A 57,671-nucleotide genomic window follows, 5' to 3' on the forward strand; every position below is an offset into this window, starting at 1 on the left:
CAAACGCCGGCCGGGCTGGATCTTTCAGCCCGTCCGGCGTTTGAGGACCGGGGGTCTGGGGGCGGAGCCCCCTGCGCGGCGCAGCCGCCAATGGATACAGCCGGGAAGGGGCGGGGTTGGGGAAAGAGAAAGAGGAGTTACCCGCATGACCAGCCGAGGCAAGGCAAAGAGCGACGAGAAGCCGCCCGACCCCGCAACAGAGGCGTACCTCAAGGGACTTGAGATGGTCCGGCGCAACCCCGCCCTCGATTCCCTCGACGCCACCTTCTGTCGCACCGCCTGCAAATCCGCCCCGCCCCACGGCTACGCAAAGGTCGACTCCGACGGCTGCGTCCATGCCCACCCCACCCGCCACGCCGCCCCGGCAGAATGGGCGTGGGCCCTGGCCCACTGCCTCCTCCACCTCGGCTTCGGACACGTCCCCGCGGCAGAGGGGAAGCGGACCCAGCCCGACCGGTACGACCTCGCCGCCCGCTGCACAGTCGTGAACCGCTTCCAGCAGACCTTCCCCGTAGGCCGCCCGCCCGACAACCTGCCCGCAACCTTCCCCGGCGGCGACGAGGAGCAGCTGGCCGCCCGCTGGCGCCGCGACGGCATCCCCGCCGGATACGAGAATTGCGGCGCCGGCGCGGGCGACACCGCACCCGACCAACTCCTCGTGCCCTGGTCCTCCTGGTACGGCCCCGTCAAGGACTGGCAGACCGACTTCGCGCGCGCCCTCACCCGTACCGTCTCCGCCGCCATGGACGTGGCAGGCGGACGACGTGACGAGCTCAAGGGCGCGCGCGTCCCCACCCGCCCCTGGGAACGCGCGCTCAGCTGGTTCGTGTCCTCCTACCCCCTCCTCGGCGGCATCGCGGCCGGCATGACGATCGTCGCCGACGCCGAACTCGCCCGCGCCCACCAGATCTCCGTGGCCGCCGTGCACGCGGCGGCGGGGGAGATCTACATCAACCCGCTGAAGCAGTACGCCGACGAGGAGTGGAGGTTCATCCTGGCCCACGAGATGCTGCACGCCGCGCTCCGGCACGGCGACCGCCGCGGCGCCCGCGACCCGTACCTCTTCAACGTGGCCGCCGACTACGTCGTCAACGGCTGGCTGCGCGAGATGGGCGTCGGGGAGATGCCGGAAGGTCTGCTGTTCGACCCGGATCTCGCGGGCCTGGCCGCCGAGGAGGTGTACGACAGGATCGTCACCGACCAGCGGCGCATGCGGCGCCTCGCGACGACCCTGCGTGGCAAGGGCCGCGGCGACATCCTGGGCGAGCCGCTCGGCGCGCCCGTGGGCGACTACGTCGACCTCGACGAGTTCTACCGGCGCGGTCTCCTCCAGGGCTTCGACCTCCATCGCGAGCAGAACCGCGGGCTGTTGCCGGGCGGTCTCATCGAAGAGATCCGCGCGCTCACGCATCCGCCCGTGCCGTGGGACGCCCGACTCGCCCGCTGGTTCGACGAGTTCGTGCCGCGCCCCGAACCCCTGCGCAGCTACGCCCGCCCGTCGCGCCGCCAGGCATCGACCCCCGGCATCCCGCGCGCGGGCCGCTACCACCCGCCCGAGGAGATCGCCCGCTGCACCTTCGGTGTCGTGCTCGACACCTCCGGCTCCATGGACCGCCGCCTGCTGGGCAAGGCCCTGGGCGCCATCGCCTCGTACGCCACCGCGCGCGACGTACCGGCCGCGCGTGTCGTCTTCTGCGACGCCGCCCCGCACGACGCGGGCTATCTGCCGGTCACGGAGATCGCGGGGCGGGTCCGTGTGCGGGGGCGTGGCGGCACCGTGCTGCAGCCTGGCGTCGATCTGCTCCAGCGTGCGGACGACTTCCCCGCGGCGGCACCCGTCCTGGTGATCACCGACGGGGAGTGCGACGTGCTGCGGGTCCGCAGGGAGCACGCGTACCTGCTCCCGTCCGACGGTCGCCTTCCGTTCACCGCCCGTGGGCCGGTCTTCCGCGTGCGCTGAGTCAGGGTGTGATCGGATGGGTGCACGGAAGTTCCGGAACGCATCACGGAACCGCACTGAAGGGATCTGCATCGTGGCTACCACGCGCTCCGCGCACACGGTCTGGGAAGGCAACCTGCTGGAGGGCTCCGGCACCGTCACCTTCGACTCGTCCGGGATCGGCGAGCAGGCCGTGTCCTGGCCGTCCCGCGCCGAGCAGGCCAACGGCAAGACCAGCCCGGAGGAGCTGATCGCCGCCGCGCACTCCAGCTGCTTCTCCATGGCCTTCTCGAACGGCCTCGCCCAGGCCGGCACCCCGCCGACCCGCCTGGTCACGTCGGCCGACGTGACGTTCCAGCCGGGCACCGGCATCACCGGCATCCACCTCACCGTCGAGGGCACGGTGGAGGGCATCGACGAGGCCGCGTTCACCGCCGCCGCCGAGGACGCCAAGAAGAACTGCCCCGTGAGCCAGGCGCTGACGGGTACGACGATCACGCTGACGGCGAAGCTCGCCTGACGCGGTCCGGACCGTGCCGCCGTCCCTCCCGGGGCGGCGGCACAGTCATATGCGGCATTGACAATAAGCCGCTCAAGTTTTGTGATGGAGGGCGGAGTACGCCGGGAAACGGGCTCGCGGTGGAAGGAGACTGGACATGGCACGTGCAGTCGGGATCGACCTCGGTACGACGAACTCGGTGGTGGCCGTCCTGGAGGGCGGTGATCCCACGGTCGTCGCGAACGCGGAGGGAGCGCGCACCACGCCCTCGGTCATCGCCTTCGCCAAGAACGGCGACGTCCTCGTCGGAGAGGTCGCCAAGCGGCAGGCGGTCACCAATGTGGAGCGCACCGCACGCTCCGTCAAGCGCCATATGGGCGACGGGAGTTGGCGCTTCCCTGACGGTGGTTCGGTGGACGGTACGCGCTACACCGCCCAGGAACTTTCCGCCCGCGTCCTGCAGAAACTCAAGCGAGACGCCGAGTCCTATCTGGGCGAGGACGTCACGGACGCGGTCGTCACCGTCCCCGCGTACTTCGACGACACCCAGCGCCAGGCCACCAAGGAGGCCGGCGAGATCGCGGGCCTGAAGGTGCTCCGCATCATCAACGAACCGACGGCCGCGGCCCTCGCGTACGGCCTCGACAAGGGCGACGACCAGACGGTCCTCGTCTTCGACCTCGGCGGCGGCACCTTCGACGTCTCGCTCCTGGAAATGGGCGACGGCGTCATCGAGGTGAAGGCCACCAACGGCGACACGCAGCTCGGTGGCGACGACTGGGACCAGCGGATCGTCGAGTACCTGGTGCGGCAATTCAAGAACGCGCACGGAGTGGACCTCGCCAAGGACAAGATGGCGCTGCAACGCCTCCGGGAGGGCGCGGAGAAGGCGAAGATCGAGCTGTCGTCGTCGAGCGAGACGGACATCAATCTGCCGTACGTGACGGCGTCCGCGGAAGGTCCGCTGCATCTGGCGGAGAAGCTGACCCGCGCCCAGTTCCAGGAGCTGACGGCCGACCTGCTCGAACGCTGCCGAGTCCCCTTCCACCAGGCGGTGAAGGACGCGGGCGTGAAGCTCTCCGCCGTCGACCACGTGATTCTGGTGGGCGGTTCGACGCGGATGCCCGCGGTGACGGAACTGGTCAAGGAGCTCACCGGGAGCGAGCCGCACAAGGGGGTCAACCCGGACGAGGTGGTGGCGCTCGGCGCGGCGCTCCAGGCCGGTGTGATCAGGGGTGACGTGAAGGACGTCCTGCTCCTCGACGTGACGCCGCTGTCCCTCGGGATCGAGACCAAGGGCGGCATCATGACCAAGCTCATCGAACGCAACACGACGATTCCCACCCGGCGTTCGGAGACGTTCTCGACCGCCGAGGACAACCAGCCCTCGGTCGGCATCCAGGTCTTCCAGGGGGAGCGGGAGATCGCCGCGTACAACAAGAAGCTGGGCGTCTTCGACCTCACCGGGCTGCCCCCGGCGCCGCGCGGTGTCCCCAAGATCGAGGTCACCTTCGACATCGACGCCAACGGAATCATGCACGTGTCCGCGAAGGACGAGGCGACGGGGCGCGAGCAGCGCATGACGGTGACGGGCGGTTCCGCGCTGCCCAAGGACGACATCAACCGCATGGTGCGGGAGGCGGAGGAGCACGCGGAGGAGGACCGCAAGCGGCGCGAGGCCGCGGAGACCCGCAACCAGGCGGAGCAACTCGTCTACCAGACCGAGCGGTTCATGCGGGAGAACGAGGAACGGATACCCGCCGAGACAAGGACCGAGGTGGAGGCGGCGGCCACGGAGCTGAAAACCCTCCTGAAGGACAAGGCCGACGACACGGCGGCGTTGCGCGTGGGCGCGGAGAAGCTGGCCACGGTCAGTCAGCGCATGGGGCAGGCCATGTATACGAGTGCGGGCGAGACCCCGCAGGGGGCCCCGGAGTCCTCTCCCGAGGAGGGCGTGGTCGACGCGGAGATAGTGGACGACGAGAAGCCGGGGGAGGGGAAGGGGAAAGGCACCGAAGGCTAGCCCCCGCCCGGCGGCGGGGGTGAGGGTTCAAGACCCCGTCTTCTCCCAGCCCCGCCGCTCCGGACGCGGCCCGACCCGGCTCGGGTCCTTGCTGCGGTAGACCACGTACGGCCGGAACAGATACTGCACCGGCGCGCTGAACATGTGCACGAGCCGGGTGAACGGGATCAGGGCGAACAGCGCCATGCCGACCACCGCGTGGATCTGGTACATGACCGGGACCCCGGCCATCATGTCCGTGTCGGGCTGGAGGGTGAACAGGCTGCGGGCCCAGGGGGCAATGGATTCACGGTAGTTGTAGCCGTCGCCCGAGGAATGCGTCAGCTTGGCCACCATGCCGAGCACGATCGCCGCGAACAGCACCAGGTACATCAGCTTGTCGTTGGCGGTCGTCGCCCGGAACACCGGCGCGTTCGTGCGCCGCCGGTAGAGCAGCAGCAGGATGCCCAGCACCAGCAGGATGCCCGCCGCCGTGCCGCCGTACAGCGAGAACAGGTGGTACGTGTGCTCGCTGACGCCCACCTTCTCCGTCCAGGATTCGGGGACGAAGAGGCCCACCAGATGCCCGACGAGGACGAACAGGATTCCGTAGTGGAACATCGGCGACGCGATGTTCAGGAGCTTGGACTCGTAGACCTGTGACGAACGCGTCGTCCAGCCGAACTTGTCGTAGCGGTAGCGCCAGGCGAGGCCCGCCGCCAGGAGGACGACGACCACGTACGGGATGACGCCCCACAGCAGCGTTCTCATCAGTGCTCCCCGATCATTGCGAAGGGTTCAAGACCGACGTCCTCGCGCGGCGGACCGGACCGGGCAAGGGCCTGCGCCTCTGCCCGGTCCTTCGGCGAGGGGCCCGGCAGCGTCGCGCACACCGCCTTCAGGACGGCCGCGTAGGGAGTGCCGAAATCGGTGAGGGCGAGCCGCAGCAGCTCCAGGCCCGGCCGGTGCTCCTGGAGGAGGACAGGACCCGCGTGCGCGGAGAACTCCAGGACCGCGGGCAGGAAGTCCGGCAGCTCCTCGCCGGTGAACTCCATGCCGTGCTCCCGGTAGACCTCCTTGAAGCGGACCAGGGCCATTCCGCGCCGCCGCGTGTCGCCGTCGCGCCACCAGCTGAGGTAGAGGCTGTGACGGTTCTTGAAGTCGAAGACCTGGACGTAGTGCGCGGCGAGAGCGGACGGTTCCGTTGCCGCCGCGTGTGCCAGGAAGCTCTCCATTTGCGGCGCCGCCGCGCGCAGTTGGGGGAGCAGTTCGCGGAATTCCCCGTCCGGATAGGACAGGCAGTGCGCGGCTGCCTGATAGAGCACGGCGTTGTCGCTCACAGGGTGTCCCTCTCGGCGGCGGTCTCGGTCGCGGACGGCTGCTCGTCGGAGGTCTGCCGTTCCCGCATGGCGTGGAAGCTCTCGATGGTCACGAGCGGCAGCTGCTTGCGCCCCGAGTCCTGGCCGAAGGGCCCGTCGCCGCCCATCCCCGGACCGTCCGCGTGATCGAGGCTGCACGAGTCGGGCACCGCCGACTCCTCCAGGCGCTGCGCGTCACCGACCGCGGCGGTCGGGATGACGTAGCGGTCCTCGTACTTGGCGATGGCGAGGAGGCGGTACATCTCCTCGATCTCCTGGCCCGACATGCCCACGGAGTCGGCGACCGAACTGTCGGGCCGGTCACCGAGGTTGATCGCCCGCATGTGCGCCCGCATCGCCGCCAGCTTCTCTAGCGAGGACCGCACGGGGCCCACGTCACCGGCCGTGAAGATCTCCGCCAGGTATTCGAGGGGGATGCGCAGGGTGTCGATCGCGCCGAACAAGTTGTCCAGGTCCTCGCCGTCGTGCCCGGTCTCGCTCAGTGCGTCCACGACCGGCGAAAGCGGCGGGATGTACCAGACCATCGGCATCGTGCGGTACTCCGGGTGCAGCGGGAGCGCCACCTTGTACGTGCTGATCAGCGCGTGCACGGGGGAGCGGCGTGCCGCCTCGACCCAGTCGTGGCCGATCCCGGCCCGCTCGGCCTCGCGCCGCACCTCGGGGTCCTCGGGGTCGAGGAAGACCCCCAGCTGGGATTCGTACAGCGCCGTGTCGTCCTGCACGGACGCCGCCTCCGTCACCTTGTCGGCGTCGTAGAGGATCACTCCGAGGTAGCGCAGGCGGCCCACGCACGTCTCCGAGCAGACGGTGGGCAGGCCCACCTCCAGGCGCGGGTAGCACATCGTGCACTTCTCGGCCTTGCCGGTGCGGTGGTTGAAGTACACCTTCTTGTACGGGCAGCCGGTCACGCACTTGCGCCAGCCGCGGCAGTGGTCCTGGTCCACCAGGACGATGCCGTCCTCCTCGCGCTTGTACATCGCGCCGGAGGGACAGGACGCCACGCACGACGGATTCAGGCAGTGCTCGCAGATCCGCGGCAGATAGAACATGAAGGTCTGCTCGAAGGCGAACTTGACCTTCTCGGCGGCCTTCTCACGGGTCTTGGCCACCATCGGGTCGAGATCGCCGTACTCCGTCGCGCCGCCCAGGTTGTCGTCCCAGTTCGAGGACCACTCGATCTTCATGGGCTTGCCGCTGATCAGCGAACGCGGTTCGGCGACCGGGTAGTCGTCGCCGAGGGGGGCGTCGGTGAGGTTCTTGTACTCGTACGTCCAGGGCTCGTAGTAGTCCTTGATCTCCGGCAGCTTGGGGTTGGAGAAGATCTCCAGGAGAGCCTTGATGCGGCCGCCGTTCTTGAGCTTCAGGGCGCCCTTCTTGTTCAGCTCCCAGCCGCCGCGCCACTTCTCCTGGTCCTCGTAGCGGCGCGGGTAGCCCTGGCCGGGGCGGGTCTCGACGTTGTTGAACCAGACGTACTCCATGCCGTCGCGGTTCGTCCACGCCTGCTTGCAGGTGACGGAGCAGGTGTGGCAGCCGATGCACTTGTCGAGGTTCATCACCATCGCGATCTGTGCCATGACGCGCATCTAGTACTCCACCTTCTGCGAGCGGCGGCGGATGACCGTCACCTCGTCGCGCTGGTTGCCCGTCGGGCCCAGGTAGTTGAAGGCCCACGACAACTGGGCGTAGCCGCCGATGAGATGGGACGGCTTGAGGATGAGGCGGGTCAGGGAGTTGTGGATGCCGCCGCGCTTGCCGGTGGTCTCCGTCTTGGGGACGTTGACCGTGCGTTCCTGCGCGTGGTGCATGTAGACCGTACCGGCCGGCATCCGGTGCGAGACGACCGCCCGCGCGACCACCACGCCGTTGCGGTTGACCGCCTCGATCCAGTCGTTGTCCTTCACGCCGATCGCCTCCGCGTCCTGCGGCGACATCCAGATGCACTGGCCGCCCCGGGAGAGCGACAGCATGAAGAGGTTGTCCTGGTACTCGGAGTGGATGGACCACTTGTTGTGCGGGGTGAGGTAGCGGACCGTCACCTCCGCCTCGCCGTCCGGGCCGAGCCGTGGCTCCCCGAAGAGGCGGTTCATGTCCAGCGGGGGCCGGTAGACGGGCATCGCCTCGCCCAGTTCGTGGATCCAGTCGTGGTCGAGGAAGAAGTGCTGGCGTCCGGTGAGGGTGTGCCAGGGCTTGAGGTGTTCGGTGTTGAGCGTGAACGCCGTGTAGCGCCGTCCGCCGGCCTCGCTGCCCGACCACTCGGGCGAGGTGATCACGGGGACGGGGGCGGCCTGGGTGTCGGCGTAGGTGATGCGCTTGCCCTCGTGCTCGGCGGCCAGATGCGCCATCTCCTGGCCGGTGCGCGCCTCCAGGGTGTGGAAGCCCTGGGTGGCGAGGCGGCCGTTGGTCGTGCCGGACAGGGCGAGGATGGTGTTCGCGGCCTTGATCGCGGTGTCCAGGGCGGGGCGCCCGTCGGCGGGCCCGCCGCGCACGACGCCGTTGCGTTCGCGCAGCTCGTCGACCTCCTGGTCGGGCCGCAGGGCGATGCCCTTCGCGGGCAGGCCAAGCGTCTCCGCGAGCGGGCCGAGCGCCGCGAACTTCGCGCCGATCGCGGTGTAGTCCCGTTCGACCACCGTCAGGCCCGGCATCGTCTTGCCCGGGATCGCCTCGCACTCGCCCTTGCGCCAGTCCAGGACGACACCGCCGGGCTGCGCCGTCTCGCCGGGGGTGTCGTGCTGGAGCGCGGTGGCCACGACGTCCTTGCGCACGCCGAGATGGTCCACGGACAGCTCGCTGAGCCGTTCCGCGATCGCCTTGAACGTGTCGAAGTCGGTGCGGGCCTGCCAGGGCGGGTCGACGGCCGGGGTGAAGGAGTGCACGTAGGGGTGCATGTCCGTGGAGGAGAGGTCGTGCTTCTCGTACCAGGTGGCGGCGGGCAGGACCACGTCCGAGAGCAGCGTCGACGACGTCTGGCGGAAGTCAAGGGAGACGAGCAGGTCGAGCTTGCCCTCGGGGGCCTCGTCGCGCCACTTCACGGTTGAGGGCCGCTCGTCGGGCTCCGCCTCCTCCGCCCGCAGCGAGGAGTGCGTGCCGAGCAGGTGCTTGGTGAAGTACTCCGCGCCCTTCGCCGAAGAGCCGAGCAGGTTGGCGCGCCACAGGGTCAGGACGCGCGGCCAGTTCTCCGGGGCGTCCGGGTCCTCGCAGGCGAAGTTGAGGGTGCCCGCCTTCAGTTCGTCGACGACATTGGCCACCGGATCCTCGGTGGTCTCGCCGAGATCGAGCGAGTTGCGGTCGAAGGTCGGATAGGACGGCATCCAACCGGTGCGCGCCGAGAGCGCGAGACAGTCGGCGCCGGTCATCCCCGCGAACCGCCCCTCGCCGAGCGGCGATGCGAGCACGTCCGCGGCGAACTTGTCGTAGCGCCACTGGTCGGTGTTCAGGAACCAGTACGCGGCGCCGATCATCTGCCGCGGCGGCCTGCTCCAGTCGTTGGCGCTGGCCAGCGTCGCCCAGCCGGTCGCCGGGCGGCACTTCTCCTGCCCCACGTAGTGCGCCCAGCCGCCGCCGTTGCGGCCCTGGCAGCCGGTCAGCTGGAGCAGCGCGAGGAAGGCGCGGTAGATGGTCTCGGAGTGGAACCAGTGGTTGGTCCCCGCCCCCATCAGGATCATGCAGCGCCCGCGCGACTTCTCGGCCGTCTGCGCGAACTCCCGCGCGATCTTCACCGCCTTCGCGGCCGGGACCGAGGTGTGCGCCTCCTGCCAGGCCGGGGTGCCGGGTGCGTCGGCGTCCTCGTACGAAGAAGGCCACGCGCCCGGAAGGCCCTCGCGGCCGACGCCGTACTGCGCGAGCAGCAGGTCGAAGACCGTCGTGACGAGGGGGCCGTCCTGCCCGCCGAGCCGTGTGGCGGGCACCCCGCGCCGGACGATCTCGCCGCGGCCCTGGCCATGTGTGCCGCCCTCGGTGTCGAAGCGGGGGAGCAGTACCTCGACGCCCGTGGCGACATCCGAGTCGTGCAGGGAGAGCTGCGGCTTGATGTTGCCCAGCTCCAGATTCCACTTGCCCTTGCCGGACTCGGTCCAGCGGAAGCCGAGCGAGCCGTTCGGGACGGCGGGCTGCCCGGTTCTCTCGTCCAGGACGGCCGTCTTCCAGTCGTCGCCCTCGCCGTCCTCGCCGAGGTCGGAGGCGCGCAGGAACTTGGACGGGACGAACGCGCCGTCGCGCTCGGTCAGCGTCACCAGGAAGGGCAGGTCGGTGAACTTGCTGACGTAGTCGGTGAAGAAGTCCGTCCGCCGGTCGACGAAGAACTCCTTGAGGATGACGTGGCCCATCGCGATGGCAAGGGCCCCGTCCGTGCCGGGGTGCGGGTGCAGCCACTCGTCGGCGAACTTGGTGTTGTCCGCGTAGTCGGGCGAGACGGCGACGACCTTCTGGCCCCGGTAGCGCGCCTCGGCCATCCAGTGCGCGTCGGGCGTACGCGTCACCGGGACGTTCGAGCCCCACATCATCAGATACGCGGCGTCCCACCAGTCGCCCGACTCCGGTACGTCGGTCTGGTCGCCGAAGACCTGCGGCGAGGCCACCGGCAGGTCCGCGTACCAGTCGTAGAACGACAGCATGGGAGCGCCGATCAGCGACATGAAGCGGGCGCCCGCCGCGTGCGACACCATCGACATCGCGGGGATGGGGGAGAAGCCCGCGACCCGGTCGGGGCCGTGGGTCTTGATCGTGTGGACGTGCGCCGCCGCGATGATCTCGACGGCCTCGTCCCAGGTCGCCCGCACCAGGCCGCCCTTGCCGCGCGCCTGCTGGTACGTCCTGCGCCGCTCCGGGTCGCCCTGGATGTCCGCCCAGGCAAGGACCGGGTCCCGCAGCCGGGACTTCGCCTCGCGGTACATCTCCAGGAGCACGCCGCGCAGGTACGGGTAGCGCACCCGCGTCGGTGAGTACGTGTACCAGGAGAAGGCGGCGCCGCGCGGGCAGCCGCGCGGCTCGTACTCGGGTCGGTCGGGGCCTACGGAGGGATAGTCGGTCTGCTGGGTCTCCCAGGTGATGATGCCGTCCTTGACGTACACCTTCCAGCGGCAGGATCCCGTGCAGTTCACGCCGTGCGTCGAGTTCACGACCTTGTCGTGGCTCCACCGGTCCCGGTAGAAGGCGTCCGCGTCCCGGCCGCCGACGAGTCCGATGCTGTGCAGGTCGGGGGCGGCGGTGCCGCGGCGGAAGAACTTGCCAGCACGCAGCAGCGCGGCGCCGGGCTCGGTCGTCTCTGTCACCCTTGAGCTCCCTAAGTCTGCCTTTCAACGAACCTAGGTGCGCGGTGGCGGGGGCACACGGCGGCTTCCGCCGTACGGGTTGCGGGGGCTGGTCTGCCGGGGGCCGGTCTACAGCGGGCTGGGGGTGCCTTACCCCTGAGGTAATCGACCCTCGCCCGCGGGCCCGGCAGGGTTGGCCCTACCGGATCCGGTCCGGCGCACTCCGGCCCGGGTCCGGCTCCCTTCCCCTTCCGCTGCTTGGAGGCCGGTTCCTCATGTCGACGTACTCCGCGTTCCCGCTCACCGTACTGGCCCGCACCGACGACCCGAAGACGATGCTGCGCCGTTTTCTCGCCCTCGACGCGGTCGTCACCGCCGGCAACGGCCTCGGGTACGCCGCCGCGTCGGGCCCGTTCGGACGCCTCCTCGGCGTCGACGCGGGACTCCTGCTCGGCCTCGGTGTCTTCCTCACGCTGTACGCCGCCGGCGTCGGCTACCTCGCCTCCCGCAAGAGCCCGCCCGTGCTCGCCGTCCGGGGCGTGATCGAGGCGAACACCCTCTGGGCGCTGCTCAGCGTCGTCGCCGTGGTCGCCTGGTTCTCGCCCAGCACGGCGGGAGCGGTGTGGATCCCGCTCCAGGCCGTGGTCGTGGCCGGCTTCGCAGCAGTGCAGTACGTGGCACTGCGGGCCATGCGCGCTTGCTAGCGGCTAGGGGGCCTCTGCCCCTGCCCCGCGCGCGTCGAAGCGGCTGCGGGCCGCCTCGATCTCGGCGAGGTAGCGGTGCGTCCAGGCGCACATGCCGTCGACCGTGGCGAGCAGCCCTTCGCCCGCCTCGGTCAGGCGGTACTCGACGCGCGGCGGCACGGTGGCGTACACGGTCCGGTGTACGACGCCGTCGCGTTCGAGGCCGCGCAGGGTCTGGGTGAGCATCTTGTGGCTGATGCCGTCCACCGCGGTCCGCAGCTCGGTGAAGCGCAGCGTCCGGTCGGCCAGGGCGTTGATGATCAGGAGCGCCCACTTGTTGGCCACGCCCGAGAAGATCTCGCGGGCCAGCGAGTCGGCGCGGGTCAGGTCCGCGTCGTCGGGACCGCCGCTGATCCGCTTGGTCCTCATGGGCTAGGACCCCGCCGACTGGAGGAACTTGACCGTTGCCGGGTCGGCAGGGAGCAGCGTCTCGATGGCCAGCTCGGCGACCGTCACATCCATGGGGGTGTTGAAGGTGGAGATCGACGAGACGAAGGAGAGCAGGTGCCCGTCGTGTTCGATGCGCAGGGGCAGGGCGAAGTAGGGCGTGCCGCTCTGCGACCCGTCGGCCTCCACGACGTCGACACCGGGATCCGCCACCGGATACGCCGCCACCTCCTCGTACACCGCACGCAGCGCGTCGGAACGCTGCAGGGCGATCTGCCGCTCCATCTGGTGCAGCAGATGCCCGCGCCACTCGCGCAGATTGCGGATCTTCGGGGCGAGGCCCTCGGGGTGCAGCGTGAGCCGCATGGCGTTCAGCGGCGGCTGCAGGAGGTGCTCGGGGATGCCGTCCATGATCATCGAGATGCCGTGGTTCGCGGCGATCACGTCGTACGCGGCATCCACGACCAGGGCGGGGTAGGGCTCGTAGCCGCGCAGGAGTTGCTCAAGACCTTCCCGCAGGGCGCCCATCGAGGGGTCGTCCATCGGGGTCTCCCGGAAGCGGGGAGCGTAACCGGCCGCGAGCAGCAGGGAGTTGCGGTCCCGCACCGGTACGTCGAGATGCTCGGCGAGGCGCAGCACGATCTCCTCGCTCGGGCGTGACCTGCCGGTCTCGATGAAGCTGATGTGCCGCGCCGAGGAGTCGGCGCGCAGGGCCAGATCCAGCTGGCTCATCTTGCGCCGCTCGCGCCACCCGCGCAGCAGCGGGCCGACGCCGGAACTTTCCCTGATGGACACGGCAGTTGTCATACCCAGACAGTAATCGAAGGGGTGCGGGATCCGGCGGGGCCCAGCGGCGCCGGGTCCGCGGCCGGTGGCCTGTTCAGGGCCGCGCGGGGCTCGGTGTGGCAGGCTGAGGGACATACGTCCGTCCATTCGTCCGCAGGTACGCACGCACGGGAAAGGGGCGCGGTCATGCCAGTCGAACCGCTGTCGCAGAAGGACGTCGAGGAGCGGCTCGCGGAGCTGCCCGGCTGGTCGCTCGAAGGCGACCGGATCACCCGCTCCTTCCGGCTCGGCTCGCACTTCGCGGCCACCGCGATGGTCGTCCACATCGCGCAGATCCAGGAGGAGCTCGGCCACCACTCCGAGCTGACGCTCGGCTACAACACCGTCTCCCTGGCCGTGAACACGCACAGCGCGGGCGGCGCCGTCACGGCGCTCGACTTCGACCTGGCCCGCAGGGTCGAGGAGTCGGCGGCCGGGCACGGAGCGGTCTGAGCTCCGATGCTGGACTACAGCAGGGAAGCCGACCGTTATGACGCCTCGCGCGGCGGCGAGCCCCGCGCCGACGCCGCTGCCGCCGCGGTCCGCGGCCTGCTGCCGCCGGACACCCGCACCCTGCTCGACGTCGCCTGCGGCACGGGCCTGGTCACCTGCCGCCTCGCCGGTGCGGGCCTGCGGGTGACCGGCGTGGACTCCGCGTACAACATGGCGCGCATGGCGTCGGGCCGGCTGCCGGGTGCCGTCGTCCTCGGCGACAGCCGCCAACTCCCCTTCCCGGACGCCTCGTTCGACGCGATCTGCACGGTGTGGCTGCTGCATCTGCTGTCCGGCGCCGGGGAAGCGGCGGCGGTCGTCGCCGAGTGCGCCCGGGTGCTGCGGCCCGGCGGAGTGTTCGTCACGACCGTCGACAAGGCCGCAGCGCACGACGTCGGCAGCGACATCGACGCCGCGCTCGCCCCGCGCCCGGTGCTCCCCGCGGCCGACGGTGCCGGGGCGGTCGAGGCGTACGCCCAAGCGCGTGGCCTGATACCGGCGGGCGAGACCTGCTTCCGGGGCCACGGCCAGGGCCGCACGCCCCGCTCGACGATCGCCGACGTCCGCCGGGGCTGGTTCACCCAGATCCCGCCCGACGGCCCCCTGGCCGCACAGCTCACGCGGGCCCTTACGGCCCTGCCGGACCAGGATGTACCGCGCCCCGACCCGCGCTTCACCCTCAGGTCGTTCCGTAAGCCGCCCGCCGGGTGAACCGCATCGCCCAGTTGTCCAGCCAGGTCCCTCGGCCCGGTCCTCGCCGCCGCGCAGCTCAAGGTGCGCGCGGCGCTCCCGGCGGAACTGCTCCCGCACGCCGACCGCGTGGGCGCCCGCTTCCACCTGGATGCCCCCGGCTGGTACGCACGCCCCGACGACGTGCCGCACCTGTCCGCCGTAGCCGACGCGGTCTGGAACAGTCGGGTCCTGCACGTCCGCTACCGCCGCTGGCAGGCTCCCACCGAAGTGGAGCGCAGCCTGCGGCCGTACGGCCTCGTCCTCAAGGCGGGCCGCTGGTACGTCATCGCGGCGGCCACGCAATCCGATGGCCCGCCGCGCACCTACCGGGTCGACCAGATCCTGCGACTCGAGTCGGCGCAGGAGGCGTTCACCGTGCCCGCAGGCTTCGACCTGGCGGCGTACTGGGAGTCGTACCAAGAGGCCTTTCACGCACGGCTCCAGCGGGGCGAGGCCGTCGTGCGCCTCGCCCCGCCCGCTGTGTCCCGCCTTTCCGGCCCCGCGGCCCGCGCGGCCGAGTCGACGGGCCGCACCGAGCCCGGTGGCGACGGCTGGATCAGGGCCGTGCTCCCCGTCGAGTCCGTCGACCACGCCCACGACGAGTTCCTGCGCCTGGGTGCGGACATCGAGGTACTGGAACCCCCGGAACTGCGGGCGAAGTTGGCCTCGACGGCGGCGAAACTGCACGAACGCTATGCGTGACCCACGCACTCACACCCACCCGGACAGCCCACCGCGTTTGCCGAAACCGCAAGGCGACTGGCCAGAAGAAGGGCCGCGGCGCAGGCTGGGAAACGGCTCAGGCCCACTCCCGAACCCACACCACAAGAAGGCGGCGGCAGACGATGGCGCACGATCACGATCACGGGCACGGCGAGGCGCACGGCCACAAGCACGGCCACCACCACGAGGACATCGACTGGGCCACGATGGGCCCGATGCTGGAGCGGCACGCACAGCTCGCCGCTCCCCAGAACCGCGAGATCGCCGCATGGCTGCGCACCTGGCAGCCGGAGCCGACCCTGATCGCGGACGTGGGATCAGGCTCCGGCTCCGTCTCGTTCCTCCTCGCGGAGATCTTCCCCAAGGCGGAGGTGATCGCGGTCGACCCGGCACAGCCGCTCCTGGAGCGCGCACGGGCGCGGGCCGACCGGGAGGGCCTGACGGACCGGGTCGCCACACTGCAGGCCGAACTCCCCGAGGGAATAGACGCGTTGCCGCCCGCGGACCTCCTCTGGATCGGCCGTGCCCTGCACCACGTCGGCGATCAGCAGGCGGCCCTCGCCGCCCTCGCCGACCGGCTCGCACCGGGCGGCGCGATCGCGCTCCTGGAGGGCGGCCTGAACCCCCGCAGCCTGCCGCGGGACATCGGCTTCGGCCGACCGGGCCTGCAGACCCGCTTCGACCTGGCGGACGAGAAGTGGTTCACGCAGATGCGCGCGGAACTGCCGGGCGCGAAGGCGGTCACGGAGGACTGGCCCGCGCTCCTCACCGAAACGGGCCTGCGCCACGCCGGCACCCGCTCGTTCCTCCTTGACCTCCCGGCCCCCGTCTCCGACTCCGCCCGCGCCCACCTGATCACCGAACTCTCCCGCCGCCGGGAGATGCACGCGGAGACGCTGGACGCCGACGACCTGACCACGGTCGACCGCCTCCTGGACGCAAACGACGAACAGAGCCTGCACCACCGGCCCGACGTGTTCCTGCTGTCGGTGCAGACGGTGCATGTGGGGGTCAAGGAGTAGCCGGACAGTGGCCGGGGCGGGCGTAGAGGGTGACGCGCCAGCCCCGGGCGCTCTTCGTGCCGCACTGTTCGAAGTGGTCATCGAGGACATCACGCTTCACGGTCTCCCGCTTGATCAGGTCGCCGGGATCGCGGGACGGATCGGTGACGAAGACGATCCGGCGCTCCCCGAGCATCCGGGCGCGGATGACATCAGCGGGCACCTCGGTGCCGTACAGGGTGTGGGACGCGGCCGGGCCCCGGTCGAGTGCGAGGTCGTCGAGTCCGGCGACGGCGTGCGGGTGCGGCAGGGACCAGCCGCGGCGTCGCAGAGGCATGTACAGCACGGCGTCGCCGCGGCTACCTGCGTCCTGAATGGCCTCCGTGACCGCTGACGTGTCGTCGAGGCGGCTCTCCGGAGTACGCAGATGCATGCTGACGGGAGCCAGCGCGACCAGAGCGGCAGCGGCGGCCGTCACGGCGATCGCGGCTCGCCCGCGTCCGCCGCGTGCGATCCGGTCGAGCAGCGCACCGACGAGCAGCGCGAGCCCGGCGAGGCAGTACAGGACGTAACGGTCGGCGTAGAGAGGCTTGAGCGGGGCGATGAGCAGCAGCGTGAGGGTGGGGACGGCGAGGAGCGACAGTGCAAGCCGCCGTAGCCCGACCGGCCGCTCCGCGTGCTCCGCCTGCTCTCCCAGGAACGCCGCGCAGACCACTCCGGCCGCGCACAGGCCGACGGCCCCCGCGTACAAGCCCGGATCGACGTGGAGCCACCCGACCTGCGCCTGTTGCCGTTGGCTCAGCACGGCGAGCGGCAGCAAACCCGCGGCCACGACCGCCGCGACCAGCGTCCACGGGCGGCGTGCGATCCGAGGCACCGTCAGAGCATGCGCGGGCAGCGCGAACACGGCGAACTCGTGCAGCAGACACGCCAGCAGCATCAGGGCCCCGTACCGGCACCACAGACGGCGTGCCCGGCGTCCGTCGGCCGAAGCCGCGCGTACCAGCAGATACGTGGCCCAGACGACCGCCGCACACACCATCGCGTACGAACGCCCCTCCTGTGCGAAGCGCTGGATCGACGGCACCACCGCGAACGCGGCCCCGGCGAAAAGCCCCGCTCGCGGACCGGAGAGATGCCGCCCGATCACCGCCACCCCGGCTGCGGCCACGCTCATTGCCAGGACGGACGGGACTCGCATCACCAGCAGCGGTTCGGCGCCTCCGAAGAGCGCACAGACGCGGAAGAGACCGTAGGTCAGCAGGTAGTAGAGCCCGTGCACGGCGTCCGCGTTCCCCAGTGTGTGCCAGAGGTCGGAAAGGCTGCGGTGGGCGATGTCGTACGTGACGGCTTCGTCCCGCCACATGTGGCCGCCACGGCGTACGCCCCACAAGCCCAGAGCGAGGGCGAGCAGCGCGCCGGGCAGGACGACGGGCAGCCACCGGGCGCGATCCCGGAGCAGCAGGGCACGCCCGGCTTTCCGAACGGGGGTCTGCGGCGGCGGTGAAGGGGTGGTTCGGGTGACGGTGGCGATGGCGGGCTCCCCGTGCGTGTGTGTCGGCTTGGCCGGGTCCGAAGGCCGGTCCGTGAAGGCCGACTTCAGTGGCACGCGGATTGATGGGCAGCCCTGTTTCGCCGTACCGATCAATTGCTAACGTGGGCCGGAATCTTGACCAGAGGGGGCTGGGAAGGACGGGGAGCGAGATGGGGCGCCGGGAGAAGCCGCTGGAGCCGACGGCGGGGCCCGTCCAACGCTTCGCGCACGAACTGCGCAAACTCCGTGTGGAGGCGGGCAGTCCCACCTACCGGGCCATGGCACAGCGCGTGCCGTACTCGGCGCCCACGCTCTCCGCCGCCGCCGCGGGGGAGCGGATCCCGACGTTGCCCGTGCTGCTCGCCTACGTGTCCGTGTGCGACGGGGATCCCGGAGAGTGGGAGAGACGCTGGTTCGCGACGGTCGCCGAGGACATCGAACGCGACACGGACGAGGGCGATTCGCCCTATCCGGGGCTCGCCCGGTTCGGCACCGACGACCAGGCCCGCTTCCACGGCCGCGGCGACCTCGTGGACGAGTTGGTGCGGCTCGTCTCGCGCCGTCGTGTGGCGGCGGTGATCGGTGCTTCCGGCAGCGGCAAGTCGTCGCTGCTGCGGGCCGGGCTCATCCCGGCGCTGCGTCAGCCCACCGACGCGTGGCGGCCCGCCGCGATCCGCATTCTCACCCCGGGCGACCGCCCGGCCCGGACGCACCAGGGCCTCTTCACGCCCGCCGACCGCGACGGCGACACGCTCCTCGTGGTCGACCAGTTCGAGGAAGTCTTCTCGCTCTGTCACGATCCGGACGAACGGACCGCCTTCCTGACGCGGTTGCTGGCCGCCGGCTCCCGCGAAAGCCGCCTGCGTGTGATTGTGGCCGTGCGCGCCGACTTCTACGGCCGCTGTGCCGAACACGGCCCGCTGGCCGACGCTCTCGGCGATGCCAACCTCCTTGTCGGTCCCATGCAGCCGAGCCGTCTGCGTGAGGCCATCGTCAGACCGGCTGCGGCGCAGCGGCTCATCGTGGAGCGGCCCTTGACGGCCCGGATCGTCGCCGACGTGGCGGACGAGCCGGGCGGACTGCCGCTCATGGCCCACGCCTTGCGTGAAGTTTGGCGGCGGCGCAACGGCAGGACACTGACGGAGGCGGCGTACGAGGCGATCGGCGGTGTCCGGGGTGCCATCGCGCATACCGCGGAGGAAGTCTTCGGCCGTCTGACGGAGGCCGAGGCCGCGACGGCGCGCCGGCTTCTCCTGCGGATGGTGGCACCGGGCGACGGCACGCAGGACACCCGACGCCCCGTAGACCGTGCCGAATTGCCGCCCGGCTGCGACGACGTTCTGGAACGCCTGGTGGCCGCGCGGCTGCTCACCGTCGACGGCACCACCGTGGACCTCGCCCATGAGGCCCTGATCAGTGCGTGGCCGAGGCTGCGGGCGTGGGTGGACGCGGACAGGGAACGGCTGCGGCTGCACCGGGCACTGACCGAGGCGGCCGTGGCGTGGGAGGAGCTGGGGCGGGACCCGGGGGCGGTGTACCGGGGGACGCGACTCAAGGCGGCTCGGGAGATGTTCGGCGAAGTCCCTGCGAGGGATGAACCGACCCGGCTCGGAGCCGCTGGTGAACTGACGCCACTCGAAGCCGGGTTCCTCCGAGCGGGCATCGACGTCCACGAAGCCGGAGTACGGGACGGAACCCGTGCCGCGAGGCGTACGCGTGCGTTGCTGTCCGGCCTCGCCGTACTGCTCTGCCTCGCCGTGGTGGCGGGCGTTGGCGCCTGGCAGCAGAACCGGAACGTGGAGCGGCAGCAGGCGCAGGCCGAGGCGCGGCGGATCGTCGGAGTCGCGCGGACGCTGCGCCTCTCGGACCCGGTGACCGCGATGCGGCTGAGCGTGGCGGCTTGGCGGGTGGCCGATCTGCCCGAGACGAGGGAGGCGGTACGTACCGCGGGGTCGTGGCAGGAGCAGGACTCGTTCTCCGGCCCCGGGGGCGCCAACGTATCCAACGTGCCCGGCCACTTGAGCGCGGACGGCCGTACGCTGACGGCCATCGACCGTGACCGTGTGGTGCGGTGGGACATGCGTGACCACGACCGCATCGGCAGCTACGACAGGCCCGGTATCCACGAGAACAACATGGACGTCAGCGCCGACGGACGACTGATCGCGCAGCAGGGCGAAGACGGCGTCCTGGTGTGGGACCTGGGCAGGAACCGAGCCGCGGGCCCGCGCTTCGGAACGGGTGAGCGGCAGGACACCGACGGCTGGTTCGGGCCGAGCGGTCGGACTTTCATCGTCCGCGCCGGGGTACGCGGCGGGGCGACGGTGCAGGTGTGGGACGTACGGCGGCACAAGTTGCTCGACGAGATTCGTCACAGGACCACGGAGAGCCCCGCTCCCGCGCTCAGCCCGGATGACCGGCTCCTCGCGTCCTGTTCGGAGAAGGGAAGCGCGGAGAAGGCTGGCCGTCTCTCCGTCCGGGACATCGCGAAGGGGCGGGAGATCCCGCGGACTTGGTCGCGCGAGGTGGACGAGAAGGTCTGCGGCGCCGCGGAGGTGGCCTTCACCCCGGACAGTCGAGCGCTCGCCTTCTCCGTGCCGGGAGGCATCCGTACGTGGGAGCCGCGTACCGGACGTGAGCGACCGAAGATCAAGTTGCCCGGTCATCTGGAGGGCAGCCTGGACTTCGCCGACGACGGTGCCACCGCGGCAGTCCTTGCCGACGGCGAGATCACCCTGTGGCGGACGAAGGCGCCGGGCATCCCGCTGCTGAGGTATCCCCTACAGGACCGTGGAGCCACCGACGTGCGGCTGGACACGGTAGCCGGGGTAATCCGCTACCAGGCCGGCGCCGGAGCCGTGCGGACCCTCGACATCCGTGCGGCCCTGAAGACGCACCGGCTGGAGCGGGTTCTCGCGTCGGCACGCTTCAGCCCGGACGGGCGCACCCTTGTGACCGTCGAACGCCGTGGCGGAGAGGCCGAGTTCAGGCTGCGGGATGCGCGGGACGGCGCGGCGTCGAAGTCGCTGCCCGGTCCGGCATGCCCGGACTGCGGGACGCAGCCGTGGGCGTTCTCGCCGGACGGCCGGACGCTCGCGTACGGGTTCACGGGGCGGCGCGGCACGACCGTTCGGCAGTGGGACGTCGGGAAGGGCGAGGAGTCGGCCCGTACGACGGTGCCGTCGACAGTGGAGAGCATCGTGGTCCCGCCGGGCGGTGGGGGAGTCGTCACCGGTGGGACGCCGCAGGGCGCCCGGGACAACGACAACTGGGAGATCGAGGTCTGGAAGATAACCAGGAACAGCCGCAGCAAGGTACTGCGGCGGCCGACCGGCGGTCTTGCAGGGACGCTGGCGCCCGACGGACGCTCGGTCTTCACCTGGGACGGCGTGCTCACCGACCTCGCGACGGGACGTTCTGCGCGGGCGGTGCGTGGCGAGAACCTGCTGGAGGCCGCTGCCTACAGCCCCGACGGCCGCTATCTCGCCGTGGCCGACGAGAAGGGAAGACTCACTCTGTGGGATGCCCGCGGCACTGGCGTACTAGGTGTGCTCTTCCCGGGCTCATACGAATCGGCCGGGGAGGACCTGGAGCTTGCCTTCTCGAAGGACGGGCGCTACCTCGCGGCGGGCGGGGCGGACGGCGTCGTTCGCGTCTGGGAGTCGGAGACCCCGCGCCTCGATGGCGCCGAGTACCCCGGCGTCGACGGGGCCGTCCTGGCGCTCGGCTTCGCAGGGGACGAACTGCGGGTGGCGACCGCGCACAATCCCGTTCGCTCGGTGCCGGTCACGGCGGGCCGCGCGGCGGACGTGGTGTGCGATCGAGCCCGCGGCGGGCTCAGCAGATCGCAGTGGCGTACGTACATGCCGACTGCCGAGTACCGGGAGACCTGTTGACGCAGGCGGGCCTGAAATCGCCTACAGGTCTCCCGACGGAACTCCGCCTCAGACCACGTCGAACGAGGCCGGGTCCGGACCCAGGCGGCGGTCCTCGTTCAGGGCGCTGATCGCCGAGATGTCCTCGGGGTCCAGCTCGAAGCCGAAGACGTCGATGTTCTCCTTGATCCGCGACGGGGTCACGGACTTGGGGATCACTACGTTGCCCAGCTGGATGTGCCAGCGCAGGACGACCTGAGCGGGCGTACGTCCGTGCTTCTGGGCGATCGCGACGATCGCCGGGACCTCGAGCAGACCCTTGCCCTGGCCGAGCGGGGACCAGGCTTCCGTGGTGATGCCCTGCTCCGCGTGGAACTCGCGGGCGGCGCGCTGCTGGAGGTGCGGGTGGAGCTCGATCTGGTTGACCGCCGGGACGACCGACGTCTCGCCGAGAAGGCGCTCCAGGTGCTCGGGCAGGAAGTTCGAGACGCCGATGGCCTTCGCGCGGCCGTCCGCGTGAATCTTCTCGAACGCCTTGTACGTGTCCACGGCCAGGTTCTTGGAGGGCAGCGGCCAGTGGATCAGGTACAGGTCCACATGGTCGAGGCCGAGCTTCTCCAGGGACGTGTCGAAGGCGCGGAGCGTCGAATCGTAGCCCTGGTCGTTGTTCCAGAGCTTCGTCGTGACGAAGAGGTCGTCACGGGCGATGCCGGAAGCGGCGATGGCCCTGCCGGTGCCCTCTTCGTTGCCGTAAACGGCCGCGGTGTCGATGCTGCGATACCCGGCCTCCAGCGCCGTCGCGACGGCGGTCTCGGCCTCGTCGTCCGGGACTTGCCAGACGCCGAAACCGAGCTGCGGCATCTCGACGCCATTGTTCAGGATGATCGGGGGGACCTTGCTCACGAGCTTTCGATCCTTAAGTCGTCGGGTGGTACTCCCATGGTCAACGATCAGGTGCGGTGCTGCATTCCATGACCACCTGCGTGGACCACTTGCGAGTGAAGTCCGGTCGTCAATTTGGTCCGCACCATTGACCGCGTTCCGTCATGCCGCGACTCTATTGCACGCCGCTGAACGCAGAACACTCATGTGAACGCCCGGTGAACTCTTCACGGCACCCTGCTTTACCCCCTCACCAGGGGGCTCCCGCGTCTTCGGATCGTTAGGAACCTTTCCTGACAACGCAAAGGAGAGCACACCCCCCATGTCACACACCCCCCGCACGTCCCCCCGCAGAACAGCCACCGCACTGACCGCGGCCGGAGTCCTCGCGGCGACGGCGTCCCTCGCCCTGGCGGCCCAGTCGTCGGCCGCGCCCACGGAGGCGAAGGCGCCGGCAGCGGCGACGGCCAAGGCGTCCGGCACCATCCACGCGGCCCCGTACGAGTACCTCGGCTGGGGCAGCCCGCAGAAGCCCAGCGACGTGATGGCCGCGACCGGCGTCAAGTGGTTCACGCTCGCCTTCATCCTGTCCGACGGCGGCTGCAACCCGGCCTGGGACGGCAGCCGCCCGCTCAAGGGCGGCTCCGACGAGTCCGCCATCAAGTCCATACGCGGCGCCGGCGGCGACATCGTCGTCTCCGTCGGCGGCTGGAGCGGAGCCAAGCTCGGCGAGAAGTGCGGCAGCGCCACCGCACTCGCCGGGGCGTACCAGAAGGTCATCGACGCCTACAAGCTCAAGGCGTTCGACATCGACATCGAGGACACCGAGTTCAGCAACGCGACCGTGCGCCAGCGCGTGGTCGACGCCCTCAAGATCGTGAAGCAGAAGAATCCGGGGATCGTCACGTATGTGACCATGGGCACGACCCCGAGCGGTCCCGACGCCACCGGCAAGGACCTGATCAAGCGCGGCGCGGCGGCCGGTCTCGACAACAACGCCTGGGTGATCATGCCGTTCGACTTCGGCAGCCACAGCGGTTCCATGGGCGATGCCTCGGTCAGCGCACTGGAAGGCCTGAAGGGCGCGGTCAAGAGCGCCTACGGCTACAGCGACGCCGACGCGTACAAGCGCATCGGCGTCTCCTCGATGAACGGCAAGACCGATGTGGCGGGCGAGACCGTCACCACGAACGACTTCAAGAAGATCCTCGCCTACGCACAGCAGCACCACATCGCGCGGTTCTCCTTCTGGGCCGTCAACCGCGACCGTGACTGCTCGTCGGGCGGCAGCGCCGGTGACTCGTGCAGCGGCGTGTCGCAGGCACCGTACGACTTCACCAAGATTGTTGCCCAGTACGGAGGTTGAGGTCGTCGGCCGCTAGGCCGCGGTGGTTCCGAGGTAGGCGTCCCGCACCCGGGGGTCCGCGCGTACCTCGGCCGCCGTGCCCTCGGCCAGGACGTGCCCCAGGTCGAGGACCATTACGCGGGCGCAGAGCTCCATCACGAAGGCGACGTTGTGTTCGACGAGGAGTACGGCGCAGTTCTCCTCGGTCGCGAGATGCCGGATGACGGTTGACAGGTGGCCTCGCTCGCCGGCCGTCATTCCGGAGGCGGGCTCGTCCAGGAGCAGCACTCCGGGTGGGTCCGCCACCGCGCGCGCCAGTTCCACCATGCGGGCCCGACCGACGGGGAGTGCGGCCGCGTAGTCGTCGGCCAGCGCATCAAGTCCGCACTCATGCAGGACTGTTGAGGCGCGCTCCCGTCGCTTCTTCTCGTGCGTGTGCCGGGTGGGTGCCGAGAGGAGATCGGCGGCGAAACCGCCACCGCCGCCCCGCCACTCCTGCGCGACGAGCAGGTTGTCGGCGACCGTGAGCTGCCCGAAGAGCTGCTGGCGCTGGAAGGTGCGGCGCATGCCGTGCCGGGCGCGCCAGACGGGGGAGCGGCGGGTGATGTCGGTGCCGTCGAGCAGGACGCGGCCCCGGTCGGGGCGGCGGATACCGGAGACGACGTCGAACAGCGTCGTCTTTCCCGCCCCGTTGGGACCGATGAGGCCGCAGACCTCGCCGGGGCGCAGGCTCAGGTCCACGTCGGTGAGGGCATGGATGCCGCCGAAGCGGACCGTGATGCCGCGGGCTTCGAGTACGTCGCTCATGGCTTGCCCGCTCCTTCGGTGTGGCCCTGCGCCGCGATGCCCAGATAGGCCTCGGTCAGCTGGTCCGCCCGCACCTCGGAGCGCGGGCCGCACCAGGAGACCCGGCCCTGTGCGAGGTAGGCGACGGTGTCGGCGATGCCGAGGATCTCGGCGGCCTTCTCCTCCACCAGAAGCAACCCCGTCCCCGCGTCGCGGAGTTCGGCGAGGAGGCGGAAGACCTCGTCGACCACGCGGGGTGCGAGGCCGAGGGACGGTTCGTCCGCGATCAGTACCTTCGGAGGGTGCTGGAGGAGGGGTGCGAGGGCGAGCATCTGCTGTTCTCCCCCGGAGAGGGAGCCCGCGGTGACCTTGCGCCGTGCGGCCAGGCCGGGGAAGCGGGCGTACACGGCATCGCGGGCGTCTTCCTCCGGGAGGTGCAGGGCGAGGTTCTCCTCGATGGTGAGGGAGGGGAAGATGCCGCGGCCTTCGGGGGCGAGGACGATTCCCGCTCTGGAGCGGGGGACGGGGCCGGTGCGGGTGGCGTCCGCCCCGGCGATGTGGATCTCCCCCTTGGCGGGGGTGATCAGTCCTGCCGCGACTCGGCATGTCGTGGACTTGCCTGCCCCGTTGGGGCCGAGGAGGGCGACGATTTCGCCGGGGTGGACGGTGAGGGTCACTCCGTGGAGTACGGGGGTGCCGTCGTAGCCTGCGTGGACGTTGCGTAGGGCGAGGGAGGCCGGGGATTCTTCCCCAAGCCCACCCCTTCCCGAAAACCCGCCGGCGCGGGGGCCTTGGTGGCCGTCATCACCGGCTTCGCCGAGTTCGTCCTCAAGTGCCGGACGGGCTGAAACCCCCGCCACGCGCCGCCGATGCAACCGCACCGAAACCGCCGCGCAGTACCCGTCAGGATCATTGGCCAGCGCAAGTCCCGCCAACCCGAACAGAATGACCGGCAACTGCACCGACTCCGTCACGTAATCCGCGATCAGATGCGGCACGATCGCGAAGACGAGGCCCGCCACCACCGCGAACTGCGGCCTCCGCACCCCCGCGGCCACCACCACCGCCAGCCACACCAGACCCGTCATCGCGGTGAAGTCCGTGGCGGTGATGCGGGTGTTGAACGACGCGTACATCACGCCGCCGAACCCGGCGAGCCCCGCCGACAGGGTGAAGAGCAGCAGTTTCGTCCGGATCACCGAGACTCCGGACGCCATCGCCGCCGCCGGAGCGGACCGCACCGCCAGCATCGCCCGTCCCGTCGCCGACCCCCGCAGCGCGCTGAGCGCGGCCACGGCCACCGCCACCAGGACGACCATCGCCACGCCCATCGCCCGGTCGTCGCTCAGGTCGACGGGGCCGAAGACGGCGCGCGGGATCTCCCACCCGGTGTCGCCGTTCCTCAACCAGCCCATCTGGAACAGGACTTGATCGGCGAGGAAGGCCAGGGCGAGCGTGGCCAGGGCAAGGGACCGGCCGCCGAGACGCAGCGCCGGCAGTGCGACAAGGGCGCCGAGCACCGCCGCCCCGCACGTACCCACCAGCGCGGCAGCGATGAACGGCCACCCGTGGCTCATCAGCAGCCCCGCCACGAGAGCCGCGCCCGTCACGAACGTCGCCTGCGCCAGGGACACCATCGCGCCGAGCCCCGTCACCACCGTGAAGGAGATGAAGACGAGGGAGATCGCGAGCCCCTGCGCGAGGATGCCGCTCCAGAAAGGTGTGGTCACCGTGTAGAAGGACAGAGCCAGCAGGATGCCGGCCGCCGCCCACGGGCCCCACCTGCGCAGCCACGACTTCCCGGCGAGATAGTCGATCGGCGGCGCGTCCACCGCCGCCGTGCCCGCGGTCCGCTGCCGCCGCGTCATCACGAGCAGCCCGGCGAAGAGGATCAGGAACGGGACCGCCGTACGGAATCCGGTGATCTTCTCCGCGAAATCCGCGTACCCGGCGACCAGATTCTGCAGGACACCCAGACCGAGCCCGCCCGCGAACGCCAGCGGAATCGACATGAAGCGACCGAGCACGGCGGCGGTGGCCGACACGAACAGGAAGAGGGTGAAGTCGTGTGATGACAACCCGAGCAAGGGAGTCGCAAGGACTCCCGCCAGGCCCGCGAGGCCCGACGACAGCATCCAGGCCACCGACGAGAGCCGGTCCGCGCTCATGCCCCGCAGCTCCACGAGCGAGCGGTTGTCCACCGCGGCCCGCAGCCGGAGCCCCAGCGGTGTGTGCCGCATCAGGACCCACAGGCCGATCGCGACCACGGCCGTCGCGACCCATGTGATCAGCTGGTCCGAGTCGATGCCGACGCCGTCCATGAGCTGCCAGTTCTCGGCGGGACTCGGCCCGACGCCCGGCAGTCCGAACTGGTTCTCGGCCGGTTTGACGGGTGCTCCCGCATCCTCCAGGAGCTCCACCGTCCACAGGCCGAGCGCGGGCAGCGCGACGAGCAGTCCGATCGTCGCCACGATCTGCGCGGTCTCGCCGACCCGCGCCAGCTTGCGGAACATCAGCCGGTCGAGGCCCCAGCCGAGCGCGGGGGCCACGACACAGACGAGCAGGAGCGCCGTCGGGACGGCGGGCCAGCCGAAGCCGGAGTGGAGTTCGTAGAAGGCGAGCGCGCAGAGGTAGGCGGTCGCGCCGTGCGCGAAGTTGAAGAGGCCGGACGCGGAGTAGGACAGGACGAGGCCGGTCGCGAGCAGCGCGTACAGGGCGCCGGAGACGAGACCGCTCAGCACGAATCCCAGCAGGTCGGACATGGCTGCCCCGCCCTTCTACTTGAAGGGGATGGGTTCGTAGCACTTGAAGGGCGCGGAGACCGAGTACTTCCCGTCCTTCAGCTGTACGAGCGCGCCGCAGCCGAACGACTCCTTCTGGCCCTTGGGCAGGCTGCGGTCGCCGACCATCGTGTCCTTGTCGGAGAAGCCGTTCGCCGCCTGCTGGAAGGAGTCGACGGTCAGCTCCTTGCCCGCCTCACCGGCGACGGCGAGGAAGAGGTCGGCGGACATGTAGCCGGTCATCATGTGCATGTTGAGCGGCACGTCCTCGCCCGCCGTCTTCCTGATGTCGGCCTTGAACTGCTTCATCGCCGCGGTGTTCTGCTCGAACGGCTGGAAGGCAAGGAGGATGTGCACGCCGTCGAGCGCCTTCTTCGTCGCGCTCTTGGCGAGCAGACCCGGGTCGTAGTCGGTCGGGTCGGTGATCACGCCCTTGAACCCGGAGCGCTTGACGGCCGTGAACAGGCCGATGTTGTACGGGGTCTGCATCACGGAGACAACGACGTCCGGCGCCTTGCCGCCGTCGGAGCGCAGGATCTCCTTCGTGTACGCCGACCAGTCGCTCGGCACGGAGGTCGCGGGGACGGTCGACTTGGCGTACGTGACCTCGTAACCGGCGGCGGCGAAGCTCTGCTTGTAGGTGCGGATGGCGAAGGTGCCCGCGTCGTTGTCATTGGCGAGGATCGCGACGGACTTGCCCTTCGAGCCGTCCGTCACCTTCTTCAGGCCCTCGGGCCAGCTCTGCGTGATGGTGCCGCCCGGCATCGGCACCATGCAGCCGCCGTAGCCGTACATGTAACTCGGTCCGCAGAACGGCGGGATGGTGCCCCAGCCGAAGGTCGGGACCTTCTGCTTCTGGAGGAAGTCGGATCCGGAGAAGGTGACCGAACTCATCGGCGCGATGGCGAACACCTTGTCCTGCTGGACGAGTTTGCGTGCCGCCGCGAGATTCTTGCCGGGGTCCTGGCCGTCGTCCTCCGCACCCAGGTAGTCGACCTTCCGTCCGTGGACGCCGCCTTCGGCGTTCGCGCGCTCGAAGCGGGCCTTGGCCCCGAGGTCGGTGTCCTTCTTGCTGTAGCCGCTCGCGGTCGTCATGGAGACGATGCCGCCGACCTTGATGGAGTCGGCGGTCACTCCGCGTACGGAACCGCCCGCCTTGTCGCCGTCGCCCGAACCGCTGCTGTTGGAGGCGGAGTTGCAGGCGGTGGCGAGCAGCAGTGCGGCCACGGTGGCGGTGATGGTGCGGATCGATCGCGACACGAGTCGAGCCCTCTCCGTCGAAGTGGGGCTGATTCTGTGCGGGACCTGATGAACCGTCAATAACCGGCGCGGCGGAAATTGATGAACCGTCAGAAACCCGCCGTCGCGTGCCTCACGACCGGTACAGAGCTTCGACCTCCGCCGAATAGGCCGTCTCGATCGCCTTGCGCTTCAGCTTCAGCGAAGGCGTGAGCAACCCGTGCTCCTCCGAGAACTGGTGGGCCAGTATCCGGAACGTACGAATCGACTCCGCCTGGGAGACGAGCGTGTTGGCGGCCACCACGGCCCGGCGCACCTCGGTCTCCAGATCCGGGTCGCGCACCAGGTCGTTCGGGGGCATCGACGGCTTGCGGCGCATGGTCAGCCAGTGCTCGACGGCCTCGCCGTCCAGCGTGACGAGCGCCGCGATGTAGGGCCGGTCGTTGCCCACCACGATGCACTGCGCGACCAGCGGATGGTCGCGCACCCGCTCCTCCAGCTGGCCCGGCGAGACGCTCTTGCCGCCGGAGGTCACCAGGATCTCCTTCTTGCGCCCGGTGATCGTGAGGTAGCCGTCCTCGTCGAGCGCGCCCAGGTCGCCGGTGGCGAGCCAGCCCTCGTGCAGGGTCGCGTCGGTGGCCTTGGGGTCGTTGAGGTAGCCCTGGAAGACGTTGCCGCCGTTCAGCCAGATCTCGCCGTCGTCCGCGATGTACACGGTGGTGCCGGGGATGGCCTGGCCGACCGTGCCGTAGCGGGTGCGCTCGGGCGGGTTGGCGGTGGCCGCCGCGGTCGACTCCGTCAGGCCGTACCCCTCGTAGATCTCCACGCCCGCGCCCGAGAAGAACAGGCCCAGGCGCCGGTCCATGCCGGAGCCGCCGGACATCGCGTGGCGCACGCGGCCGCCCATGGCCTCGCGGACCTTGGCGTAGACGAGCTTCTCGAAGAGCGAGTGCTGCATGCGCAGGGCGGCGGAGGGTCCGGGGCCGGTGCCGAAGGCCTTGGCCTCCATCGCGTCCGCGTACCGCACGGCGCACTCCACGGCCTTGTCGAAGGGGCCCGTCTTGCCGTCCTTCTCGGCCTTGCGCCGCGCCGCGTTGAAGACCTTCTCGAAGATGTAGGGCACGGCCAGGATGAAGGACGGGCGGAACGCCGCGAGGTCGGGGATGAGCGCCGCCGCGTTCAGGCTCGGCTGGTGACCCAGCTTGACCCCGCCGCTCACCGCCGCGATCTGCACCATGCGCCCGAAGACGTGCGCAAGGGGCAGGAAGAGCAGCGTCGTCGCCTCGTCGCCGCGCCGGGAGTGGAAGACCGGCTCCCAGCGCTGGATGACCGTCTCCGCCTCGAACATGAAGTTCGCGTGGGAGATCAGACAGCCCTTGGGGCGGCCCGTGGTGCCCGAGGTGTAGATGATCGTGGCGATCGAGTCGGGCGTGACGGCGCGCCGGTGGCGGTTGACCACCTCGTCGTCCACGTCCTGGCCGGCGCGGTACAGCTCGTCCACGGCGTCGGCGTCCAGCTGCCACAGCCTGCGCAGCTGCGGCAGCCGGTCGATCACCGAGCCGATCGTCATCGCGTGGTCCTCGTGCTCGACCATGGCCGCCGACACCTGCGCGTCGTGCAGCATCCAGAAGACCTGCTCGGCCGACGAGGTGGGGTAGACCGGCACCACCTGGGCGCCGACCGTCCAGAGCGCGTAGTCGAAGAGCGTCCACTCGTAGCGGGTGCGGCACATGATGGCCACGCGGTCACCGAAGCGCACGCCCTGGGCGAGCAGCCCCTTGGCCAGCGACATCACCTGGTCGCGGAATTCGGCCGATGTGACGTCGCGCCACTCGCCGTCCGTCTTGCGGCCGAAGGCGATATGGAGCGGATCCGCGAGGGCATGGTCGAACACGACGTCGGCAAGGCCGCCCACCAGCGGCGCCGACGCCATCGGAGGGTTCGTGAACTCGCGCAATGATGCTCCTTGTGGCGCTCCGCACAGCGCCGGTGACGGTACCCCACCGCGGAGCCCGGCGGGAGAGGGGTGACCGACCCCTCGGTACGTACCATTCACGCTGGTCACACGGGTAAATCCGGCCACAAGGGGATCGGCGGGACAGAATACTTACGGTTCAGTAAGTTTCGGTGGCGTAATCTCCACCGAATCTGTACGCAGCGGTTACGGCTGTGACTGGCTCGCGGGGACCCACTCCGAAGGTGCCGGAATCTTCGCCTCCGGTGTGCCGCCGGACGCCGCGCGGGCCGACCGCACCATGATCAGGACCGCCGCTCCGGCCGCCAGGCCCACCACGCCCGCGACGACCGCCGAGGAGTTCAGGCCGGAGGCGAACGCCGTCCGCACGGCATGATCGGAAAGCGTGCCACGCATGGCAGCCGCACCGCCGCCCGCGACGGTGTGAGCCGCGTCATGGCCGAGCGTGTCCTGCATGCGCGAGGTCAGCACCGTGCCGAAGACGGCGACGCCGAGCGCGTACCCGAGCTGGCGGAAGGTGTTGACCGCGCCGCCCGCCATCCCCGCGTTCGCCGGCGGGACCGAAGCCAGTGCCGCACCTCCGAGCGCCGGCGAGACCAGGCCCGTGCCGACGCCCGCGAGCGTGAGCCCGGGCACGAGCGCGCCCCAGGACGATCCGGCGTCGAGCACCGCGAGGGCGACTCCGCCCGCGCCGATCAGGAGCAGACCCACGCCGATGGTCAGCCGCGCGGGCACCCCGTGAAGGAGCCGTCCGCCGATCGCGGCCACCACGAACGACGTCGCGGCCAGCGGCAGCATGACGAGGCTGCCGGTCACCGGACTCATGCCGAGCACGGTCTGCAGCCAGATCGAGAGGTAGGGCATCAGGCCGAACGCGGCCGCGTTGTAGCCGATCGCGCCGACCAGGACGCCCGTGAAGGCGGGCATCCGAAGGAGCTTCAGGTCGAGCAGCGGGTGCGCGACACGGCGTTCGACGGCCACGAAGGCGGCGAGCGCCAGCACCGCGACCGCGAGGGTCACCACGGTGGGCGCCGACGTCCAGCCCTCCGACCCGGCCCGCACCACCCCGTACGTCAGCGCGCCCGCGAAGAGCGCGAACGTCACCGTGCCCGCCCAGTCGACCCGCCGGCCCGCATGCCCCTTCGACTCGGGCACCACGCGCAGCGTCAGCCACATCGAGGCGACGCTCACCGGCAGGTTCACGAAGAAGATCCACCGCCAGCCGGGACCCTCGGTGAGCAGCCCGCCCACGATCGGCCCCATCGCCGCCGCGGCCCCGCTGACCGCGCCCCAGACGCCGAGCGCGACCGACCGGTCCCGCCCCTGGTAGGCGGCGCCGAGCAGCGGCAGCGTCGTCGCGAACATCGCCGCGGCGCCGAGTCCCTGCAGGGCGCGGGCGGCCACCAGGACCTCCGCGTTCGTGGCGAGCCCGCAGCCGAGCGAGGCGAGCGCGAAGAGCGCGGTGCCCACCACGTTCAGCCGCCGCCGGCCGAGCACGTCCGCCGCGGCCCCGACCCCGAGCAGCAGCGCGGCGAGCGCGAGCGCGTAGCCGTCGATCACCCACTGCAGATCGCTCAGCGAGGCGTCGAGCGCCCTCGCCATGTCGGGCAGTGCCACGACCACGATGGTCACGTCCAGCAGCAGCATGAACGTCCCCAGGCATACCGCTGTGAGCGGCCCCCATGTACGCATCTTCCAGTCCCCTCGTGGGTTTCGTACGACCCTCGTACGACCCTCGTACGATGGAGGCCGACCGGACGATCGAAATCATCAGCCGCGCAACAACGAAGGAATCCGACACCGATGGGCATCGCAGTAGCGGAATCCGCCATCCCGATCACGCAGGACTCGCTGGACGTCAGGCTCCTCCAGGCGCTCGAGATCGACGGACGCGCGCCCTTCAGCAAGATCGCCGCCGTCCTCGGTGTCTCCGATCAGACCGTGGCACGGCGTTATCGCAGGCTCGTCTCCGACGGCAGCCTGCGCATCGTCGCCGTCCGGGACCACGGGAGGCTCGGCCTCGACCAGTGGATGCTGCGCCTTCGCTGCGCCCCCGACGGCGCCGAGGCCATCGCGAGCGCCCTGGCACGCCGCCCCGACACCGCGTGGATCGGCCTCACCTCCGGCGGCACCGAGGTCGTCTGCTGCACCCGGCCCCGCACCCGCTCCGACCAGGACGACCTGTTGCTCGGCAAGCTCCCGCGCACCCCGCACATCATCGACATCCACGCCCAGCAGGTCCTGCACCGCTTCTTCGGCGGCCCCGACGGCTGGCTGATCAAGCACGGCCCGCTCACCGACGAGGAGATCGCGGCCCTGCGCCCCGCCGCGACCGCCGTCCGCGCCGACGGACCCCCGCGCATCGAGCCCGAGGACGAGCCGCTCGTCGCCGCGCTCGAAGAGGACGGCCGCGCGACCTACCCGGAGCTCCAGCGGGCCACCGGCCGATCGGAATCCGCGGTCAAGCGCCGCCTCGGCGCTCTCCTCGCCTCCGGCGCGATCTACATCGACATCGAGTACGCCAACACCCTCATCGACCGGCACGTCGGGGCGATGCTCTGGATCACCACCGCCCCATGGGCCCTGGAATCGGTGGGCAGGGCGCTGGCCTCGCACGCCGAGATCGCCCACGCGAGCGCCGTCGCGGGACCCTCGAACATCATGGCCACGGCCGTGACCCGCGACATCCCGGCGCTCTACGCCTACCTCAGCGGGCGACTCGGCCAACTCGACGGCGTCCAGCACGTCGAGAGCGCGCCGTTCATGCGCCGCGTCAAACAGCTCACCTACCGGCCCTACCCCCGCTGACGGACTGGCCCTACCGCCGCTGACGCCGCCGGTGCAGCCGGTCGCCGCCCGCCAGGATCGACGCGGCGAGCGCGTCCGCCGCGCCCTGCGCCGAGGCCCGCCGCTCCCCGTGCAGGAGCACGAAGTCGACCGCGCCGAGCTCCGGAAGCCCCGCCCGCTCCGGGACACGGACCAGGCCCGGCGGGATCAGGCCGTGGGAGTGCGCCATCACGCCGAGCCCGGCGCGGGCCGCGGCGACCAGGCCGTTCAGGCTGCCGCTCGTGCAGGCGATCCGCCAGGCGCGGCCCCGCCGCTCCAGGGCCTCCAGGGCGAGCGCGCGGGAGATGCCCGGCGGCGGGAACACGATGAGCGGCACCGGCTTCTCGGGGTCCAGGCGCAGCCGCTCGGCGCCGATCCAGACGAGCTCGTCGTGCCAGACCAGTTCGCCGCGCGGATCCTCCGGGCGCCGCTTGGCCAGGACGAGATCGAGCTTGCCCGCGTCCAGCTTCTCGTGCAGCGTGCCGGACAGTTCGACCGTCAGCTCCAGATCGACGTCCGGGTGGTCGTGCCGGAACGACTCCAGGATGTCGGTGAGGCGGGTCAGGACGAAGTCCTCCGACGCCCCGAACCGCAGCCGCCCGCCGAGCCGCGTCCCGGTGAAGAACGCCGACGCCTGCTCGTGCACCTCCAGGATCCGCCGTGCGAAGCCGAGCATCGCCTCGCCGTCCTCGGTCAACTCCACCGAGTGCGTGTCGCGCGCGAAGAGCTGGCGTCCGGTGGCGTCCTCCAGGCGGCGCACGTGCTGGCTCACCGTGGACTGGCGAAGGCCCAGGCGGCGGGCGGCCTGAGTGAAGCTCAGCGTCTGGGCCACGGCGAGGAACGTACGGAGCTGGGCGGGGTCGTACATGGTCACCAGGCTAACGCGGCTATCGCGGAACGTGATGACAGTCAGAGCGGTATCCGGGATTCCCGATTGCGGTGATCAGGAGGATCATCGAGAGGGCACGATGTGAACCGAACCGATGGAGCGAAGTGAAACGCCCGAGCTGGCCCTCCTGGATGCCGATCGACCCCTACATCCTGGCGTTGCTCGGCACAGTAGGTGTCGCCGCGCTGCTGCCCGCGCGCGGCGTCGGCGCCGACATCGCGGGCGGGGCGTCCACCGCGGCCGTCGCGTTCCTCTTCTTCCTCTACGGGGTGCGGCTCTCCACCCGCGAGGCCCTGGACGGACTCAAGCACTGGCGGCTGCACGTCACCGTCCTTGCCTGTACGTTCCTCGTCTTCCCGCTGCTCGGGCTCGCGGCCAAGGGCCTCGTCCCGTACGTCCTGACGCCCGCCCTCTACAGCGGGTTCCTCTTCCTGACGCTCGTGCCCTCCACGATCCAGTCGTCGATCGCCTTCACCTCCATGGCGCGCGGCAACGTCCCCGCGGCGATCTGCGCGGGCTCCTTCTCCTCGCTCGCCGGCATCGTCGTCACACCGCTGCTCGCGGCGGCCCTGCTCGGCAACAGCGGCGGCGGGTTCTCCGCGGACTCGGTCCTGAAGATCGTCCTTCAGCTCCTCGTGCCCTTCCTCGCGGGCCAGTTCATGCGCCGGTGGATCGGCGGCTTCGTCGCACGCCACAAGAAGGTCCTCGGCTACGTCGACCGCGGCTCGATCCTGCTCGTCGTCTACACCGCGTTCAGCGAGGGCATGGTGCAGGGCATCTGGCACCAGGTGACACCGCTGCGGCTCGGCGCGCTGCTGGGCGTCGAGGCGGTGCTGCTCGCCGTGATGCTCGCGCTGACCTGGTACGGGGCCAAGCGGATGGGCTTCGACCGCGCGGACCGCGTGGCCATCCAGTTCGCCGGGTCGAAGAAGTCCCTGGCGGCCGGACTGCCCATGGCCAGCGTCCTGTTCGGGGCCCAGGCCTCGCTCGCCGTGCTTCCGCTGATGCTCTTCCACCAGATGCAGCTGATGGTCTGCGCGGTGATCGCCAAGCGGCGCTCGCGCGACCCCGAGGACTTCGTCGGCGTCACCGAGCCGTCGCAAGCCGCAGAGACACGAACCGCGGTCGGTACAGGGACACGTTCCGGCTGACGTTCGCCTGCGCGCTCTGAGGCGCCGCGTCCAGCCAGTTGACGTCGTAGCTGAGCAGCAGCCGCCCGTTGCCGCTGAGCGCCGGATGGGCCTGGGGGTTGTACGCGGCCATGTCCTGCTGGGCCGAGCCGTCCTTCGGCAGGGGCGTCGAGAAGCCCTTCGCGGGGCCGTGCCAGGGGCCGGTGGGCGAACACGCCCAGTACGAGGTGACGTTGGTCAGGCCCTCGGTGCCCGCGGCCATGGTGAACAGGACGTACGTCCCCTTCACGCGCACCACAGTGAACGCGCTGCCCACACCCTTGCGTTCACCGTCGCCCAGGACGTGGCGCGGTGTGCCGGACTCCGTCCAGTCGTCGCCGTCCCAGTACCTCCACGCGCCGGGCTCGGCGAGCCTGCCCTTGGGGACGCGTGCCACATAGGCGTGCGAGGCGGGGCGGGCGGCGGCCTTCCCGTCGTTGCCGCCGAAGACGTACGTCCAGTCGCCGTCGTCGACCGTCGTCGTGCCGTACAGGACGCGCTTGTCGGGCTCCGGCACGGAACTCTGGTCGGAGACCTTCACGATGCCCTCGACGCGCAGATCGGGCAGCGAGAGCGTGGCGACCTCGGTGGCGGTCGGGACGCCGTAGATCCACGGGCCCGTCCCGGTGGCGCGGGTCCACAGCAGGACGCGTACGACGTCCTCGGACGAGCCGGGGGAGCGGGGCTCCACCTTCGCCGCGACCGGCCAGCGCCACTGCTGCGGAGCCGGGTCCGGGAAGAGCGGGGCGGGCAGGGTGCGTTGCAGAGTGCCCGAACGCGACATCACCACGGCCGAGTTGCGGACCATGGGAGCGGTCGCGTCCCGCCAGGTGTGCGGCTGGCCCGCCGGGTTGGGCGGCGCGTGCACCTGGCCGAGGAAGGTGTCGGAGAACAGCCACAGGAGCCGCCCGTCCGGCAGGCGCACCGAATGCGTGCCGTCGCCGCCGGTCCAGTCGTCGGCCCGCGCCGTGTCGTCGCCGTAGCGGGCGAACGCCCCGGTCACCTTGTCGTCGGCGGCCCAGGACGAGACGGTCCGCGCCTCGCATGCGTCACCGCCCTCCCGGTCTTCCGGGAGGGCGATGAGGAGCACGGCCGCACAGGCCAGGGCGAGCAGCAGGACGATCCAGGTCCTGCGCGCGCTCCGGCCTCCGCGTGGACCTTGGTCGGCGGACACCTGCCGGACGTTAGTTGCTCGGGCGGATGTGGTCCATGGGGAGCCATGCCACGGTGTCCCGCGTCACAGGTGCCTTCGAACCGCCGTCCCGGCCGAGATCAGTGATCTCCGCATCACTCAAGGCCCGGTCATAGACCCGCACTTCGTCGATGGCGCCGGTGAAGTGGGCGCGGCTGTCGACCCGTTGGCCGACGTGGAATCCGTACCCGGAGTTACGCGTCACCGTGCCCGGCACGTCGGCGGTGGTGATCCGGGTGCCGTCGACGGACAGCGTCAGCTGCCCGCCGCCGCGGCGCAGCGCGATGTGGTGCCACTGGCCGTCGTTGTAGGCGCCAGTGGTGCGCACGGACGCGGATTTCGGGGCTGTGGCTCCCTCGCGTGTGGTGATCAGGCCCGTGACGCGGTTGCTCGCGGGTTCGCCGCGCAGCCATACCTGGGGCTGGTTGGTGCCGATGCCGCCCATCCACAGCAGTGGCTGCTCGCCGCTGGTCGCGGAGTAGCGGAACCACAGCGATGCCGTGAAGTCCTTCTCGCCGAGCGGAAGTTGCCTGCGGAAGGGCAGGCGTACCGCGTCGTTCGCGCCGTCGAAGGCGATGGCCCCGCCGAACCGGCCCTCGGTCGTGGAGGCCCCGCCGAGCACGGCCGCGCCCTTGGCGTGCGGCGCGCGGTCGGTGGTCGTCGGGTCGGGGCCGCGGCGCGGCTGCAGCCAGTCATCGGTGAAGCGCGCGAAGCGGATCTCGTCGCGGGCGTCGACCGCCCCGCCCTCGTACATCAGGCCCACGTGCTCGCCGTCGGCCCGCACCATGTCCGAGTAGCCGGACCAGTCCGTGGTCACCGTCGTGCCGCGGTCCACGCTGTCCCAGGTGCGGCCGCCGTCGTACGAGGAGCGGATCTGCATCGTGCGGCGCCGGTCGGGGTCGCCGGGGCAGCCGAGCAGCATGCGCTTGCCGAACTGGAGCGTGGAGCACTGCACTTGGGGCGCGTGGAGATCGGGGATGGCCTTGAAGGGCGCGACGTAGCTGTCGCCTCCGTCGCGGCTGATGGTGTGGGTGCGGTGCCCCAGATCGGTGCCGTCCTGCTCGCGCCCGCTGACGTAGAGCGCCCCGTCCGGGCGCTCCGTGACGGTCATCTCCGACGGCTTCTGCCGGAAGGTGCCGTCGGCCGGTATCGGGTACGAGTCCGTGGCGCCGATCTTCCAGTTGTCGCCGCCGTCGTCGCTGACGATCAGCGCCGCGTGGTTCGCGGTGACCCGGCTGCCGTCCCAGGTCTCGGTGTTGGCGGTGAAGACGAGCCGCCCGGCGTGCCGGCCGCGGGTCAGCTGGAGGCCGTGCACGGGGCCGGTGGCGTACCACGAGTTCCAGTCCTCGGGCAGGATCTGATCGCTGAGGTCGCGCGGCGCCGACCAGCTGCGGCCGTCGTCGTCGCTGTACTGGAGGTGCGGGGTGCGGTCGCAGGGCACGGCGCAGTTCTGCCCGTCCGTGCGCCCGGTGTTCCACGTCTCGGCCAGGACGATGCGGCCGGTCCTGCGGTCCACGACCGGGGCGGGATTGCCGTGCGTGTCGCCCGCGCCCTCGTTCACGACCTGGAGCGGACTCCAGGTGCGGCCGCCGTCGTGCGACCGTTTGAGCACGATGTCTATGTCGCCCGCGTCACTGCAGTCGTTCGTCCGCCCCTCGGCGAAGGCGAGGAGCGTGCCCTGCACCGTGCTCACCACGGCGGGGATGCGGTAGCAGGCGTATCCGGGATCCTGCGAGGCCTTGAAGAGCACCTGCTGTTCGAATCCCGTCGCGCGGGCGTCGGGCGCCGCCTGCGCCGAGGGCCCGGGGAGCAGCGCCCCGGCGGCGACGACGGCCAGCGCGGCCACGGCGGTGCTCAAGGATCTGAGGCGTACACGGAGAGCTGATGGCATGGCGCGGTCCACCCTTCGAGGTGACTGGACATCCTGACATCCCACGTCCAACGTTCGCGCCACAGACGCTACTGGGACGGCTCGACACCCCACAAGAAGCGTGCGTGGCACGAATGGGTGCGGCCTGGTCAGCGTCAGGGAATCAGGACCACTTTCCCGAGGTTGCTCCGCGCCCCGATCACCGCGTGCGCCTTCGCCGCGTCCTCAAGGGCGAACTCCGCGTGCACGGCGGGGCGCAGCGCTCCCGCGCCGAAGAGCCGCCACAGCTCGCGCCGCCAGGCCTCGTACACCTCGGGCCGTTCGCGTGCGACGAGCCCCATCTGGAAGCCGATGACCGACTTGGCGCCCACCAGCAGGTCGTACGCCTGGACGGTGCCGCCGCCCGAGCTGTACGCGACGAGGCGACCGTGCGGCGCGAGCGCCCGCACCGCGGGGGTGAGGAGCTCGCCGCCGACCGCGTCGAGGACGTAGTCGACGGGTTCGCCCAGGTCTCTGCGTCGTACGTGACGACCTCGTCGGCGCCCAGCGAGCACAGGAAGTCGGTCTTGCCGGCCGCTCCGGCCCGCGACACGGCTCCCACGACCCGGGAGGCACCCCGCAACTTGGCCAGTTGCAGGGCCAGATGGCCCACCCCGCCGGCCGCCGCGGTGACCAGTGCGGCCTCGCCGGGCCCGGGGCGGGCGGCGTCGAGCGCGCCGTACGCGACGAGCCCGCTGCGGACGAGGGAGACCGCGTCGACGGCGCTCGCCCCGTCCGGGACGGGCGACGCCATGGTGGTGCGGAGCAGCGCGAACTCGGCGTATCCGTGCCCGAAACAGAGCCCGGTGACGCGGTCGCCCGGCGCGTACCCGCTCACACCGTCGCCGGTGGAGACCACTTCCCCGGCGATCTCCCCGCCGAGCGGTATCGGATCGCGGGGCTCGCTGACCTTGCGTACGACGGGGAGCGTGACGCCCGCCGCCGCAACCCGCACGAGGAGCTCGCCGGGTCCCGGCACGGGCGCGGGCACGTCCTCGGTGAAGAGGACCTCGGGGCCACCGCTGTGTTCGTACCGAACGCGACGCATGCACACCACTCCAGGCGCAGGGGAATCATTGGGAGCCCCAACGATATCCACACTGTCATTGGGAAGTCCAACGATTCTCGGATAGGCTCGGTCCATGCCCACGACCCCGCCCGCCCCCAGCGGTATCCGCACCCTGCCCAGCTGGCTCCTCGGCCGTGCGGCGGCCCGTGGCCGCGGCCTCGTCGCCGACGCGCTCGCGGGCGAGGACATGAAGATGTGGCACCACGTGGTGCTCTCCGCCGTCGCCGACCAGGGCCCCGTCGCGCAGGCGGCACTGGGCCGCAGCATCTCGCTCGACCCCAAGGACCTGGTCGGCGTCATCAACGACCTGCAACGGGCCGGACTCGTCCTGCGCGCGCCCGACCCCGCCGACCGCCGCAAGAACGCGATCACGATCACGGAGGAGGGCACGCGGACCCTGGACCGCTGTGCCGAGGCGGCGCGGCACGCCAACGACGAACTCCTGGCGCCTCTTTCGGCCGCCGAGCGGGAGCAGTTCCTGGCGCTGCTCACCCGGATCTCGGGCACGGAGGCGTAGGGCGAGGCGGGGCCCCGCCGGCGCAGGGGGCGCTCCCCGCCGGCCGGGGTCCCGCCGCCGTGCAGCGGGAAGCGGCCGGTCAGCCCCGGGAGGCCGCGGCCTCCATGGCGATCCGGTGCTCGCCCGCGTACACGTTCATGGAAGAGCCGCGCAGGAAACCGACCAGGGTCAGGCCCGTCTCGGCGGCCAGATCGACGGCGAGGGACGACGGCGCGGAGACGGCGGCGAGCATCGGAATGCCCGCCATCACCGCCTTCTGCGCCAGCTCGAACGAGGCGCGCCCCGACACGAGCAGCACGGCACGCGACAGCGGCAGACGACCGTCCTGGAGGGCCCGCCCGACGAGCTTGTCGACCGCGTTGTGCCGGCCCACGTCCTCCCGTATGTCGAGCAGTTCACCGTCCTCGGAGAACAGCGCCGCCGCGTGCAGGCCCCCGGTCCGGTCGAAGACCCGCTGTGCCGCGCGCAGCCGGTCGGGGAGGTCCGCGAGCAGCTCGGTCCCGAGCCGGATCGGGGCAGCGGCGCCGCCGTCCGTGTCGTCGATGGCCCAGCGGGCCGTCGTACGGACCGCGTCCAGGCTCGCCTTGCCGCACAGGCCGCAGGACGAGGTGGTGTAGACGTTGCGTTCGAGGTTGATGTCGGGCAGGACGAGTCCCGGGGCGGTCTTCACGTCGACCACGTTGTACGTGTTCGAGCCGTCCGCGATGGCCCCGGCGCAGTAGACGATGGACTGGAGCTCGTCCGCCGAGCCGAGCACCCCCTCGCTCACCAGGAAGCCCGCCGCGAGCGCGAAGTCGTCACCCGGCGTGCGCATGGTGATGGCCAGCGGCTTGCCGTTGAGCCGGATCTCCAGCGGTTCCTCCGCCACGAGGGTGTCGGGCCGCTCGCTGACGGCCCCGTCCCTGATGCGGATGACGCGGCGGCGCTCCGTGACTCGTCCCATGTCGATCAGTCCCGGTTCTGTACGTGCTGGTAGCCGAAACGGCCCTTGATGCAGAGGTTGCCGTGGGTCACCGGATTGTCGTGCGGTGAGGTGACCTTCACGATGTCATTGTCCTGCACGTGCAGGGTCAGGTTGCAGCCGACTCCGCAGTACGCGCACACCGTGGTGGTCTCGGTCTGCCGCTCCTCGTCCCAGGTGCCCGCGGCCCGCATGTCGAACTCGGACTTGAAACTGAGCGCTCCGGTCGGGCAGACCTCGATGCAGTTCCCGCAGTACACGCACGCGGATTCGGTCAGCGGACCGTCGTGCTCGACGGCGATACGGGCGTCGAAGCCGCGGCCCGTCACGGAGATGGCGAACGTGTTCTGCCACTGGTCACCGCAGGCGTCGACGCACTTGTAGCAGAGGATGCACTTGTCGTAGTCGCGGACATAGAGGTCGTTGTCGAACCTGGGCTCCTCGTTCAGCCGGGCGGCGTCCGGGCCGAAGCGGTCGGGCTTGGCGTCGTACTCCTTGAGCCAGCCCGCGACCTTCGGCGTGGTCGACATGTCGACGGACGAGGCGAGCAGTTCGAGCACCACCTTGCGGCTGTGCCGGGTGCGCTCGGTGTCGGTCAGGACGGTCATGCCCGGCTCGGCACGGCGCGAGCAGGCGGGAGCCAGCGTGCGGGCGCCCTCGACCTCGACGACACAGACCCGGCAGGCGTTCTTCGGGGTGAGGGTGTCGCCCTCGCAGAGGGTCGGCACGTCCTTGCCCGCGGCCCGGCAGGCGTCCAGGATGGTCGCCCCCTCGGGCACTCTGGCGTCCTGCCCGTCAAGGGTGAATTCGACAAGACGGCGCGGGATTCCCAGCGGTACGGCGGTCACTTGTACGCCCCCAGTCGGTCGATGGCGGATTCCACGGCGTTCCACGCGGTCTGGCCGAGCCCGCAGATCGAGGCGTCCCGCATGGTCCGCCCCACCTCGCGCAGGAGCGCGATGTCACCGGCGGCCGCAGCCCCGGTCCGCTCGACGATGCGGTGCAGGGCCTCCTCCTGCCGGACGGTGCCGACCCGGCAGGGCACGCACTGACCGCAGGACTCGTCCCGGAAGAACTCGGCGATGCGCAGGAGCACGCGGGGGAGCGGCACGGTGTCGTCCAGGACGAGCACGACTCCGGAGCCGAGGGTGGTGCCCGCGTCCCTCGTCCCCTCGAAGGTGAGCGGAATGTCCAGCTCGTCGGGCCGTACGAAACCGCCGGCCGCGCCGCCCAGGAGGACCGCGCGGAGGTTGTCCGGTTTCCCGGCGAGGGTGAGGAGCTCGCCGAGGGTGGCGCCGAAGGGGAGCTCGTAGATGCCGGGGCGTTCGACGCTGCCGGAGACGCAGAAGAGCTTGGGCCCGGTGGATTTCTCCGTGCCGATGGCGGCGTAGGCCTGCGCGCCCATGGTGAGAATGGGGAGCACGTTGACGAGGGTCTCGACGTTGTTCTCGGCGGTGGGTTTCCCGAAGAGTCCTTTCTCGACGGGGAAGGGCGGCTTGGAGCGCGGTTCGCCTCTATACCCCTCGATGGAGTTGAAGAGGGCGGTCTCCTCGCCGCAGATGTAGGCGCCCGCGCCGCGCCGGATCTCGATGTCGAAGGCGTATCCCTGCCCGAGGACGTCGTCGCCGAGGAGCCCGCGTGCGCGTGCCTGTGCGATGGCGTGGTTGAGCCTCTGGAGCGCGCGGGGGTACTCGCCGCGGAGATAGAGGTAGCCGAGGCGGGCGCCGGTGGCGTACCCCGCGACGGTCATCGCCTCGATGAGCGAGTACGGGTCGCCCTCCATGATCACCCGGTCCTTGAAGGTGCCGGGCTCGGATTCGTCCGCGTTGCAGACGAGGTAGTGGGGGTGGTCCGGTTGGGCCGCGGTGGCCTGCCATTTCCTTCCCGTGGGGAAGGCGGCGCCTCCTCGGCCGAGGAGGCCGGAGTCGGTGACCTCGCGGATGACGGCGGCGGGGCCGATGGCGAAGGCGTGCCTCAGGGCGGTGTAGCCGCCGTGTGCGCGGTAGTCGTCCAGGGATGTGGGGTCCACTGTGCCGATCCTGCTGAGCAGCAGGAGGCTTTCCTGGCCTGCTTGGGGGACTGCCAGCTCCGCCGGGGGTTCTGCGGGGGCGGCTTCCGGGGTGAGGGCGGCTTGGGTGAGGGGGGCGGGTGCGGCGGGGGCGATGGTTGCGGTGGCATGGGTTCTCTCCCCGCTCCCGCCCCTACCCGAATCCCCCGGCTCCGCCGCCACCAGTGACCGCACATCACCGGCTCCGCCGAGTTCGTCCTCAAACGCCGGACGGGCTGGAACCCCCAGGTCTTCAGCCCGTCCGGCGTTTGAGGACGAGCCGTCAAGGCGATTGGCGGTAGCGCCAGGCCCCCGCGCCAGCGGGTTTTCGGGAAGGGGCGGGGTTGGGGAAAGAAGCGCCGCAGGCACACCGGCCCGCACCACCAATGCCGCCGGAGCTCTCTCACACAACCCCAGGCAGGGGCTCTGCTCCACGGCAACCCCGGACGCGGGGCCAAGCCGAGCCTCCACCTCCCCGCACAGCGCAGCCCCACCCCCACAAGCAAGATCCGTGCACACCCGCACCACCGTCGCGGGACGCGGCCGCACCGAGAACATGGAGTAGAACGTGGCCACCCCGTACCCCTCTGCCGGCGGCACCATCAGCCGCCGGCAGAGGTAGTCAAGGCCCCCCTCGCTCACCCACCCCACGCGATCGTTGAGCGCGTGCAACCCCGGCAACAGCTCATCCCGCCGCTCCCGCGCCGCACGGCCACCCCGTGCCCACCGGAGATCCGCGTCGCTGCGGTCGTCGGCCCCTTCCCACGCCGACTCGGGCGGCCCGAGCACCGCGTCGACGGCCGCCCGCTCCTCGTCCGTCGGCTTGCTGTCACCGAAGTGCAGATCCATACGTCACCTCACCTCACGTCGCAGGCACGGTCAGCTTGTCGATGCGTATCGCCGACGCCTTGAACTCCGCCGTGCCCGCGATGGGGCAATTGGCCTCGATCGTGAGCTGGTTGGTGTCGACCTCGTCGGGAAAGTGCATGGTCATGAAGGCCAGGCCGGGGCGAAGGCCGGTGTCCACCCACACCGGCGCCGTCACCGCGCCACGGCGCGAGGACACCCGGACCTGCTCGCCGACCACGACCCCGTAACGTTCCGCGTCCTCCGGGCACAGCTCGACGTACTCACCGCGCCGCAACGGCGAGGCGAAACTCCCGCTCTGCACGCCGGTGTTGTAGGAGTCGAGCCGCCGCCCCGTCGTCAGCCGGATCGGGTACGCCTCGTCCGTGAGGTCCACCGGCGGGTCGTGCGCGACGAGCCCGAAGGGGGCCAGTACCCCCCGCCGTTCCGGGTCCGCTTCCCACAACCGCCCGTGCAGGTAGGTCGGTTCGAGCCGGTCCTCCGACGGGCAGGGCCACTGGATGCCCTGGAGGGATTCGAGGCGGTCGTACGTCATGCCCCGGTGGTCCGGCGACACCGAGCGCAGCTCGTCCCAGACCGCCTGCGCGTCCGCGTACTTCCAGTCGTGGCCGAGCCGTTCGGCGAGGTCGCAGAGGATGTCGATGTCCTCGCGCGCCTCGCCGGGCGGCCGCACGGCCTTGCGCACGCGCTGCACGCGCCGCTCGCTGTTGGTCGTCGTGCCGTCGGTCTCCGCCCAGGCGGCGGTGGCCGGAAGGACGACGTCGGCCAGCTCGGCGGTCTTCGTGAGGAAGATGTCCTGTACGACGAAGAAGTCCAGGGCCCGCATCCGCCGTACCGCCTGCTCGCTGTCGGCCTCCGACTGCGCCGGGTTCTCGCCGATGCAGTAGACGGCCTTGAGTGTGCCCTCCTCCATGGCCTCGAACATCTCGGTGAGGTTCAGTCCGTAGCGCGGCTCGATGACCGTGTCCCACGCCGTCTCGAACTTCAGCCTCGAATCAGGGTCGAGGATGTCCTGGAAGCCGGGCAGGCGGTTGGGGATCGCGCCCATATCGCCGCCGCCCTGCACGTTGTTCTGCCCGCGCAGGGGCTGCAGACCCGAGCCGAACCGCCCCACGTGGCCGGTCAGGAGCGAGAGGTTGATCAGCGCGCGGACGTTGTCCGTGCCGTTGTGGTGCTCGGTGATGCCGAGGGTCCAGCACAGCTGGGCCCGCTCGGCGCGTGCGTAGGCGTGCGCCAACTCCTTGATGGCGGCGGCCGGTACGCCCGTCACCTTCTCGGCGAGCGAGAGCGTCCACGGCTCGACAAGCGCCGCGTACTCCTCGAAGCCGGACGTGGCCCGCTCGACGAACGCCCGGTTGGCCAGGCCCGCGTGGATGATCTCGCGGCCGATCGCGTGCGCCATCGGGATGTCCGTGCCGACGTTCAGACCGAGCCAGCTCTCCGCCCACTCGGCGGTCTTGGTGCGGCGCGGGTCGACGGCGTACATGCGGGCGCCGTTCCTGATCCCCCTCAGGACGTGCTGGAAGAAGATCGGGTGTGCGAAGCGCGCGTTGGAGCCCCACATCACGATCAGATCGGTGTGTTCGACCTCTTCGTAGGAAGACGTGCCGCCGCCCGATCCGAAGGCAGCGGAGAGGCCCGCGACGCTCGGCGCGTGACAGGTGCGGTTGCAGGAGTCGACGTTGTTCGTGCCCATCACCACGCGGGCGAACTTCTGCGCCACGTAGTTCATCTCGTTGGTCGCCCGGGCACAGGAGAACATCCCGAACGCGCCGTTTGCGTCCCGCAGTCCCGCCGCCGTCCGGGACAGCGCCTCGTCCCAAGTGGCCCTGCGGAACGGCTCGTCGCGCGAGTCGCGTACGAGGGGGTGGGTGAGCCGGGTGTAGGTCTTGGGCTCCCGGTCCCGTTTCCTGCTCATGCCGGGCTCCTCATGGTCTCGTTCATGCCGCGCTCCTCATGCGGTCGGCCAGCAGATCCGAGATGGCGTGGACGGTGCGGAGCGTCGGCACCGGGGCCCCGGTGATCTCCGCGAGTTCGACGACGGCCGCGAGCAGCACGTCGAGTTCCAGCGGTTTGCCGCGCTCCAGGTCCTGGAGTGTGGAGGTGCGGTGGTCGCCCACGCGCTCGGCGCCCGCCAGGCGCCGTTCGACGGAGATGTCGGGGCGGCAGCCGAGTGCCGCCGCGACGGCGAGCGTCTCGTTCATCATGATCTCGATGACCCGGCGGGTGCCGCCGTGCAGGCACATCTCGCGCATCGTGGCGCGGGCGAGCGCGCTGATCGGGTTGAAGGAGATGTTGCCGAGCAGCTTGATCCAGATGTCGCCGCGCAGGTCGGGCTCGACGGGGCACTTCAGGCCGCCCGCCTGCATCGCCTCGCTGAAGGCGAGACAGCGCTCCGAGCGCGAGCGGTCGGGCTCCCCGACGGAGAACCGGGTGCCTTCCAGGTGCCGGACAACTCCCGGCCCCTCAAGCTCGGTTGCCGCGTAGACGACACACCCGATGGCCCGTTCGGGCGCGATCACCGCACTGACCGCGCCGTCGGGGTCCACGCTGCTGACGCGGTGGCCGTCGTGCGGGCCGCCGTGCCGGTGGAAGTACCACCAGGGGATGCCGTTCTGGGCGGCGACCACCGCCGTCGTGTCGTGCAGGAGAGGCTCGATCAGCGGCCCGCACGCCGCGTACGAGTTGGCCTTCAGGCCCAGGAAGACGAAGTCGACGGGGCCGATGTCGGCCGGGTCGTCGGTGGCGTGGGCCCGCGCGGTGAAGTCGCCGCGCGGGCTGTGGACACGTACTCCGTGCTGCCTCATGGCCGCGAGATGCGGTCCACGGGCGACGAGATGGACGTCGGCACCGGCGCGGTGCAGCGCGGCTCCGACGTAGGCGCCGATCGCACCGGCGCCGAGGACTGCGACTTTCACGGTGGCGCGCTCCGTTCGGTCGAGGGTTCCGAAGAAGGCTCAAGAGAAAGAGAAGGCTGAAGAGAGAGAAGGTCCCGGGTGAAGGAGAAGGCTCGGGATCGACATCGCACATCAGTAACTGTCGATGGAATATTGTCTACAGTATGGAAGTTGGGGCAGCAAGGGGTCGCGCGGCACATTGCATACCGTCGACGGAATCGGCTTGACCCCCTTCCCAACTCCCCGGTCGGTTCCTACTGTTTGGGATCATGAAGCCTCCCGTCGCACCCCCGGGATGGAGTCGCTGGCTCGTACCGCCCGCCGCCCTGTCCGTACACCTCTCCATCGGCCAGGCCTACGCCTGGAGCGTCTTCAAGCCCCCGCTGGAATCAGCCCTCCACCTCAGCGGCACGCAGAGCGCGCTCCCCTTCCAGCTCGGCATCGTGATGCTCGGTCTCTCGGCGGCCTTCGGCGGCACGCTCGTGGAGCGCAACGGCCCGCGCTGGGCGATGACGGTCGCCCTCGTCTGCTTCTCGTCCGGCTTCCTGATCGCGGCACTGGGTGCGGCGATCAGCCAGTACTGGCTGATCGTCTTCGGCTACGGCTTCGTCGGCGGCATCGGTCTCGGCATCGGCTACATCTCACCCGTGTCGACCCTGATCAAGTGGTTCCCGGACCGCCCCGGCATGGCGACCGGCATCGCGATCATGGGCTTCGGCGGCGGCGCGCTCATCGCCTCGCCCTGGTCGGCGCAGATGCTGGAGTCCTTCGGAACGGACAACGACGGCATCGCGCTCGCCTTCCTCGTGCACGGCCTCACGTACGCCGTCTTCATGGCGCTCGGAGTGCTCCTGGTACGGGTTCCGCGTACGGAAGGCGCACGCGCCCCCGGCGCCCCCGGTGTGCTCGACGGGCCGCAGGTCTCCGCGCGGGCCGCCGTGCGGACCCCCCAGTTCTGGTGCCTGTGGATCGTGCTCTGCATGAACGTGACCGCGGGCATCGGCATCCTGGAGAAGGCGGCGCCGATGATCACTGACTTCTTCTCCGACACCTCGACACCGGTCTCGGCCGCCGCGGCGGCGGGCTTCGTCGCCCTGCTCTCCGCCGCCAACATGGCGGGACGCATCGGCTGGTCGTCGACCTCCGACCTGATCGGCCGCAAGAACGTCTACCGCGTCTATCTGGGCGTCGGGGCGCTGATGTATCTGCTGATCGTCGCCTTCGGGGACTCCTCGAAACCGCTCTTCGTGGTCTGCGCCCTGGTGATCCTCTCCTTCTACGGAGGCGGCTTCGCGACGATCCCCGCCTACCTGAAGGACCTCTTCGGGACCTACCAGGTCGGCGCGATCCACGGCCGGCTCCTCACCGCCTGGTCCACGGCGGGTGTCCTGGGGCCGCTGATCGTCAACTGGGTCGCCGACCGCCAGGAAGAGGCGGGCAAGAGCGGGGCCGGACTCTACGGCCTCTCCCTCACGATCATGATCGGACTCCTGGTAGTCGGCTTCGTGGCGAACGAGTTCGTCCGTCCCGTGCACGCCCGCCACCACATTCCCGCCCCGAAGGAGGAAGCCCATGACGGCGCCGACCAGCACGCCGCCAAGTAGTCCGCCCCGCCGCCGGGCGCTGATCGTCGGTGCCTGGCTCTGGGTGGGCGTTCCGCTCGCATATGGGCTGTATGAACTCGTACACAAGGCCAGCCAGCTCTTTACCGGGTGACGCGATGATGAGAAGTGACCAAACCCCGCGCCCGTTTCCTGTCGCTTTACGTGTCCTGTTACTGGTGAGTCGCTGACCAGACTGGACGGTCCCGCATCTCCGGCACCAAGGGGGACCCGTTCATGCTCGGCTCACGCATCGCCGCCGTCGGCCACTACCAGCCCGCCAAGATCCTCACCAACGAGGATCTGGCGGGCATGGTCGACACCAGCGACGAGTGGATCCGCTCCCGCGTGGGCATCCGCACCCGGCACATCGCGGGACCGGAGGAGCCGGTCGACGAGCTCGCCGCGCACGCCGGGGCCAAGGCTCTCGCCGCCGCCGGGCTCACGCCCGATGCGATCGACCTCGTCCTGGTCGCCACCTCCACCGCGATCGACCGTTCGCCGAACATGGCCGCGCGGGTGGCGGCCCGCCTGGGCATGCGGTCCCCGGCCACCATGGACCTCAACGTCGTGTGCGCGGGCTTCACGCACGCGCTCGCCACGGCCGACCACGCCGTGCGGGCCGGGGGCGCCACCCGTGTCCTGGTGATCGGCGCGGACAAGATGTCCGAGGTCGCCGACTGGACGGACCGCACCACCTGCGTCCTGGTCGGGGACGGCGCGGGCGCGGCCGTCGTCGAGGCGTGCGAGCCGTCCGGGGTGCCCGGCATCGGCCCCGTGCTCTGGGGCTCGGTGCCCGAGATGGGTAACGCCGTGCGCATCGAGGGCACGCCCCCGCGGTTCGCGCAGGAGGGCCAGAGCGTCTACCGCTGGGCCACTACTCAGCTGCCGCCGCTCGCCCGCAAGGCCTGCGAAGGGGCCGGTCTCACGCCCGCGGACCTGGCCGCGGTCGTCCTGCACCAGGCCAACCTGCGCATCATCGAGCCCCTCGCCGAGCGGATCGGCGCGGTCAACGCGGTCGTCGCGCGTGACGTCGTGAACTCCGGCAACACCTCGGCGGGCAGCATCCCGCTCGCCCTCTCCAAGCTGGTGGAGCGCGGCGAGATCAACCACGGTGATCCGGTACTGCTCTTCGGCTTCGGCGGGAACCTGTCGTACGCGGGCCAGGTCATCCGCTGCCCGTAGCAGGTCCGGAGCGGGCGGATCAGCGCATTCCCCCTGTGTGACGGGTCCAACTCCCCCTGGTGCTGGCCATTGTGCTCAGTAGACTGTAGACAAAAGGCAATCGTCGAGGAGGGGACCGCGATGTTGTCCACAGGACTGCCGCAGGGGGCGGTGCCCAAGCTGGAACGCCCCGGTCCGCTCCGGGAGCGGGTCTACGAGGCACTGCTCGAACTCATCACGACCCGCGCGCTCCAGCCGGGCCAGCACCTCGTGGAGAGCGAACTGGCCGGGCACCTCGGGGTGTCACGGCAGCCGGTGCGCGAGGCGCTGCAGCGGCTCAACACCGAGGGCTGGGTCGATCTGCGCCCCGCGCAGGGCGCGTTCGTGCACGAGCCGACCGAGGAGGAGGCGGACCAGCTGCTCACGGTCCGCACGCTCCTGGAGGCGGAGGCCGCCCGGCTCGCCGCAGCCAACACGGGCACCGCAGGGATCACCGCCCTGGAAGAGCTGTGCGCCAAGGGGGAACAGGCCGTCGCGGACGGCGAGGTGGACCTGGTGGTGACCACCAACGCCGCGTTCCACGCCAAGGTGATGGAGCTCGCCGGCAATGTCGTGCTCGCCGAACTCGCCGGGCAGGTGGACCGCCGTGTGCGCTGGTACTACACGCCGGTGGCCCGGCGCCGCGGCAAGCAGTCCTGGATCGAACACCGCGCCCTGATCGCGGCGATCGCCGAGCGTGACGAGCGCAAGGCCACGGAGATCATGCGCGCGCACACCGAGCACACCAGGGAGACCTACCACCGGCGCGAGCGAGACGCCTGACGCGTCAGCCCCTGCGGGCCGCGAGGACCGCCTGCGTCTGCGTCGTCTGCCCTGCCGGACGCCCGTCCGCGTCGTGGATCTCCGTCTGTACGACGACGAACGAGCCGCCCACGTGCAGCGGGCGGGCCACGGCGCGGGCGCTGCCCGAGCGCACGGCGCGGAAGAAGTTCGTCTTGGACTCCACCGTGGACGTGCTCGCCCCCTCGGGCAGGTTGAGGAAGGCGCAGACCGCGCCCACGGTGTCGGCGAGCGTCATCAGCGCCCCGCCGTGCAGGACACCGCCCACCGTGCACAGCTCGGCCGACCAGGGCAGAGTGCCCGCGGCGCGGTCGGGCGCGGCTTCGTCGAGGGTGATGCCCAGGTGCACGGCAAAGGGGAGAGCGGCCAGGAGACCGGCAGTGCTCGCGGTGTCGGAAGGCATGCGGCCACCCTGCCCGTGACGGCCCTGTGCGTCGATTACCTCTGAGGTCATGATCGGCACACTCCGTCCGTAGGGCACACCCGTCCGTGGGACACGTCTGCCCGCTTCTTTGTCCTGTGACTGGAGAAAGTCATGGGTAATTCCTGCGCAACTTCTTCCCACTCCCGGCAGGCGCTGCTACGTTCCCCTCGAAAGCCCGACGCGACGGCGAAAATCCGCCGCGGCGGGGCGAGTTGGACGACATGAGTTGCCCACGAGGCGGGGAGGGGCGCGTGAGACGTATGACGGCTCGACCCGCCAATGCGCACCAGGCGCGACTGCTGCGGCTGCTGCGTGACGGAGGGCCCAACTCCCGTGCCCAGCTGGGCGATCAGGTCGACCTCTCGCGGTCGAAGCTGGCCGTCGAGGTGGACCGGCTACTGGAGACCGGACTCGTGGTCGCCGACGGACTCGCCGCCTCGCGCGGCGGCCGCCGCTCCCACAACATCCGCCTGGCCCCCGGCCTCCGCTTCCTCGGTGTGGACATCGGCGCGACCTCGGTCGACGTAGCGGTGACCAATGCCGAGCTGGAGGTCCTCGGCCACATCAACCAGCCCATGGACGTGCGCGAGGGCCCCGTCGCGGTCTTCGAGCAAGTCCTCGCCATGGCAGCCAAGTTGAAGGCCTCCGGGCTCGCGGAAGGGTTCGACGGCGCCGGTATCGGCGTCCCCGGGCCCGTCCGCTTTCCCGAGGGTGTCCCGGTCGCCCCGCCGATCATGCCGGGGTGGGACGGCTTTCCCGTACGGGAGGCCATCAGCCAGGACCTGGGCTGCCCCGTCATGGTCGACAACGACGTGAACCTGATGGCGATGGGGGAACAGCACGCGGGCGTCGCACGCTCCGTGGGCGACTTCCTCTGCGTCAAGATCGGCACCGGCATAGGCTGCGGGATCGTCGTCGGCGGTGAGGTCTACCGAGGCGTGACCGGCAGTGCGGGCGACATCGGCCATATCCAGGTCGAACCGGACGGACGGCCCTGCGCCTGCGGGAACAAGGGCTGCCTGGAGGCGTACTTCAGCGGCGCGGCACTCGCCCGCGACGCGGAGGACGCCGTCGGCCAGGGGCTCCTCCAGGAGCTCGCGGGCCGCCTGGAAGCCGCCGGGAAACTCAGCGCGGTCGACGTCGCCGCAGCAGCCGCCGCCGGTGATGCCACCGCCATCGACCTCATCCGCGCGGGCGGCAACCGCACCGGCCAGGTCATCGCGGGACTCGTCAGCTTCTTCAACCCCGGCCTCGTGGTGATCGGCGGCGGTGTGACCGGCCTCGGCCACACGCTGCTCGCCGCCATCCGCACACAGGTCTACCGCCAGTCGCTGCCCCTGGCGACCGGCAATCTACCCATCGTCCTGGGCGAGTTGGGACCCACCGCCGGAGTCATCGGCGGCGCCCGGCTCATCAGCGATCACCTGTTCTCGCCGGCCTGACCGACACGTACGACCAGACAGACCCGCACCTCTCCCAGTACAGCGCGCTGCCTCGCCCTGCTCCGAAACAGGATCCGCCCCTCCGAAGGGGCCACCGCCTTACCCCGCCCTGCCCTGTAACCCCGGCCGCACCCGCCCAAGGGAACCCCGTCATGGCACCAGAACCACCGCTGCTCACCATGTCCGGCATCACCAAGTCGTTCCCCGGCGTCCGCGCCCTGGACGGCGTCGACCTCCAGGTCCAGGCCGGCGAAGTGCACTGCCTCCTCGGCCAGAACGGCGCCGGCAAGTCCACGCTCATCAAGGTCCTCGCAGGGGCCCACCAGCCCGACGACGGCGAGATCACCTGGCGCGGCGAGCGCACCACGCTCAAGTCGCCCATCGCCGCCATGCGCCTCGGCATCGCCACCATCTACCAGGAACTCGACCTGGTGGAGGGCCTGTCCGTCGCCGAGAACGTCCACCTCGGACACGAGCCGACCGCCGCCGGATTCGTGGTGAAGGGCCGCGAGGCCAAGACCTCAACTTCTGCGCTGCTCAAGCGACTTGGCCATCCGGAGATCGACCCCGGCACGCTCGTCGGTGACCTCTCGGCCGCCCATCAGCAGATCGTGTCCATGGCCCGGGCGCTCTCCCACGAAGTGCGGCTCATCGTCATGGACGAGCCGTCGGCCGCCCTCGACCCGGACGAGGTCGACAACCTCTTCCGCATCGTCGCCGATCTCACGGCGGACGGCGTCGCCGTCGTCTACATCTCCCACCGCCTCGAAGAGATCCGCCGCATCGGCGACCGCGTCACCGTCCTCAAGGACGGCCGTGCGGTGGCGGGCGGACTCCCCGCGAAGGAGACCCCGACCCGCGACGTCGTCGCCCTGATGACGGGCCGCAACGTCGAGTACGTCTTTCCGGACCGGCCCGCCGACCCGCCCGCCACCGAAGCGGTGCTTCAGGTGCGCGGCCTCGCCCGCGAGGGAGAGTTCGAGCCCCTCGACCTCGAACTGCGCCCCGGCGAGATCGTCGGCCTCGCCGGACTCGTCGGCTCCGGGCGCTCCGAGATCCTGGAGACGATCTACGGCGCCCGCAAGCCGACCGCCGGGCAGGTCAGTGTCGGGGGAAAGACGCTGAAGCCGGGCAGTGTCCGCGCCGCCGTGCGCGCGGGACTCGGGCTCGCTCCCGAGGAGCGCAAGGCGCAGGCCCTGCTGATGCTGGAGTCCGTCACCAACAACGTCTCGGTCTCCACCATGTCCCGCTTCTCGCGCGGCGGTTGGGTCGACCGGGGCGCCGAGAAGAAGGCCGCACAGGCCGCGACACGCGAGCTCTCCCTGCGCCCCGACAACCCCTCCGCACCCGTGCGCACGCTCTCCGGCGGCAACCAGCAAAAGGCCGTCCTGGCCCGCTGGCTGCTCCGCGGCTGCCGCGTCCTGCTGCTCGACGAGCCGACCCGCGGTGTGGACGTCGGCGCCCGCGCCGAGCTGTACGCCGTGATCCGCCGCCTCGCCGACGACGGCCTCGCCGTCCTGCTCGTCTCCAGCGAAGTCCCCGAAGTCCTGGGCCTCGCCGACCGTGTCCTGGTTCTCCGCGAGGGCCGCGTCGTCCATACGGCGCCCGCCCGTGACCTCGACGAACACCGCGTACTCGACCTCGTACTCGAAGGGAGCCCGGCGTCATGACGCAGCCCGCATCGCCGCCACGGCCCGCCGCATCGAAGGCTCAACCGGCGGACGGCGCACGCCCGTTGCGGATGATCGTCGCACGCGCCGACGTGCGGACGCTGTCCCTGCTCGGCGTGCTCGCCGTCCTCGTCCTGATCGGCGGCATCACCCAGCCCGACTCGTTCCTGGACACCGACAACGTCCAGCTGATCCTCACCCAGGCGTCCGTCATCGGCGTCGTGACGGTCGGCATGACCTTCGTGATCATCTCCGGCGGCATCGACCTGTCCGTCGGCGCGATCGTCGCGCTCGCCTCGGTGTGGGCGACGACGGTGGCGACCCAGGAGTACGGCTTCGCGGGCATCCTCTTCACCGCGGTGATCGTCGGCATGGCCTGCGGCCTCGTCAACGGCATGCTCATCGCGTACGGCTCGATGGTGCCGTTCATCGCGACGCTCGCGATGCTGGCCGCGGGCCGTGGTCTCGCGCTCGAGATCACCGACGGCAAGACCCAAATGGTGACCGTGGACGGGGTGTTGAAGCTCGGCGAGCGCGACTCCTACATCCTCGGCATCCCGCCGCTCGTGCTCGTCTTCGCGGCCGTCACCGTCGTCGGCTGGCTGCTCCTGAACCGCACCACCTTCGGGCGCCGCTCGGTCGCGGTCGGCGGCAACGCGGAAGCGGCGCGCCTCGCCGGCATCGACGTACGCAGGCAGCGCCTCTACCTCTACCTGCTCTCCGGCCTCTGCTGCGGCATCGCGGCCTTCCTGCTGATCATCCTCTCCGGGTCGGGCCAGAACACCAACGGCAACCTCTACGAGCTCGACGCCATCGCCGCCGCGATCATCGGCGGCACCCTGCTCAGCGGCGGACGCGGCACCATCATCGGTTCCGTGCTCGGCGTGCTGATCTTCACGACGATCCAGAACATCTTCGCGCTCAACAACCTGGAGACCGCCGTCCAGCAGATCGCCAAGGGGGCGATCATCGTCGCCGCGGTGCTCGTCCAGCGACGTACGTCCTCCACTCACTGACCCGCAGACCCGAAGGGTTCACCGCCATGCCAGAAAACACGAGCCGCAGAGGACTGCTCTTCGGAGCCGCCGCCCTGTCCACCGGTGCCCTCATAACGGGGTGCACCAGCAACGAGCCCAAGGACGAGGGCTCGGACAGCAAGGACCAGCCGGTCGCCGACGACAAGCCCGGCAAGAAGGTCACCATCGGCTTCGCGGGCCCGCAGGCCGACCACGGCTGGCTCAACGCGATCAACGACAACGCCAAGGAGCGGGCGAAGAAGTACTCGGACGTCACCCTTGAGGCCACCGAGGGATCGAACGACACCGCCGCCCAGATCGGCCAGGTCGAGACGCTGATCAACAAGAAGGTCGACGTCCTGGTGATCCTGCCGGCCGACGGCAAGGCGCTCACCCAGGTCGGCCTGAAGGCCATGAAGGCGGGCATCCCCGTCGTCAACCTCGACCGCGTCTTCGCCTCGCCGCAGGCCTACCGCTGCTGGGTCGGCGGCGACAACTACGGCATGGGCCTGAGCGCCGGGCACTACATCGGCGAGAAGCTCAAGGACAAGAAGAACGCCAAGGTCATCGAACTGGCGGGACTCGACAACCTGGAGCTCACCAAGCAGCGCACCAAGGGCTTCGACGACGCCCTGAAGAACTACTCGAACATCGAGAAGGTCGCCCGGCAGGCCGCCGACTTCACCGTCGAGTCCGGCCAGTCGAAGATGTCCCAGCTCCTGCAGGCCCAGAAGAACTTCGACGCCCTGTGGAACCACGACGACGACCAGGGCGTGGGCGCCCTGCGCGCCATCAAGCAGGCGGGCCGCGACGACTTCCTGATGGTCGGCGGCGCGGGCGCGCTCTCCGCGATGCAGGCCATCGAGTCCGACGACAGCGTGCTCAAGGCCACCGTCCTCTACCCGCCGACCATGGCCGCCTCCGCGATCGACCTGGCGCGTGCGCTCGGTCAGGGCAAGGGCATCAGCGGGATGGCGGAGTTCGAGATCCCGTCCTTCGTCACCTGCTACTCGGCCGTGGTCGACAAGGAAAACGTCGGCAAGTACATGTCCACCGGCTTCAAGTGATGCGCGCGTCCGCACCCCCCACCGAGCATTTACGAGGAGGAGTACCGCATGCGTGAGACGGAACACGAGGCTGAGACCGGTAAGCGGCCATTGGGGGTGGGCATGGTCGGATACTCCTTCATGGGCGCCGCCCACTCCCAGGGCTGGCGCACCGTCGGACGCGTCTTCGATCTGCCCCTTCGGCCGGTCCTCTCGGCGGTCTGCGGACGTGACGGCTCCGCCGTGCGCGCCGCGGCGGACCGCCTCGGGTGGGCGGCCGCGGAGACCGACTGGCGCGCACTCGTGGCCCGTGACGACGTCGACATCGTCGACATCTGCACCCCCGGCGACAGCCATGCGGAGATTGCGATCGCCGCTCTCGACGCGGGCAAGCACGTGCTGTGCGAGAAGCCGCTCGCCAACACCGTCGAGGAGGCCGAGGCGATGGTCGAGGCCGCCGAGCGGGCCCGGGCGCGGGGGCAGGTGGCGATGGTCGGCTTCAACTACCGTCGCGTCCCCGCGCTCGCGCTGGCCCGGCAGATGGTCGCCGAGGGACGCCTGGGCACGCTGCGGCACGTGCGGCTCAGCTATCTCCAGGACTGGCTGGTCGACCCCGCCTTCCCGCTGACGTGGCGGCTGCGCAAGGACCGCGCGGGTTCGGGCGCCCTCGGCGACCTGGGCGCGCACATCGTGGACCTCGCGCAGTACCTGGTGGGGGAGCCGGTGGCGGGGGTCTCGGCGCTGACCGAGACGTTCGTACGGGAGCGGCCGCTGCTCGACGGCGCGTCCAGCGGGCTCAGCGCGGAGGGCGGCACCGCGACCGGCCAGGTCACGGTGGACGACGCGGCGGTCTTCACGGGGCGCTTCGCGTCCGGCGCCCTCGCGTCCTTCGAGGCGACCCGGTTCGCCGCGGGCCGCAAGAACGCCCTGAGGCTCGAACTCAACGGCTCCGCAGGGTCGTTGGCCTTCGACCTGGAGCGCCTCAACGAGCTCTCCTTCCACGACCACACGGAGCCCGCCGCCTCATCGGGCTTCCGCCGCATCCTGGTCACCGAGCCCGGCCATCCGTATCTGGAGGCCTGGTGGCCACCGGGCCACGGCCTCGGCTACGAGCACACGTTCGTGCACCAGGCCCGCGACCTGCTGCACGCCATCGCCACGGGCGCGCAGCCCGAGCCGTCCTTCGCCGCGGGCCTCTCGGTCCAGCGGGTGCTCGCCGCGGTGGAGGAGAGCGCGGAGAAGAACTCGGTCTACACCCCGGTGGCTGCCACCCCCGTCACGGTCTGAGGAGGCCTGTTCCATGCCCCGCGACTTCACGCTCTTCACCGGCCAGTGGGCCGACCTGCCTCTTGAGGAGGTCTGCCGTCACGCCCGTGACTTTGGCTACGACGGTCTCGAACTCGCCTGCTGGGGCGATCACTTCGAGGTCGACAAGGCGCTGAGCGACCGTACCTATCTGGACTCGCGCCGCCAGCTCCTCGACAAGTACGGCCTCAAGTGCCGGGCCATCTCCAACCACCTGGTCGGACAGGCCGTCTGCGACGCGATCATCGACGAGCGCCACCAGGCGATCCTGCCCGCCCGCATCTGGGGCGACGGCGAGGCGGAGGGCGTGCGGCAGCGCGCCGCCCGCGAGATCGAGGACACGGCGCGCGCGGCTGCCGCCTTCGGCGTCGACACGGTCGTCGGCTTCACCGGCTCGGCGATCTGGCATCTGGTGGCGATGTTCCCGCCCGTGCCG

Annotated in this window: 44 protein-coding genes and 2 pseudogenes (1 of these 46 running past the window's edge); 23 read left to right on the forward strand and 23 right to left on the reverse strand. The window is 70.5% G+C overall.

All coding sequences use genetic code 11. The annotated features are described in order from the left end of the window. Positions 1-145: 145 nt before the first annotated feature. From ACWFR3_RS28340 to dnaK, 3 genes are all read left to right on the forward strand, one after another. A complete protein-coding gene (locus ACWFR3_RS28340; RefSeq protein ID WP_453737476.1) occupies positions 146-1,960 on the forward strand; it encodes a vWA domain-containing protein in 1,815 nt (604 codons plus the stop codon). A gap of 73 nt (positions 1,961-2,033) precedes the next feature. After that, on the forward strand, positions 2,034-2,459 hold the full coding sequence (locus ACWFR3_RS28345) for an OsmC family peroxiredoxin (RefSeq protein ID WP_453737477.1): 426 nt from the start codon (positions 2,034-2,036) through the stop codon (positions 2,457-2,459). A gap of 136 nt (positions 2,460-2,595) precedes the next feature. Next, on the forward strand, positions 2,596-4,461 hold the full coding sequence (gene dnaK, locus ACWFR3_RS28350; RefSeq protein WP_453737478.1) for a molecular chaperone DnaK: 1,866 nt from the start codon (positions 2,596-2,598) through the stop codon (positions 4,459-4,461). Positions 4,462-4,488: 27 nt separating this feature from the next. On the opposite strand, the gene narI is transcribed toward dnaK, so the two are convergent. Genes narI through ACWFR3_RS28370 form a run of 4 tightly spaced genes read right to left on the reverse strand, consistent with a single transcriptional unit; the run spans position 4,489 to position 11,086 of the window. Continuing rightward, positions 4,489-5,211, reverse strand: a complete 723-nt coding sequence (gene narI / locus ACWFR3_RS28355; RefSeq protein WP_453737479.1) for a respiratory nitrate reductase subunit gamma — start codon at positions 5,209-5,211, stop codon at positions 4,489-4,491. After that, on the reverse strand, positions 5,211-5,780 hold the full coding sequence (narJ, locus tag ACWFR3_RS28360) for a nitrate reductase molybdenum cofactor assembly chaperone (RefSeq protein WP_453737480.1): 570 nt from the start codon (positions 5,778-5,780) through the stop codon (positions 5,211-5,213). The genes narI and narJ overlap by 1 nt, the downstream gene beginning before the upstream one ends. Next, positions 5,777-7,402, reverse strand: coding sequence for a nitrate reductase subunit beta (gene narH / locus ACWFR3_RS28365; protein WP_453737481.1), 1,626 nt, complete (start codon positions 7,400-7,402; stop codon positions 5,777-5,779). Before narH ends, narJ begins: the two co-directional genes overlap by 4 nt. Continuing rightward, positions 7,403-11,086 (reverse strand): nitrate reductase subunit alpha, encoded by a 3,684-nt coding sequence (locus tag ACWFR3_RS28370; RefSeq protein WP_453737482.1) that lies wholly within the window; start codon positions 11,084-11,086, stop codon positions 7,403-7,405. 254 nt (positions 11,087-11,340) lie between these two features. Between ACWFR3_RS28370 and ACWFR3_RS28375 the strand changes: the two genes are divergently transcribed. Next, positions 11,341-11,769 (forward strand): hypothetical protein, encoded by a 429-nt coding sequence (locus ACWFR3_RS28375; RefSeq protein ID WP_453737483.1) that lies wholly within the window; start codon positions 11,341-11,343, stop codon positions 11,767-11,769. A gap of 3 nt (positions 11,770-11,772) precedes the next feature. Here the strand turns inward: ACWFR3_RS28375 and ACWFR3_RS28380 are convergent, their stop codons facing one another. Next, complete coding sequence (locus ACWFR3_RS28380; protein ID WP_453737484.1) at positions 11,773-12,177, reverse strand: winged helix-turn-helix transcriptional regulator; 405 nt, start codon at positions 12,175-12,177, stop codon at positions 11,773-11,775. A gap of 3 nt (positions 12,178-12,180) precedes the next feature. Then, positions 12,181-13,002 (reverse strand): helix-turn-helix domain-containing protein, encoded by an 822-nt coding sequence (locus ACWFR3_RS28385; protein WP_453737485.1) that lies wholly within the window; start codon positions 13,000-13,002, stop codon positions 12,181-12,183. A 165-nt stretch (positions 13,003-13,167) separates the two neighbouring features. On the opposite strand from ACWFR3_RS28385, the gene ACWFR3_RS28390 reads away from it, so the two are divergent. The 4 genes and pseudogenes from ACWFR3_RS28390 (at position 13,168) to ACWFR3_RS28405 (ending at position 15,989) form a co-directional block, all read left to right on the forward strand. Next, positions 13,168-13,473, forward strand: a complete 306-nt coding sequence (locus ACWFR3_RS28390) for a 4a-hydroxytetrahydrobiopterin dehydratase (protein WP_453737486.1) — start codon at positions 13,168-13,170, stop codon at positions 13,471-13,473. Between the two features lie 6 nt (positions 13,474-13,479). After that, on the forward strand, positions 13,480-14,223 hold the full coding sequence (locus ACWFR3_RS28395; RefSeq protein WP_453737487.1) for a class I SAM-dependent methyltransferase: 744 nt from the start codon (positions 13,480-13,482) through the stop codon (positions 14,221-14,223). 30 nt (positions 14,224-14,253) lie between these two features. Beyond that, positions 14,254-14,946, forward strand: a pseudogene (locus tag ACWFR3_RS28400) (helix-turn-helix transcriptional regulator); the annotation flags it as partial. Positions 14,947-15,089: 143 nt separating this feature from the next. Beyond that, positions 15,090-15,989, forward strand: coding sequence for a class I SAM-dependent methyltransferase (locus tag ACWFR3_RS28405; protein ID WP_453737488.1), 900 nt, complete (start codon positions 15,090-15,092; stop codon positions 15,987-15,989). Here the strand turns inward: ACWFR3_RS28405 and ACWFR3_RS28410 are convergent. After that, on the reverse strand, positions 15,979-17,577 hold the full coding sequence (locus ACWFR3_RS28410; RefSeq protein ID WP_453737489.1) for a glycosyltransferase family 39 protein: 1,599 nt from the start codon (positions 17,575-17,577) through the stop codon (positions 15,979-15,981). The genes ACWFR3_RS28405 and ACWFR3_RS28410 overlap by 11 nt on opposite strands. A 95-nt stretch (positions 17,578-17,672) precedes the next feature. On the opposite strand from ACWFR3_RS28410, the gene ACWFR3_RS28415 reads away from it, so the two are divergent. Continuing rightward, positions 17,673-21,398 (forward strand): nSTAND1 domain-containing NTPase, encoded by a 3,726-nt coding sequence (locus ACWFR3_RS28415; RefSeq protein WP_453737490.1) that lies wholly within the window; start codon positions 17,673-17,675, stop codon positions 21,396-21,398. A 48-nt stretch (positions 21,399-21,446) separates the two neighbouring features. Here the strand turns inward: ACWFR3_RS28415 and ACWFR3_RS28420 are convergent, their stop codons facing one another. Continuing rightward, positions 21,447-22,238, reverse strand: a complete 792-nt coding sequence (locus ACWFR3_RS28420; RefSeq protein ID WP_453737528.1) for an aldo/keto reductase — start codon at positions 22,236-22,238, stop codon at positions 21,447-21,449. Positions 22,239-22,581: 343 nt separating this feature from the next. Here ACWFR3_RS28420 and ACWFR3_RS28425 point away from each other — a divergent pair, with 343 nt between their 5' ends. Further along, the gene (locus tag ACWFR3_RS28425; RefSeq protein ID WP_453737491.1) at positions 22,582-23,625 is read left to right on the forward strand and encodes a chitinase; all 1,044 of its coding nucleotides are present in this window, start codon (positions 22,582-22,584) and stop codon (positions 23,623-23,625) included. A 12-nt stretch (positions 23,626-23,637) separates the two neighbouring features. On the opposite strand, the gene ACWFR3_RS28430 is transcribed toward ACWFR3_RS28425, so the two are convergent. The 5 genes from ACWFR3_RS28430 to ACWFR3_RS28450 form a co-directional block, all read right to left on the reverse strand. Beyond that, a complete protein-coding gene (locus ACWFR3_RS28430; protein ID WP_453737492.1) occupies positions 23,638-24,411 on the reverse strand; it encodes an ABC transporter ATP-binding protein in 774 nt (257 codons plus the stop codon). Next, complete coding sequence (locus ACWFR3_RS28435) at positions 24,408-27,152, reverse strand: ABC transporter permease subunit (protein WP_453737493.1); 2,745 nt, start codon at positions 27,150-27,152, stop codon at positions 24,408-24,410. The genes ACWFR3_RS28430 and ACWFR3_RS28435 overlap by 4 nt, the downstream gene beginning before the upstream one ends. Before the next feature lie 15 nt (positions 27,153-27,167). Continuing rightward, a complete protein-coding gene (locus tag ACWFR3_RS28440) occupies positions 27,168-28,430 on the reverse strand; it encodes an ABC transporter substrate-binding protein (RefSeq protein ID WP_453737494.1) in 1,263 nt (420 codons plus the stop codon). 112 nt (positions 28,431-28,542) lie between these two features. Beyond that, a complete protein-coding gene (locus tag ACWFR3_RS28445; protein ID WP_453737495.1) occupies positions 28,543-30,366 on the reverse strand; it encodes an AMP-dependent synthetase/ligase in 1,824 nt (607 codons plus the stop codon). Positions 30,367-30,570: 204 nt separating this feature from the next. Then, complete coding sequence (locus ACWFR3_RS28450; protein ID WP_453737496.1) at positions 30,571-32,076, reverse strand: MFS transporter; 1,506 nt, start codon at positions 32,074-32,076, stop codon at positions 30,571-30,573. A gap of 111 nt (positions 32,077-32,187) precedes the next feature. Between ACWFR3_RS28450 and ACWFR3_RS28455 the strand changes: the two genes are divergently transcribed. Then, positions 32,188-33,192, forward strand: a complete 1,005-nt coding sequence (locus ACWFR3_RS28455) for an Lrp/AsnC family transcriptional regulator (protein WP_453737497.1) — start codon at positions 32,188-32,190, stop codon at positions 33,190-33,192. A 10-nt stretch (positions 33,193-33,202) separates the two neighbouring features. Here the strand turns inward: ACWFR3_RS28455 and ACWFR3_RS28460 are convergent, their stop codons facing one another. Then, entirely contained in the window at positions 33,203-34,078 is an 876-nt protein-coding gene (locus ACWFR3_RS28460) for a LysR substrate-binding domain-containing protein (RefSeq protein ID WP_453737498.1), read from the reverse strand. Between the two features lie 125 nt (positions 34,079-34,203). On the opposite strand from ACWFR3_RS28460, the gene ACWFR3_RS28465 reads away from it, so the two are divergent. Next, a complete protein-coding gene (locus ACWFR3_RS28465; RefSeq protein WP_453737499.1) occupies positions 34,204-35,250 on the forward strand; it encodes a bile acid:sodium symporter family protein in 1,047 nt (348 codons plus the stop codon). On the opposite strand, the gene ACWFR3_RS28470 is transcribed toward ACWFR3_RS28465, so the two are convergent. From ACWFR3_RS28470 to ACWFR3_RS28480, 3 genes and pseudogenes are all read right to left on the reverse strand, one after another. Then, complete coding sequence (locus ACWFR3_RS28470; protein ID WP_453737500.1) at positions 35,186-36,442, reverse strand: DUF4185 domain-containing protein; 1,257 nt, start codon at positions 36,440-36,442, stop codon at positions 35,186-35,188. The genes ACWFR3_RS28465 and ACWFR3_RS28470 overlap by 65 nt on opposite strands. A gap of 10 nt (positions 36,443-36,452) precedes the next feature. Next, positions 36,453-38,351, reverse strand: a complete 1,899-nt coding sequence (locus tag ACWFR3_RS28475) for an exo-alpha-sialidase (RefSeq protein ID WP_453737501.1) — start codon at positions 38,349-38,351, stop codon at positions 36,453-36,455. A 134-nt stretch (positions 38,352-38,485) separates the two neighbouring features. After that, positions 38,486-39,417 (reverse strand): annotated as a pseudogene (locus ACWFR3_RS28480) (quinone oxidoreductase family protein). 94 nt (positions 39,418-39,511) lie between these two features. On the opposite strand from ACWFR3_RS28480, the gene ACWFR3_RS28485 reads away from it, so the two are divergent. After that, positions 39,512-39,955: a MarR family winged helix-turn-helix transcriptional regulator gene (locus tag ACWFR3_RS28485; protein ID WP_453737502.1), complete on the forward strand. Its 444-nt coding sequence runs from the start codon at positions 39,512-39,514 to the stop codon at positions 39,953-39,955. Positions 39,956-40,034: 79 nt separating this feature from the next. On the opposite strand, the gene fdhD is transcribed toward ACWFR3_RS28485, so the two are convergent. Genes fdhD through ACWFR3_RS28510 form a run of 5 tightly spaced genes read right to left on the reverse strand, consistent with a single transcriptional unit; the run spans position 40,035 to position 46,748 of the window. Beyond that, positions 40,035-40,898: a formate dehydrogenase accessory sulfurtransferase FdhD gene (gene fdhD, locus ACWFR3_RS28490; protein ID WP_453737503.1), complete on the reverse strand. Its 864-nt coding sequence runs from the start codon at positions 40,896-40,898 to the stop codon at positions 40,035-40,037. Positions 40,899-40,903: 5 nt separating this feature from the next. Further along, positions 40,904-41,764 carry a 2Fe-2S iron-sulfur cluster-binding protein gene (locus tag ACWFR3_RS28495; protein ID WP_453737504.1) on the reverse strand — a complete coding sequence of 287 codons (861 nt, stop codon included), beginning with the start codon at positions 41,762-41,764 and terminating at the stop codon, positions 40,904-40,906. Beyond that, positions 41,761-43,812 carry an NADH-ubiquinone oxidoreductase-F iron-sulfur binding region domain-containing protein gene (locus tag ACWFR3_RS28500; RefSeq protein ID WP_453737505.1) on the reverse strand — a complete coding sequence of 684 codons (2,052 nt, stop codon included), beginning with the start codon at positions 43,810-43,812 and terminating at the stop codon, positions 41,761-41,763. Before ACWFR3_RS28500 ends, ACWFR3_RS28495 begins: the two co-directional genes overlap by 4 nt. Before the next feature lie 13 nt (positions 43,813-43,825). Beyond that, complete coding sequence (locus ACWFR3_RS28505) at positions 43,826-45,748, reverse strand: molybdopterin oxidoreductase family protein (RefSeq protein WP_453737506.1); 1,923 nt, start codon at positions 45,746-45,748, stop codon at positions 43,826-43,828. 22 nt (positions 45,749-45,770) lie between these two features. Next, positions 45,771-46,748, reverse strand: a complete 978-nt coding sequence (locus tag ACWFR3_RS28510) for a 2-dehydropantoate 2-reductase (RefSeq protein WP_453737507.1) — start codon at positions 46,746-46,748, stop codon at positions 45,771-45,773. Between the two features lie 248 nt (positions 46,749-46,996). On the opposite strand from ACWFR3_RS28510, the gene ACWFR3_RS28515 reads away from it, so the two are divergent. The 4 genes from ACWFR3_RS28515 to ACWFR3_RS28530 all read left to right on the forward strand — a co-directional run bounded on the left by ACWFR3_RS28515 (position 46,997) and on the right by ACWFR3_RS28530 (position 50,314). Beyond that, entirely contained in the window at positions 46,997-48,331 is a 1,335-nt protein-coding gene (locus tag ACWFR3_RS28515; RefSeq protein ID WP_453737508.1) for an OFA family MFS transporter, read from the forward strand. Further along, a complete protein-coding gene (locus tag ACWFR3_RS28520; RefSeq protein ID WP_453737509.1) occupies positions 48,300-48,443 on the forward strand; it encodes an MFS transporter small subunit in 144 nt (47 codons plus the stop codon). Before ACWFR3_RS28515 ends, ACWFR3_RS28520 begins: the two co-directional genes overlap by 32 nt. A 122-nt stretch (positions 48,444-48,565) precedes the next feature. Then, a complete protein-coding gene (locus ACWFR3_RS28525) occupies positions 48,566-49,513 on the forward strand; it encodes a beta-ketoacyl-ACP synthase III (RefSeq protein WP_453737510.1) in 948 nt (315 codons plus the stop codon). Positions 49,514-49,633: 120 nt separating this feature from the next. Next, positions 49,634-50,314 (forward strand): GntR family transcriptional regulator, encoded by a 681-nt coding sequence (locus tag ACWFR3_RS28530; RefSeq protein WP_453737511.1) that lies wholly within the window; start codon positions 49,634-49,636, stop codon positions 50,312-50,314. Positions 50,315-50,318: 4 nt separating this feature from the next. On the opposite strand, the gene ACWFR3_RS28535 is transcribed toward ACWFR3_RS28530, so the two are convergent. Continuing rightward, complete coding sequence (locus tag ACWFR3_RS28535) at positions 50,319-50,735, reverse strand: PaaI family thioesterase (RefSeq protein WP_453737512.1); 417 nt, start codon at positions 50,733-50,735, stop codon at positions 50,319-50,321. Positions 50,736-51,016: 281 nt separating this feature from the next. On the opposite strand from ACWFR3_RS28535, the gene ACWFR3_RS28540 reads away from it, so the two are divergent. The 6 genes from ACWFR3_RS28540 to ACWFR3_RS28565 form a co-directional block, all read left to right on the forward strand. Continuing rightward, positions 51,017-52,198, forward strand: a complete 1,182-nt coding sequence (locus ACWFR3_RS28540) for an ROK family transcriptional regulator (RefSeq protein ID WP_361376743.1) — start codon at positions 51,017-51,019, stop codon at positions 52,196-52,198. Positions 52,199-52,350: 152 nt separating this feature from the next. Beyond that, positions 52,351-53,868 (forward strand): sugar ABC transporter ATP-binding protein, encoded by a 1,518-nt coding sequence (locus ACWFR3_RS28545; protein WP_453737513.1) that lies wholly within the window; start codon positions 52,351-52,353, stop codon positions 53,866-53,868. Continuing rightward, positions 53,865-54,884 (forward strand): ABC transporter permease, encoded by a 1,020-nt coding sequence (locus ACWFR3_RS28550; RefSeq protein ID WP_453737514.1) that lies wholly within the window; start codon positions 53,865-53,867, stop codon positions 54,882-54,884. The genes ACWFR3_RS28545 and ACWFR3_RS28550 overlap by 4 nt, the downstream gene beginning before the upstream one ends. Before the next feature lie 26 nt (positions 54,885-54,910). Then, positions 54,911-55,951: a substrate-binding domain-containing protein gene (locus tag ACWFR3_RS28555; RefSeq protein ID WP_453737515.1), complete on the forward strand. Its 1,041-nt coding sequence runs from the start codon at positions 54,911-54,913 to the stop codon at positions 55,949-55,951. A 48-nt stretch (positions 55,952-55,999) separates the two neighbouring features. Further along, positions 56,000-57,217: a Gfo/Idh/MocA family protein gene (locus ACWFR3_RS28560; protein ID WP_453737516.1), complete on the forward strand. Its 1,218-nt coding sequence runs from the start codon at positions 56,000-56,002 to the stop codon at positions 57,215-57,217. 13 nt (positions 57,218-57,230) lie between these two features. Continuing rightward, positions 57,231-57,671, forward strand: the beginning of a protein-coding gene (locus tag ACWFR3_RS28565) for a sugar phosphate isomerase/epimerase family protein (RefSeq protein WP_453737517.1). The gene runs 561 nt beyond the window's last position; only the first 441 of its 1,002 coding nucleotides appear in the window; the start codon lies at positions 57,231-57,233; its stop codon lies off the right edge, out of view.

The organism is Streptomyces sp. NPDC055189, from assembly GCF_053606765.1.

What these genes read in the sequence shown, in the direction of transcription:
- ACWFR3_RS28340 (WP_453737476.1), top strand. Translation starts at nt 146, where the DNA reads ATGACCAGCCGAGGCAAGGCAAAGAGCGACGAGAAGCCGCCCGACCCC.
- dnaK (WP_453737478.1), top strand. Translation starts at nt 2,596, where the DNA reads ATGGCACGTGCAGTCGGGATCGACCTCGGTACGACGAACTCGGTGGTG.
- narI (WP_453737479.1), bottom strand. Translation starts at nt 5,211, where the DNA reads ATGAGAACGCTGCTGTGGGGCGTCATCCCGTACGTGGTCGTCGTCCTC.
- narH (WP_453737481.1), bottom strand. Translation starts at nt 7,402, where the DNA reads ATGCGCGTCATGGCACAGATCGCGATGGTGATGAACCTCGACAAGTGC.
- ACWFR3_RS28375 (WP_453737483.1), top strand. Translation starts at nt 11,341, where the DNA reads ATGTCGACGTACTCCGCGTTCCCGCTCACCGTACTGGCCCGCACCGAC.
- ACWFR3_RS28380 (WP_453737484.1), bottom strand. Translation starts at nt 12,177, where the DNA reads ATGAGGACCAAGCGGATCAGCGGCGGTCCCGACGACGCGGACCTGACC.
- ACWFR3_RS28385 (WP_453737485.1), bottom strand. Translation starts at nt 13,002, where the DNA reads ATGACAACTGCCGTGTCCATCAGGGAAAGTTCCGGCGTCGGCCCGCTG.
- ACWFR3_RS28390 (WP_453737486.1), top strand. Translation starts at nt 13,168, where the DNA reads ATGCCAGTCGAACCGCTGTCGCAGAAGGACGTCGAGGAGCGGCTCGCG.
- ACWFR3_RS28395 (WP_453737487.1), top strand. Translation starts at nt 13,480, where the DNA reads ATGCTGGACTACAGCAGGGAAGCCGACCGTTATGACGCCTCGCGCGGC.
- ACWFR3_RS28405 (WP_453737488.1), top strand. Translation starts at nt 15,090, where the DNA reads ATGGCGCACGATCACGATCACGGGCACGGCGAGGCGCACGGCCACAAG.
- ACWFR3_RS28415 (WP_453737490.1), top strand. Translation starts at nt 17,673, where the DNA reads ATGGGGCGCCGGGAGAAGCCGCTGGAGCCGACGGCGGGGCCCGTCCAA.
- ACWFR3_RS28420 (WP_453737528.1), bottom strand. Translation starts at nt 22,238, where the DNA reads ATGCCGCAGCTCGGTTTCGGCGTCTGGCAAGTCCCGGACGACGAGGCC.
- ACWFR3_RS28425 (WP_453737491.1), top strand. Translation starts at nt 22,582, where the DNA reads ATGTCACACACCCCCCGCACGTCCCCCCGCAGAACAGCCACCGCACTG.
- ACWFR3_RS28430 (WP_453737492.1), bottom strand. Translation starts at nt 24,411, where the DNA reads ATGAGCGACGTACTCGAAGCCCGCGGCATCACGGTCCGCTTCGGCGGC.
- ACWFR3_RS28435 (WP_453737493.1), bottom strand. Translation starts at nt 27,152, where the DNA reads ATGTCCGACCTGCTGGGATTCGTGCTGAGCGGTCTCGTCTCCGGCGCC.
- ACWFR3_RS28450 (WP_453737496.1), bottom strand. Translation starts at nt 32,076, where the DNA reads ATGCGTACATGGGGGCCGCTCACAGCGGTATGCCTGGGGACGTTCATG.
- ACWFR3_RS28455 (WP_453737497.1), top strand. Translation starts at nt 32,188, where the DNA reads ATGGGCATCGCAGTAGCGGAATCCGCCATCCCGATCACGCAGGACTCG.
- ACWFR3_RS28460 (WP_453737498.1), bottom strand. Translation starts at nt 34,078, where the DNA reads ATGTACGACCCCGCCCAGCTCCGTACGTTCCTCGCCGTGGCCCAGACG.
- ACWFR3_RS28475 (WP_453737501.1), bottom strand. Translation starts at nt 38,351, where the DNA reads ATGCCATCAGCTCTCCGTGTACGCCTCAGATCCTTGAGCACCGCCGTG.
- ACWFR3_RS28485 (WP_453737502.1), top strand. Translation starts at nt 39,512, where the DNA reads ATGCCCACGACCCCGCCCGCCCCCAGCGGTATCCGCACCCTGCCCAGC.
- fdhD (WP_453737503.1), bottom strand. Translation starts at nt 40,898, where the DNA reads ATGGGACGAGTCACGGAGCGCCGCCGCGTCATCCGCATCAGGGACGGG.
- ACWFR3_RS28500 (WP_453737505.1), bottom strand. Translation starts at nt 43,812, where the DNA reads ATGGATCTGCACTTCGGTGACAGCAAGCCGACGGACGAGGAGCGGGCG.
- ACWFR3_RS28505 (WP_453737506.1), bottom strand. Translation starts at nt 45,748, where the DNA reads ATGAGCAGGAAACGGGACCGGGAGCCCAAGACCTACACCCGGCTCACC.
- ACWFR3_RS28515 (WP_453737508.1), top strand. Translation starts at nt 46,997, where the DNA reads ATGAAGCCTCCCGTCGCACCCCCGGGATGGAGTCGCTGGCTCGTACCG.
- ACWFR3_RS28520 (WP_453737509.1), top strand. Translation starts at nt 48,300, where the DNA reads ATGACGGCGCCGACCAGCACGCCGCCAAGTAGTCCGCCCCGCCGCCGG.
- ACWFR3_RS28525 (WP_453737510.1), top strand. Translation starts at nt 48,566, where the DNA reads ATGCTCGGCTCACGCATCGCCGCCGTCGGCCACTACCAGCCCGCCAAG.
- ACWFR3_RS28530 (WP_453737511.1), top strand. Translation starts at nt 49,634, where the DNA reads ATGTTGTCCACAGGACTGCCGCAGGGGGCGGTGCCCAAGCTGGAACGC.
- ACWFR3_RS28535 (WP_453737512.1), bottom strand. Translation starts at nt 50,735, where the DNA reads ATGCCTTCCGACACCGCGAGCACTGCCGGTCTCCTGGCCGCTCTCCCC.
- ACWFR3_RS28540 (WP_361376743.1), top strand. Translation starts at nt 51,017, where the DNA reads ATGACGGCTCGACCCGCCAATGCGCACCAGGCGCGACTGCTGCGGCTG.
- ACWFR3_RS28545 (WP_453737513.1), top strand. Translation starts at nt 52,351, where the DNA reads ATGGCACCAGAACCACCGCTGCTCACCATGTCCGGCATCACCAAGTCG.
- ACWFR3_RS28550 (WP_453737514.1), top strand. Translation starts at nt 53,865, where the DNA reads ATGACGCAGCCCGCATCGCCGCCACGGCCCGCCGCATCGAAGGCTCAA.
- ACWFR3_RS28555 (WP_453737515.1), top strand. Translation starts at nt 54,911, where the DNA reads ATGCCAGAAAACACGAGCCGCAGAGGACTGCTCTTCGGAGCCGCCGCC.
- ACWFR3_RS28560 (WP_453737516.1), top strand. Translation starts at nt 56,000, where the DNA reads ATGCGTGAGACGGAACACGAGGCTGAGACCGGTAAGCGGCCATTGGGG.